We start from the raw sequence: 57671 nt of genomic DNA, 5'->3' as shown, positions 1-57671 counted from the left end.
GAGTTGATGATACCGATACTGATGGCGCTGTTTGCTGCTGGCGGTACCGTCTACGGCATGGCGGAAGAATCACTGCCATTCTATACGCTGCTAGTACCAGTAATGATGGCCGCTCGGTTTGACCCTCTAGTGGCTGCTGCCACGGTATTGCTTGGCGCAGGGATTGGGGTGCTAGGCTCTACCATTAACCCATTCGCGACCGTTATTGCTGCCAACGCCTCTGGTATTCCATTTACCGACGGTATCGCGCTGCGTGTTGGTATGCTGATTATTGGTTGGGGTATTTGTGTCGCTTACGTTATGCGTTACGCAAGAATGGTTCAAGCCGACCCAACAACATCGATTGTCTACGACAAATACGAAGAGAACAAAGCGCACTTCTTAGGTAATGCCAGCGGCGAAAAACTTGAATTCACCGCAACTCGCAAACTAATTCTGACCATTTTTGGTGGCTCTTTCGCTGTGATGATTTACGGCGTATCCGTTGCTGGATGGTGGATGGCCGAGATCTCCGCGATGTTCTTAGCGGCGACAATCATCGTTGGTATTGTGTCTCGCATGAGCGAAGAAGAGTTTACCACTAGCTTCATTGACGGTGCTCGAGACCTATTGGGCGTAGCACTTATCATAGGTATCGCACGTGGTATTGTGGTGGTGATGGACCGCGGTATGATCACCGACACCATTCTGTTCTCTGCAGAACAAATGGTTACCGGGCTATCTTCGGTTATCTTTATTAACGTGATGTTCTTCTTAGAGATTCTATTGTCATTCTTAGTACCATCAACGTCTGGATTAGCGGTACTGACTATGCCAATCATGGCACCGTTGGCCGATTTTGCTGGTGTAGGTCGTGACCTTGTTATCACCGCTTACCAATCCGCTTCTGGCTTGGTGAACTTAATCACACCGACCTCTGCGGTAGTAATGGGTGGCTTGGCGATTGCTCGCGTCCCTTACGTGCGTTGGGTTAAGTGGGTGATGCCATTAATCGGTATCTTGATGGTGTTCTGCATCGTTGTGCTGAGTATTGGTGCACTTATCTAGACTGCTCCAACTAACAGTCTTCAGCCAATAAGCTTCATCTTCTCGTTCAAAGCCGCTTTCTTAGCGGCTTTTTTTATCGCTATCGAATCCAACTCTAACCCGATCACCAAAACAACCTCACGAGCTGCACACGCTTCATCCAAAGCCTCTCTATGACCTATCTCAGTAGCAAAGCTTAAACAAACAAAAACCACTTGCGACAAAGAGTAAGCCAACGCTTAAATATCAACATTAAGACTAATAAAACGCCAACTATTCTTCGCTCTTATATTTATACAAATATTTAGTCATTTATTAGCGTTAATTATATTTAAAGTAATTCACTCCGTAATAGCCAAAGAGAAAACCGTAGTGATTTTTATAGAAAACCGGCTTAAAAAGCCCAATTATAAAGTGTGACCACAATAGCTTTATTCGCATTTAAATTGTTAAAGAATAATTAATTCCACGTACAAAATTAAATATATAAATACTAACATTGCATACTTCCAATCTAAGCTCATTATTATCAATAAAACCATTTTGCATATAATCCCTCACAAATTGGATTCTAGCTAGGCGAATGAAAAAAGCATGCATAATATTCCCAAGGAGTTAACTATTTAGAAAAGGCTGACAATAGTTGAAAGTGCATAAAGTTTGTTAAAACCCTTGATTTCAAAGGGCTGCGGGATAAAAAACGATTTGTGATAGATCTCTAAGAATACCTAACTAGCAGGCGTAATATTAATTCCAGACAAGAGATATGAATAAAATAATTCATTCTTCTCAACTGAAAATAAATAATTACTCTTAGCGATAAAAGTAATTCAAATATATAAGAGAGAGACGATCATGAGTAAGTTCTATGTAGGTTCTGAAATAGGTCAATTACGCCGCGTTCTAGTTCACCGTCCAAGACGCGCACTGACTCACCTAACACCCTCTAACTGTCACGATTTGCTGTTTGATGACGTACTGGCTGTTGAGCGTGCAGGTAAAGAGCATGACGCATTTACTCAAACGCTACGTGATCAAGGTGTTGAAGTTCTTCTTCTTACTGACTTGCTAGCAGACACACTAGCTGTGCCAGAAGCGAAAGATTGGCTACTAAGTTGCCAAGTATCTGATTACCGTTTGGGTAAAACATTCGCCAATGATGTGCGCTGCTACTTAGGCGACTTACCAAACCTAGAGCTAGCAAAAATTCTAACGGGCGGTTTGTCTTACGCTGAGATGCCAATGAAATCATCTTCAATGATGCAAGGCATGCACGCACCAACCGACTTCATTATCGAGCCTCTACCAAACCACCTATTTACTCGCGATACATCTTGCTGGGTATACGGCGGTGTATCTATCAACCCAATGGCGAAACCTGCCCGTCAACGTGAAACAAACCACGTTCGCGCTATTTACCGTTGGCACCCAACATTCGCAGGCCAAGACTTCATTAAATACTTCGGCGATGAAGAAAAGATCAACTACGACAACTCAACCATTGAAGGTGGTGACGTTCTTGTGCTCGGTCGTGGCGCGGTGCTTATCGGTATGTCTGAACGTACAACAGCACAAGGTGTTGAGCACTTAGCATCTAGCCTATTCAAACACGGTCAAGCGAAACAAGTTATCGCAATGCAGCTACCAAAACACCGCTCTTGCATGCACTTAGACACCGTGATGACTCACATGAACGAAGATACGTTCTCTGTTTACCCTGAAGTGGTAAGTAAAGACGTGCAGTGCTGGAACCTAACTGGCGATGAGTCAGGCGCAGTGAAAGTGAAAGAAGAAGGCTACTTCGTAACGGCTATCGAAAAAGCACTTGGCGTAGACAAGCTAAACCTAATCACAACCGGTGGCGACAACTTCCATGCAGAACGTGAGCAGTGGAACGATGCAAACAACGTTCTAACGGTTAAACCTGGCGTCGTTATTGGCTACGAAGGCAACACATACACCAACGAAAAATACGACAAAGCAGGCATCACGGTTCTTCCGATTCCAGGAGACGAACTTGGTCGCGGTCGCGGTGGCGCACGCTGCATGAGCTGCCCAATTGAGCGTGATGGTATCTAATCACTAAGACGAAACGGCCAAGTTGAACGATCTTAAATAATCTCAACTTGGCCAAAATGAGAGAACACAATTATGACTAAGCAAACTGTTGTTGTTGCACTCGGCGGTAATGCCCTACTTCGTCGCGGTGAGCCGTTAGAAGCCGATGTTCAACGCCGTAATATTGAAACAGCTGTTAAAACCATCTCTGAAATCGCGAAAGTGTACAACGTGGTTCTAGTGCACGGTAATGGCCCACAAGTTGGTTTACTTGCTCTGCAAGGTTTGGAATACAAAAAAGTAAATCCGTACCCGCTAGATGTGCTGGGCAGTGAGACTCAAGGCATGATCGGCTACATGCTGATGCAAGAATTCAAGAACTATCTTCCTAACCGCAACATCTCATGCATGTTGACGCAAATGACAGTCGATCCAAACGATCCTGCATTCGCGGATCCAACCAAACCGATTGGCCCGATCTACGAAGAAGCAGAAGCGCGTGAATTGGCAGAGAAGTTCCACTGGATCGTAAAACCCGACGGCCAACATTTCCGTCGCGTAGTACCAAGTCCACGCCCTACCGGGATTGTTGAACACGACGCGATCACCCAACTTATCGATGCAGGTCATCTCGTGATTTGTACTGGCGGTGGTGGCATCCCAGTGAAAAAAGAAAATGGCAAATTAGTGGGTGTTGAAGCGGTTATCGACAAAGACATGTCAGCGGCTTTCTTGGCGAAACAATTGGATGCGGATGCGCTACTTATTTTGACCGATGCTGACGCTGTATACCTTGATTGGGGCAAACCAACTCAACACGCACTGCGCAGCACCACACCAAGCGAATTGGCGAAGTTCACATTTGATGCCGGCTCAATGGGGCCAAAAATTGAAGCATCGTGCGAATTCATTCAGCAAGGCGGCAAAGTTGTAGGTATCGGTGCACTCGAAGATGGCTTGCAAATTCTGCAAGGCCAAGCGGGCACCAATATCACCAAAGGTTAACGTACTAGCGAGCTTTATCATCTTGAGAACCTTAAACCTTGAGAGCTTTTAAAGCTTGCGAAAACAGATTAAACGAAACAAACAGAACCGAACCGAACAAATTTAACTAAAAATTGAATCGCGCTTTCTTGAATTTTCTTTCCCTGTAACAAGAAAGCGCCTAAATCTAAGAAGGAATACATCATGGCTTTTAACCTACGCAATCGTAACTTCCTAAAACTACTAGATTTCACTCCACGCGAAATTCAACACTTGTTAGATCTTTCTATGGAGCTAAAAAAAGCGAAGTACAACGGTTACGAACAGCCAACACTGACTGGCAAAAACATCGCGCTTATCTTTGAGAAAACTTCCACTCGTACTCGCTGTGCATTTGAAGTTGCTGCATTCGACCAAGGTGCTCGAGTTTCTTACTTAGGCCCATCTGGCTCTCAAATTGGCCACAAAGAATCAATGAAAGATACGGCTCGCGTTCTTGGCCGTATGTACGATGGCATTGAATACCGCGGCTTCGGTCAAGAGATCGTTGAAGAGCTAGGCGCTTACGCTGGCGTACCAGTATGGAATGGCCTGACTGACGAATTCCACCCAACACAAATCCTGGCTGACTTCCTAACCATGACGGAATACGGCCGTGGTAAACAACTGCATGAAATCAGCTTTGCTTACCTAGGTGATGCTCGCAACAACATGGGCAACTCTCTGATGGTTGGCGCGGCGAAAATGGGCATGGACATTCGCCTTGTTGCTCCAAAACAATTCTGGCCACAAGAAGAGCTATTGGCTCAATGTCGTGAAATTGCAGAGCACACGGGCGGCAAAATCACACTGACTGAAGATGTTCAAGAAGGCGTGCAAGGTTGTGACTTCCTATACACCGATGTTTGGGTATCCATGGGCGAAGCAAAAGAAGCATGGGCTGAGCGTATTAACCTAATGATGCCTTACCAAGTCAACATGGACATGATCAAAGCGACGGGCAACCCACATGTGAAATTCATGCACTGCCTACCGGCTTTCCACGGCGAAGACACTACTGTAGGCAAACAGCTTGCTGCTGAATACCCACAACTAAAAGACGGCGTTGAAGTAACAGATGAAGTGGTTGAGTCTGAATACTCTATCGTGTTCGATGAAGCTGAAAACCGCATGCACACCATCAAAGCAGTAATGGTTGCGACATTAGGCAGTTAATAAGCTGAACAACTAAGAATCTAGATAACTAATAATCTAAATAGTTAAGCACTCACTTGTTCGCAAGACATTAACAAGTTAAGTGTAATAGCAGGGAAATGCGGGTGGCGTACTTGGGATTTAACCCTTGGATAAAGCCCGCATTTTTTTTCATTCGACTGAAGAAGTTATCACCCCAAAAAACACAAGTTTTTCTGTTTCAACAAAGGCTTAAATGGAAGTTAAAAACGGACGTGATTTCGCATAAAAATCCATTAAATGAATACTTTACAGAAAGTATTGCATGGCCTTTTTATCTAAGTATAATCCTCCGCAATTTGTCTTAAGAGAGCAAAAAATGAACCGCAATTCTGTCGCACATTATTGTCAAACGACACGCCAAAGAGTGGCGGTGGTGTCATTTTTATTTTGCTCTATTGATCGTTTCGAAGCCTCCTATTTTTAGGGGGCTTTTTTTTGTCCGCAATTTGACTGTATGCATAGAAGGAAGACCCGTTATGGCGCATTCGTTATTTAACAAGCACATTATCTCCATACCTGAGCTCACTCGTAATGAACTGGAGCTTATCGTCGACACCGCAGCAAGGCTCAAGGCTGAGCCAAACCCAGAGTTGCTGAAAAATAAAGTTGTTGCGAGTTGCTTCTTTGAGCCTTCAACTCGAACTCGCCTTTCATTTGAAACCGCGGTTCAGCGTCTTGGTGGCACCGTCATCGGCTTTGATAATGGCGGCAATACATCGCTGGCCAAGAAAGGCGAAACACTTGCCGATTCGGTGCAGGTTATTTCATCTTACGTCGATGCCTTTGTGATGCGTCATCCACAAGAAGGCGCAGCACGTTTGGCCTCTGAATTTTCGAATGGGGTTCCGGTAGTGAATGGCGGCGACGGTGCAAACCAACACCCGACTCAAACCTTGTTGGATCTGTTCTCGATTTACGAAACGCAAGGCACGCTTGATAACCTCAATGTGGCGTTCGTCGGCGACCTAAAATATGGCCGAACTGTGCACTCCCTGACGCAAGCACTATCAAAATTCAATAACGTGCGTTTCTTCTTTATCGCGCCAGAAGTGTTAGAGATGCCAGATTATATCTGTGAAGAATTAGAAGAGATGGGTATCCAATACAGCACCCACAGCAGCATTGAAGAAGTGGTGCCTGAACTGGATGTCCTGTACATGACTCGCGTACAGAAAGAGCGCTTCGATGCATCGGAATACGCGCACATGAAGTCGGCTTACATCCTCACCGCCGATACATTGAAAGACGCTCGTCAAAACATGAAGGTACTTCACCCACTGCCACGCGTCGACGAAATCACCACCGACGTTGATAAAACGCCACACGCTTACTACTTCGAACAAGCTGAAAACGGCGTGTATGCACGTGAAGCTTTATTAGCCCTAGTTCTAAACGACACTTTATAAGCAGGAGATACAGTCATGGTTAAACAAACTCAGCTACAAGTAGAAGCGATCCGTAACGGCAGCGTCATTGACCACATCCCTGCTCATCTTGGGATTAAAATTCTCAAACTGTTCAAGCTGCATAAAACAGAACAACGCATCACTATGGGGTTGAACCTGCCATCATCAGCGCTCGGCAACAAAGACCTAATCAAGATTGAAAACATCTTTCTGACCAAGGAACAAGCCAATCAATTGGCTCTGTACGCCCCACAAGCGACAGTGAATCAGATTGAAGAGTACAAAGTGGTCAACAAGCTCACACTTGTGCTGCCAGAACAAATCAACAGTGTGTTCGCCTGCCCAAATAGCAACTGTATTTCACACGGTGAACCTGTCGAAAGTAGCTTTAAAGTGCAGCTAAAACACGAAAACGTACAGTTAAAATGTCACTACTGTGAAAAAGTATTCTCTCGCGAGATCATGAGTGAAATTCGCTAACCCTTAGCGCTATTACCTCCGCAGTAAAAACCCTTTATAGTTTATGGATATTTATTCCCAACGCGGAATAAATATCCATTTAACCAAAGAATAAAACTCCACAATAAAAGCAATTAACCAGAATTTTGTTTGGTGATCGCCTTCAAAAAGATAACTATCCTTTAGTGGTAGACTCAATGCATAGATGATCATACATCTCGCATACCCTCCCTCTTATTTCGGGGTTCATCGGTAAGCCCTAATTAACAATCGTACTCTACGGCTTTGGGAGTGCGTTCTGCGCTATGGACAAGCGATATCAACACGTTGACCTTAAGGAGTTGTTCATGAACCAAATCACTGAGCACGGTTGCTTGTATTCAGCTGAAGATAAAACACTGACTGCCGCGTGCAAACGCTTACTACAACAACAAAGCTTCTCGACCCAGAACCAACTGCGCGAGAAACTGGTCGATATTGGCTATACAGGTATCAGCCAATCGACCGTCTCTCGTATTTTGTCACAGCTTGGCGTTGTCAAAATTCAGAATGCCTGTGGTAAAAAGGTTTACTGCATCACGGTTGAAAGCGCGCCTGTACGTGTCGATGCCTCAATCTCATCACAAATCGAATTAATTACTCACAACCAAGCGATGGTGATCGTAAAAACAAACCCTGGTTGCGCACAGTTGGTCGCAAGATTAGTCGATATCGACCCACATACTGAGATTATCGGTACAGTTGGCGGCAATGACACCGTGCTAATTATCCCGAAAGACACGATGAACATTGATGCTTGTGAACAAGTAGTAAGAGCACGCTTAGGTGTTGCCTAAATGTCTTACTGGCAAGGGCTGTTCACTGCAGTTGCGCAGCTAACCCTCTCTCGACTGCCTAAGAAAGTGGCTCACCCGCCCTAGCGGATATTTCCTGGTCGATGAAACTAATCACAAACTATTACGGTCTGATTGAGTTAAGATACCTTCAACTCCATTTTGATGACTAAATAGTATGCGACGACTTGCCACATTACTTTTTGTTTGTGTTTCCCTGTTCACCCAGCCTGCGTGGGCGCTTTTTGGAAACGACAACGCCGAGCCAAGCTTCGGAGGCAATAACAACGGTTTTGTCCCTGTAGACCAAGCTTTCCCTTTCAATTACTACCAGCAAGACGGCAAGCTCCTTCTCGACTGGCAAGTAAAAGAGGGCTACTACCTCTATCAACATAGCCTCTCGTTCACTGGCCAAAATCTCGCTATCGGCAATGTTGAAATGGAAGATGGCCAACCACACCAAGATGAATTCTTCGGTGAGGTGAGCATTTATACCCAGCCGTTATTCGTGCAAGTTCCTCTACAGAGTTACCAAGATGGCTCGCAGCTGATCGTTAAGTATCAAGGCTGTGCAGATGCTGGTTTCTGCTACCCACCAGAGATCCAAGTAATCGACATTGAACCGTTTATTGCGACGAATTCTGGTGATGTGAAAAGCAGTGATGTGCAAAACAGTGGTGCCTCACAAGGTTCTTCTGATGCAACTGGTGAAGCGGACAATTCAGTACAACCCTCTTCTCCTACCGCTGACGCAGCAAGCAATACCACTCAACAAACCAATGCTCCCGTTTCAAAAGAAGCAGGCTTAGCCGATAAGCTCGGTGACAGTTGGTGGACTCCATTATTATTCTTAGCACTCGGTGTTGGTTTAGCCTTTACGCCGTGTGTTCTGCCTATGTACCCTATCCTAACAGGTATTGTGCTAGGTGGCGGCAAGCTCAGCCAAGGCCGTGCGCTGATGCTGTCGTTCATTTATGTACAAGGCATGGCGCTGACCTATACCTTATTAGGTTTAGTGGTTGCTTCAGCAGGCATGCAGTTCCAAGCTGCCATGCAACACCCTTATGTATTAATCGCGCTGAGTGTTCTGTTCGTGACGTTGGCGATGTCGATGTTCGGCGTTTATAACCTACAACTACCAAGCAGCATCCAAACTTGGCTTAACAACCAAAGTAACAAGCAGCAAGGTGGCAATACCTTGGGCGTGTTCGCAATGGGCGCTATCTCGGGCTTGGTGTGTTCACCTTGTACCACTGCGCCACTGTCAGGTGCACTGCTGTATGTGGCTCAAAGTGGCGACCTATTAACCGGAGCGATCGCTCTTTATGCGTTAGCGATGGGCATGGGTATCCCGCTGATCTTAGTTGCGGTGTTTGGTAATAAGCTTCTGCCGAAAGCAGGCAGCTGGATGGACAAGGTGAAGATCGTATTCGGCTTTATCTTACTGGCAGCGCCGATCTTCCTACTAGAGCGTATTATCCCTGAATTGTGGGCAACCGTGCTTTGGTCTGGATTAGGCTTCATCGCCTTTGGTTGGCTTTACCACAGCAAGAATGCACTGCCATTCGGTGGTTGGAAACAGAGCGCAGTGGGTATCATCGCAATGCTCGGCCTATTCGCTTCAGCGCAACCTGCATTAAATTACTGGTTCGCAGAAAAGAGCGTTGTGGTTGAGCAACAAATCCAATTTGCACGCGTCAACACGGTTGAAGAGTTAGAAATCCAACTCATCGAAGCCAAGAAACTCGGCAAGCCAGTGATGCTCGATTTCTACGCCGATTGGTGTGTGGCATGTAAAGAGTTTGAGAAGTACACCTTCCACCAAGCTGATGTTGAGAACAAGCTTTCTGATTTCGTCCTGCTTCAGGCTGATGTAACGAGAAACATGCCTCAAGACATTGAACTGCTTAAACAATTGCAGGTACTCGGGTTGCCAACCATAGAGTTCTGGGATGGCGAGGGTAACCATGTTCCAAATGCTCGTGTGACGGGTTTTATGCCGGCAGATGTATTCTTAAAACACATGCAAGACCACCAGCTATAACGGCAATATTCACCGGAATATCCGCCTAAACGAAAGCCGCACCGCCCCTCCGTAACGAGATGGCAGTGCGGCTTTTTTGCTATTCAGAGTAACGCTTTCTTATTCCGGGGATAAAAGTCGATATGGTTCAGACTTTTCATGCATAGATATTGTCCACATACTCAATCAGGATGATAATAAATATTAACTAAATTGTTAAAAGTATGAACGTCATGGACTCGACCTATACCATCATCATTGCTGATGACCACCCTCTCTTTCGCAACGCCCTGTTTCAGTCAGTTCATATGGCGATCAGCGGTGCGAACCTGCTTGAGGCTGATTCTCTCGATGCCTTACTGACTCTACTAAAAAAAGAAGATGAACCAGATCTGTTGCTTCTCGACCTTAAAATGCCGGGAGCAAACGGGATGTCGGGCTTAATTCAACTGCGTGCTGAATATCCAGATTTACCAATTGTGGTGATCTCAGCCAGCGAGGATGCCAGCGTTGTCACTCAAGTGAAGAGCCACGGTGCCTTTGGCTTCATTCCTAAGTCGAGTGATATGCGTGAATTGGTCAGTGCACTGAATCAAGTGCTGAATGGCGACCCGTTCTTCCCTGAAGGGCTTATCACCAACAATGCAGCCTGTAGCGACCTTGCGGAAAAGCTTTCCACATTGACGCCTCAGCAATACAAGGTGTTAGGGATGCTTTCAGACGGCCTGCTGAACAAGCAAATCGCGTATGAATTGAATGTTTCGGAAGCGACCATCAAGGCACATATGACAGCCATCTTCCGTAAACTGGATGTGAAAAACCGAACTCAAGCGGTTATCTTGCTACAAGAAGTCCACAACTAAGCTTCGCTTATATCCTCTTCTAAAGTCGTCTTTGGTAAACATAAACCCAACCTGACGACTTTATGATCATCTATCTCTGCAACCACCCAAGTAATGTCATGCCACACAAAACTATCGCCTAATACAGGATGGGCACCAAGCTCTCGCTCAGCCAATTGTTTTAGCGTCATTTCTCGCTCTTCTTCCGAGCCCAGTTCAATGCCATAACAATCACTGACCGCTGCAACCGATAGTTCGACATCCAAGAAGAAATCACCAAAGAATCGAGCGGCCTCTTCAGCTAGAGGAGCCTCACTGAATAGCGCACTTAAACTATCTAGGTCTTTATCTTGGCCAAGCACACAGAGAATATCGTTCGCCTCTAACACGGTGCTACCCGATGGGTGAAGCAAAGCATCTTTTCTAAACAGTGCCGTAATTCGCGTCCCTTCAGGCATAGACAAACGCTTAAGCGGTTCACCAACACACCACTTTTCCTCTTTCAGCTTGTAGACAAACATCTCCCACTCACTGGTCGGATAAATCTCCATGCCAGTACGAGAAATTGGGGTTGGTGTCGGTGGTAAGGTCACCTGAGCCAACCTCGCAACTTTCATCAAGCTACCGCCCTGAACAATCAGCGAAACCATAACCACGAAGAAGGCGATGTTGAAGTAAAGTTGGGCATTAGGCAGGCCAGCCATCATCGGGAACACCGCCAAAATGATCGGCACAGCGCCGCGTAAACCTACCCAAGAAACAAACCAACGTTCTTTGGTGGTAAAGCTTCTGAACGGCAGTAAACCCAACCAAACAGACAACGGGCGAGCAAACAAGATCATACCGAAAGCCAATGCTAACGCAGGAAGTGCAATGTCCATCAATGTCGATGGTGTAACCAATAGCCCCAGCACCAAGAACATCACGATCTGGCTTAGCCACGTCATGCCATCAAGAACATTAAGGATAGAGTGTCGAGAGCGAGTTGGACGATTACCAATGAACAGACCGACTAGGTAAATCGATAAGATGCCACTACCACCAAGCATGTTAGAGAACGCAAACAGAGCCACGCCCCCGCTGAGCACCAAAATCGAGTAAAGGCCATCGGCCAGCTGCACTCGGTTAATTAGACTCCATAGAACCCAACCGCCGCCAATACCAACAAGGGTGCCGATACCAAACTGCATCGCGAAGCTTTTGAGTAGAAAGTTCATTCCCATCTCGGCATCTGGGGTGCCCAGCAGCGCGATTAAAGTGACCGTCAGGAAGACAGCCATTGGGTCATTGGTACCGGATTCGATCTCTAAGGTTGAGCCAACACGTTCATTGAGGCTCTGCCCTTTCAACAAAGAAAATACCGCAGCGGCATCGGTCGAACCCACAATCGCACCGACTAAGATACCCTGCATCAATGACAGATCGAACAGCCAAGCCGCCATTAAACCGGTAAGGGTTGCGGTACATGCGACACCTATCGTCGCCAGCGAGAGCGACGGCCAAAAAGCGACCTTGAAGCTCGCGACCTTGGTTCGCATACCACCATCAAGCAGGATCACAGCCAGCGCAAGGTTACTCACCAAGTAGGTCAGCGAGTAATCATTGAAATTAATGCCACCGGGGCCATCTTCGCCCGCCAACATACCAACGAACAAAAAGATTAAAAGAATCGGAACGCCCAATCGAGAGGACACTTGTGAGAAAAGTACACTGATGGCGATGAGTACGGCACCAGTCAAAAATAAGTGATTAATGGTTATTGCGTCCAATTCGTTCCCCCAAAGAATAAAACTCGAGCTTTAAGCCTGTTGATCTTTTGCCACTAGCTTGTTGATCTTCTGCCGCTAAGCAAGTCACGGCCGGTGAAAGTACCGTAGTTACTATAACAAACTTATGTTTCGCTTCGTGTCATAGGCAGGACTAAATACCGTTTCTCAGTCATTTAGTTGTTAAATTTTATGACTCACACTCTAATTCATCCCTTTTTGTTAGACCTTTGGCTAATTTAACATCATTGTAACATCACGTTTTTCTATGATTATGCCTCCTAGCCCCCATATTTCAGTACATTAGCGCTAATAGCGTCCCGACTAAAGTTGCACAGATCCCTTGACTTATCCTTGCTACATTCTAAATCGTAACATTACGTTAACACGCTATTTTACAAAAACGGTTTCACAAAACGGTTTCTACGAAAACGGAATAAAGGAGAAGGCAATGGCGTTCGAATCTACGGAACATGCTCAAGCCTACTGGAAGGAAAACTTGGGAATAATGGGAACACTACTCGCAGTTTGGTTTGTGGTGTCTTATGGCGCTGGCATCTTATTTGTGGATGTCCTAAATACCATTCAATTTGGCGGATTTAAGCTAGGTTTTTGGTTCGCTCAACAAGGTTCAATTTATACCTTCGTGGCGTTGATATTTATTTACGTTGTTCGCATGAATAAGCTGGACAAAAAATACAACGTACAGGAAGACTAGAGGCTAGAACATGGATATTCAAACTTGGACGTTTATTCTCGTCGGTATTACTTTCGCAGTCTATATCGGCATCGCAATCTGGGCTCGCGCTGGAACAACGAGTGAATTCTACGTTGCTGGCGGCGGCGTACACCCAGTAGCAAACGGCATGGCAACAGCCGCTGACTGGATGTCGGCAGCATCATTCATCTCAATGGCAGGTATCATCTCATTTGTTGGTTACGACGGTGCGGTTTACCTAATGGGTTGGACAGGTGGTTATGTACTACTTGCGCTATGTTTAGCACCTTACCTACGTAAGTTCGGTCAATTTACGGTTCCTGATTTCATCGGTGAGCGTTACTACTCGAAAACAGCACGTATGGTAGCGGTATTCTGTGCAATCTTCGTATCATTTACGTACGTTGCAGGCCAGATGCGTGGTGTTGGCGTTGTATTCTCTCGTTTCCTAGAAGTTGATATTAACCTAGGCATCATCATTGGTATGGGTATTGTGTTCTTCTACGCAGTGCTTGGTGGTATGAAAGGCATCACTTATACGCAGGTAGCTCAATTCTGTGTCCTCATTTTCGCCTTCCTTGTTCCAGCAATCTTTACCTCAATCATGATGACGGGTAACCCACTTCCACAAGTTGGTATGGGCTCGACTCTATCAGGTACAGATGTATACCTACTTGATAAACTGGATGGACTAACAGAAGAACTCGGATTTACCGCCTATACCGAAGGTAACAAGAGCATGGTAGATGTATTCTTCATCTGTGCGGCTCTAATGGTAGGTACTGCCGGTCTTCCACACGTAATCATTCGTTTCTTCACGGTACCAAAAGTACGTGATGCTCGTATCTCAGCAGGTTGGGCACTACTGTTCATCTCATTACTATACACAACAGCACCTGGCGTTGCAGCCTTCGCTCGTGTAAACATGATCGAAACGATTAACGGCCCAGACATGCAAGGTGTCGCAGCAGCAGACGCACCAAGCTGGTACAAAAACTGGGAAAGCACTGGCCTAGTTGGTTGGGAAGATAAGAACGGCGATGGCAAAATGTTCTACTCGGGCGACGAACGCAACGAGATGAAGATTAACCGTGACATCATCGTACTGGCTTCTCCGGAGCTAGCAAAACTACCAAACTGGGTTGTAGCACTACTTGCAGCCGGTGGCCTAGCAGCCGCACTATCAACAGCCGCTGGTCTACTATTGGTAATCTCAACGTCGATTTCACATGACTTGTTGAAGAAAGGCTTCAGACCAAACATGACCGACAAGCAGGAGCTGTTAGCCGCTCGTTTGGCCGCCATGGTCGCGATTGTTGGCGCAGGTTACTTAGGCATTAATCCACCAGGCTTCGTAGCTCAGGTAGTAGCGTTTGCCTTCGGCTTAGCCGCAGCATCCTTCTTCCCTGCCATCATCCTAGGTATCTTCTACAAGAAGATGAATAAGGAAGGCGCAATTGCAGGTATGTTGTCAGGTATTGCCTTCACAGCAAGCTACATCATCTACTTCAAGTTCATTAACCCAGCAGCAAGCACACCTGAAAACTGGTGGTTTGGTATCAGCCCAGAAGGCATCGGTACGCTAGGTATGTGTCTAAACTTCGTAGTATCAATTGCTGTAAACAAAGTAACGGCTGAAGTTCCACAAGATGTACAAGATATGGTTGAGAACATCCGTTACCCGAAAGGTGCTGGTGAAGCTCACGACCACTAAGCACGACCACGAAACAAAGATGTTTAGCCAAAAATAAATCAGTACTTACATTGTAGGGATTAAGTACTGAATCTCAGAAAGCCGATACGTCATGTATCGGCTTTTTCTTTTTCCCTCCATTTTATAAAAAGATAAACAAAGGGTTGTTTTTAAAATCTCATTTGATAATAATTATCATTAACATCAATTAAAGAGATGCAAATAATGATGAAAGAACAGCAGGGTCTCTATTCGAGGTTTTACAAAGCACAAGATCGCTTTGCTTCATTAGAGCAAGTTCAAGGCCATGAACCGTTTGTGATTCGAGACTACGTCGAGTGCGCACTAACGCTTTCGGCTTACTATGAAAAGCATGCCGCCCAAGAAAACATCTTGTTATGCGAGCTGTATCTGCGCCAAGTTTTCTTTCATTTGATAGAAGCGATTGAGTCTCGTGACCGCAGTTTCACCTTTCGTCATATCTGCCTAGACTCTATTCACTCACCACTATTTTATTTGAAGCGCCACTACTGCCAGCAACCTCAAGGCCAAGCGCGTTTTTTGAATCTCAGCCAAACACTACAACAAGTCCAAGCCCCACTTGGCTAACAAGGATAGAACATGACCCTACAATTTCGGATTGAAAAAGACAGCATGGGCGAAGTGAAAGTTCCCGCCGATGCGCTATACCAAGCACAAACTCAACGTGCCGCGAATAACTTCGCGTTTAGTTCACACAAGATGCCAACCAGCTTCATTCAAGCACTGGCGTTAATTAAGCTGGCCGCCGCCGACACTAATGCTCAGCTAGGTTTACTGGAAGGTGATATTGCCAACGCGATAGCCGAAGCCAGCCAAGAGATCATTGAGGGTAAGCACCTCGAGCAATTCCCGATTGATGTCTATCAGACGGGCTCTGGCACCAGCTCTAACATGAATGCTAACGAAGTGATTGCGACACTCGCTTCAAGAAGCCTGCAAGGAGACGTGAACCCGAATGATCACGTAAACATGGGGCAAAGCAGTAACGATGTCGTGCCAACAGCAATTCAAGTCAGTGTCGCTTTGATGGCAGAAAATAAGCTGTTGCCTGCACTTACCTACCTTTCTGCGGCGCTTACCGTAAAACAGCATGAACTTGCTGAGGTAGTCAAAACCGGCCGTACCCATCTAATGGATGCAATGCCGATTACCTTTGCTCAAGAGCTTGGTGGTTGGAAATATCAGATTGAACATGCCAAGCAAGCGATAGAAAGCAGCTTGCCAGCAATCAAGGCGCTTGCTCAAGGTGGTACAGCGGTAGGTACAGGGATCAATGCCGACCCACGCTTTGCCGATAAGTTTGCAAGTAACCTGTCTCAATCGACAAAGATCAGTTTTACTTCGAGTGAAAACTTCTTTTTTAACCTCAGCAGCCAAGACGCGATCGTTGCGTTGTCAGGTCAGCTCAAAACTGCAGCAGTTGCGATCATGAAGATCTCAAACGATCTTCGTTGGATGAATTCAGGGCCGTTGGCTGGCTTAGGGGAAATTGAGTTGCAGGCTCTCCAACCGGGCTCGTCTATCATGCCTGGCAAGGTAAACCCTGTAATTCCAGAAGCTGCTGCCATGGCGGCTGCGCAAGTGATTGGCAATGACACCACCATTACGGTGGCTGGGCAGTCTGGAAATTTCCAATTGAATGTAATGCTGCCGGTGATTGCTCATAACGTATTAGAAAGCATAGAGCTATTAGCCAACAGCTCAGTCGCACTGGCTGATAAAGCGATTGCCACCTTCACGGTACGCCAAGACAATCTCGATTTAGCGCTTTCAAAGAATCCAATTCTGGTGACTGCACTTAACCCTGTGATTGGCTACCTAAAAGCGGCTGATATTGCCAAGAAAGCTTATAAAGAAGGCTTACCGATTCTAGATGTTGCCGAACGAGAAACTGATCTCAGCCGAGAAGAACTTAGCAAGCTGCTTGACCCAACCACACTGACGCAGGGTGGAATCGCAGGTTAGTGAATCAGTGAACAAGAATTAACGCTCCTTACCGAAACAAAAAAGGCCTCATCTGAGGCCTTTTTTACATCCGTTCATTAATTCGGAATTAGAACTGATTATTCCTAATTAACTCACACGATTTAGAACAGCTCTGAGTTTTAACGGTTTCACTGGCTTAGCAATAAAGCTAAAGCTGTTGGCTTTTATTGCAGCCAACATGTCATCGGTTCTATCGGCACTTATGATGACGCCCTCAAAAGAATCTCCAAGACGCAAGCGACACTGCTGCAGGACTTCGAGTCCCGTTCGGCCATTATCGAGACGATAATCAGAGAAAATCACATCTGGCTGCCAATCATCATCGAGACACTTCAAGCTTTCGACTAAGTCGACGGCGGTCTTAACCTCACAGCCCCATCGTCCTATCAAGTTCTCCATACCGACCAAAATTTCTCGCTCATTGTCGACACACAGTATTTTCAGGTGCTCGATGTCGCTTGTCGCCATTGGCGCTGAAGCTTGCACAATAGGAGCCACCTGCTCTGCTCTCGCTAAGGTGATGGAAAAGACGCTGCCTTCTCCCGGCCATGAACGCATCGAGATTTGATGACCAAGCACATGAGCAATCCCTTTCGAGATAGCCAACCCTAATCCTAAACCTTGATCGGCACGTACTTGGCTACCACGCGTAAACTCTTCGAAGATCTCTTGTTGCTTGTCTTCATCAATACCGGTTCCGTTGTCCCACACATCAATTCGTACCTGACCATTCACTCGTCTCGCGCCAAGCACCACTTTTCCTTCTGGGTTATAGCGAAATGCATTCGTTAAAAAGTTCTGAATCACGCGTCTTAATAACTTAGGGTCAGAATGAATAAACAGTGACGATGGGATCATCTGGAATTGGATCTTCTGCTGCGTTGCTAAAGCACTAAATTCGGCATTCAAGTTGGTCAGCACGTCATGCACGGCAATCGCGTGAATGTTGGTTTCTAATTTTCCTGACTCCAATCGAGAGATATCAAGCAGGTCGCCAATCAGGTCTTCAGCCGCACCCAGCGCACTTTCGATATGAGAAGAAAGCTGCTTCTCCTCTTGCTCTTTTGCCACCTCAGACAGTGACGAAGCAAATAGACGCGCGGCATTGAGCGGCTGCATCAAATCATGACTCACGGCAGCCAAGAATCGACTCTTAGATTGAGATTCTTGGTCAGAGATTTGAGTGGCTTTAACTAAGCGTTGGTTGAGCTTTTCGAGCTCTTGAGTTCGCTCATGAACTCTCGACTCCAAGCTTTCATTGGCATCTTTTAGCGCTTGCTCTGCTTGTCTGAAAACCGTGATGTCGGTAAAGCTCATGACAAACCCGCCACTCGGCATTGGGTTACCTTGCACCTCAATCACTCGGCCATCAGGACGAATACGAGATGAGGTGTGTCGCGTGCCTTGCTCAAGGTGATAAACACGACGTCGAACGTGATCTTCTGGGTCACCCGGACCACACAAACCTTGCTCAGCATTGTGACGAATCACATCTGAAATGGGTCGGCCGACTTGAATCAAGCCAGCAGGGAACTCAAACAGTTCTAAGTAACGTTGATTCCACGCCACCAACCTCATTTGTTTGTCTATTACTGCAATGCCTTGGCCAATATGTTCAATTGCGCCTTGCAGTAAACCACGGCTGAAGTCGTACAGTTCAGAGGCTTCATCAACGATGGTCGCAACCTCTTCAAGCTGCATGTTTCTGCCTTGCAAGGCGGAAGTGAGTACTAACTTAGCAGACGAAGCACCGAACACCCCGGCGAGCACGCGCTCTGCGTGTCGAATCAGACTTGCGGGCGCTTGTTGATTGGGAAGCAGCGGCTGACCGTGTTGTTGCCAATAACTGTGTAAAGCACTTTTCGCTCGCTTACGACCTACAAAACGCGAGGCGAGCATCTCTAATTCAGCCACCGTAACGCGGTTCTGATAGAGGCTAATATTCTCATTTTCAGGCAGTGGCGTACCAACAAATGCTGCTGATTGTAAGCGCTCACTTAGGCTTGGGCGTGTTGTCATCGAGACCACTACATAACAGAGGGTATTGAGTAAGATACTCATCACGATACCCCAGTTTGAACTGCTGACATCCCAGCTACTCAGTAACTCTGGAGGCGTAATAATCCACAACAGTAAATTACTGTCGCTATCGCCCGCCAACATACTGGTTTGGCTCATTAGGGTAATCAACCAAATCACTGAGCCAACTAATAGGCCAACATAAACCCCTTTTCGATTACCCAGACGCCAATACAAACCACCGATCAAGGCGGGGGCAAACTGCGCAATCGCCGCAAAGGAAAGAAAGCCGATCGCCGACAGAGAATGAATGGTATCGAGCGCCTGATAAAATGCCCAAGCACCCAGCAGCAGTAATAGGATCAGTCCACGACGAATCACCAATAACAAGCCAGAAAAATGTTTATGCGTTCTTTGCGTCAAACGCATACGACGCAGCAACAGTGGCATCACCAGATCATTCGAGACCATGATCGCCAATGCAATGGTCGAGACAATCACCATGCCACTCGCCGCCGAAGTACCCCCAAGAAAAGCCAGCAAGGCAATATGATTGGCCCCTTCTGCCATCGGCACGCTAATCACATAAGTATCAGCCGGCATACCCGTAAGTAATCCCTGACCAGCCCACGCAATCGGTAGAACAAACAGCCCCATCAGAATGAGATAAAGAGGAAATAACCAACGAGCGGTGTGTAAGTCCTGAGGTCGTTCGTTTTCAACCACCATGGTGTGAAACTGACGTGGCAGACAGACAATCGCCAACATCGTAAGAATGGTGTGAATCACTAAGGTGGGAATATTGGGTGATTCATAAGTGGAGGCCGCAACATCAAGCAAATCGATTTTATCGCTGCTCATTGCGAGGTAAATGATGAACAGACCAACAATCAAGAAGGCCGCCAGCTTTACAATCGACTCAAATGCCACCGCCATCATCATGCCACGGTGATGCTCCGTGTTGTCGATATGACGTGTACCAAACAGCATCGTAAAAATCGCTAATGCACCGACCACAAACCAAGAGACGTGATAATTCTGATATCCAAAATCTTCGGCGAGATCGGGGGCGACAATCTCCAAGCCCATCGTAATACCACGCAGCTGTAGCGCGATATAAGGAAGAATACCGACCACTGCAATCACGGTGACGGCTACAGCCAAGCCCTGAGATTTTCCATAACGAGCCGCGATAAAGTCGGCAATAGAGGTGATGTGTTCACGCTTCGCGATGAGGATCAGCCGAGCTAAGATCCGCCACCCCAACGTGAAAACTAAAATAGGGGCGAGGTAGATGGGTAAGAATGACCAAGGATTGTTACTGGCCTGCCCGACCGTTCCATAGAAGGTCCAAGAGGTACAATACACCGCAATAGAAAGGCTATATATCCATGGACGCCAGCGTGATAGCCAACGAACTTGCCTGTCTCCATACCATGCGATCAGAAATAACACGCCCAAGTAAGCTAAAGAGACTGGAATTACTACCCATCCTTGCATTGAAAACCCTTTTTTCATCCATAAAAAAACCTCTCCATATTGGAGAGGTTTCATTTAACTAGGGAAGTGCGTTTAACTCAATCGCATCGCTTAAATTCTGTGCTTTGGGCTTTAATTCTGAGCATCAGATTGAGCTGAGGCTGTTTGATTGACTTCAACCACTGAACTTCTTTCATCCAGCTTAATGAACAAGGCCAGTCCACCCATCGCAGCCATGCCCCAGAAAATATTCGCTCCCCAAAGCTCATAACCCCAACCACTTAAGGTAGTCATTAACGCGATAAAGGCACCTAATGGAATCGCGTTGTACAGAGCTTGCAGGGCAACCATCTTGTTCTGTTCTTCAGATTGGATGTATTGAATCGCCGCGATGTGTGCCATGGCGAATGTCACCCCGTGCAGCAACTGAGCCACTATCAATACTGGAATCGCAATCGTTGATGCTGTGATACCCCAACGAGCCATTACCCCGATGCCAGCAATCACAAACAGAGTGCGCAATGATAATCCAGCAAACAATCGCTTGCTCAGAGCAAATACAGCCACCTCAGCAACCACAGCCAAGCTCCACAGATAACCGATGATCGCCTCAGAGTGCCCCGCCTCTTTCCAGTAAATCGCACTAAAGCTGTAATACGCGGCGTGGCTTCCTTGAAGCAGTGCCATCAATGCAAGAAACTTCACTACCGACGATTCACGTAATAGTTGACCAAGTTTAGGTCTTTCAGTGACTTGCTCTGATTCTGTCACTGGCATTACGTTCGGGTTTCTCATCGCGAACAACAGAGAAACCAAAACTCCTGCCAGCGCAGTATACAAAATCATATCCGTGCCAAATTCAGCCACCAGATAACCAACCACCGTTGAACCAGCAATAAATGCCACTGAACCCCACAAACGTGTACGTCCGTAATCGAGCATCTTGAGACGGCTGTAATGGTTTGCCATTGCATCAGAAAGCGGAATAATCGGTCCATAGCAGAGGTTGAACATTACCGTTGCTAGCAACATCAATAAAAAGCTACCACCAGTAAAGAAATGGAAAACAACAAATAATAGCGCGACAAAACTGAGGCAACGCAATGCTGGTATTAAATGCTCAACTTTATGGATACGCGGTGTTATCACAAAGTTGGCAACACAACGCGTAGCCAAACCCACACCAATCAATACGCCAATGTCCCCTGCAGAAACGCCTTGGTCTTCAAACCACAGCGCCCAAAATGGCAGATAAACGCCATAGGCAAAAAAGAAACCAAGAAAATACTGGGATATCCAGCCATAAGGGGAAGGATTAAACATAGGCGACCTATAAAAATGTGTGGAACAAGGAAGCGCCAATTATGCCTAGGTCACAAAAGATGAAAAAGGGAATTATTGAAGAGATAGTATTCCTGTATTCAATGAATATCGATATCCCATTTGACTGAGGTATCCGGCGCTCACCCGCACCCACGATCGCATTTAGACTAAAGTCGTCTGGAGCTTCGCTGGTAATTTGTCAGACTGAAAAGAGACTCCTACTTCTTTCGATGCTTATGCCTGATAAATTTAATATGCAGCACCCGCCCTTCGATAGCCTCTCCGACACGGAGCAGTTAACGCTGCGTTCCTCATTGGATGTGGTCTATTACCGAGCACACGAGGTGATATTGGAGGCAGACCGCCCTAGTCGCCATCTGCATATTCTAATTAAAGGAGCCGTGGAGGAGCGCGCGAGCAGCGATGGGGAAATCTACGCACATTATGCCAATGACGATATCTTCGATGTACGCAGTCAGTTTGAACCTCACACCAAACACCAATATATCGCACTTGAAGATACCCTAAGTTATCTACTGCCAACCGATATCTTTCTCGAGCTGTACCACGCCAATGGCCAGTTTGCCGCTTACTTTGATAGCAACCTTTCGACACGAAAAGCGCTAATTGAAGCTGCCCAACAGCAACAAAACCTTGCCGAGTTCATACTGACCAAAGTGGATGAGTCGATCTATCACCCTCCACTGATACTGGAACCCGGCCAACCTATCAACCAAGTCACTAAAACCCTTAAAGAACAAGGGTTAGACTCGGCTCTAGTTCATTTAGAACATGATGATCCAAAAGCTTTTGGATCATCATGTACCTTTCTGTATGGAATCGTCACAAGAACCAATTTATTGCACGCGGTGATGCTCGATAACCATCCGCTCGATACCGCGGTTGGCGAGATAGCAACGTTCCCGGTACTGCACGTTAATCAAGGTGACTTCTTGTTTAACGCCATGATCACCATGACCCGAAATCGCGTAAAAAGGCTGATGGTTTGTGATGGTCCAAATGCTGTCGGTACGGTGGACATGACGCAAATTCTGAGTGCATTCTCTACTCATTCTCACGTTCTTACTTTGCGTATTGCACGAGCCACCAGCATTGAAGAGCTCGCATTAGCCTCCAACAAGCAACGTCAACTAGTTGAAAGCCTACTCAGTAATGGCATTCGCACGCGCTTCATCATGGAGCTAATTTCAGCCGTTAATGAACAGATCATAGAGAAGGCTTTTGAGTTGGTTATCCCACCTGCACTGCATAATCATTGCTGCCTGATCGTATTGGGATCTGAAGGTCGCGGAGAGCAAATCCTTAAAACCGACCAAGATAATGCGCTGATTATTCAGGATGGTTTGGAGTGGCACCAATGCCAAAGTGCCATGAACGACCTAACGCATACATTGCAGCAATTGGGCTACCCACTCTGCCCCGGCAACGTGATGGTCAACAACCCGAAATGGGTTCATTCACAACAAGAGTGGAAACAAACGCTCACCCGTTGGGTAAAAAAAGCCACGCCTGATACCGTGATGGATATTGCCATCATGGCGGATGCGCACGCCGTTGCGGGTAATAGAGAACTTTTAAAACCAGTCAAGCAGCACCTGAGTGATTTGATGCTAGGACAGGAATTGATTCTGACTGAATTCTGCCGCCCTGCTCTTAACTTTTCGGTTCCCCTCACCCTATTTGGTAATGTGAAAAAATCCAAGTCAGGGCTCGATATCAAACAAGGCGGTATTTTCCCAATTGTGCACGGTGTGAGAGCACTTTGCCTTGAGCACGGTGTGACGGTGAACAACACCTTTGAGCGTATTGAACAGCTCGTTAGCAAGAAGGTATTAGAGCAAAGTACCGCGGACAACCTCAATGAAGCGCTCAAACAGTTCTTTAAATGGCGTTTAGCTCAGCGACTTTCACAACAACACAGCAGCAATAAAATCGACGTCAAACTGATGGAACGGGCAGACCGAGACTTACTTCGTCATAGCCTGCATGTGGTCAAAAAATTCAAGCAATGGCTCGGCTACCACTATCAAATCAGAGATTAAGTGACTGAACGATGAATAGATTGATTCGTTATTACTGGCATCACAAGCTCAAAGGCTCTGCTTATCAGCCTCTGTTTGCTGCGCCTGCTAATCACGAATACGTATCTCTCGATTGTGAAACCACCAGCCTCGCCCCCAATCAGGCGGAATTAGTCACCATTGCCGCGACCAAAATCATTGGTAATCGAATCATTACCAGCCAACCTTTCGAGGTCCGGCTGCGAGCCCCTCAATCGCTCGATTGCAATTCAATCAAAATTCATCGCATTCGCCATCAAGATCTCAAGCACGGTATCGAAGAAAAACAGGCTTTGATCGAGCTGCTCGACTTTATTGGTAATCGCCCTTTAGTTGGCTATCACATCCGCTATGACAAGAAAATTCTCGACCGCGCCTGTTTAAAACAACTCGGATTTCCACTGCCTAACCGGTTAGTCGAAGTGAGCCAGCTCTATCAAGAAAAACTCGAAAGACATCTACCCAATGCCTATTTTGATCTCAGTATGGACGCCATCTGTCGCCAGCTGGATCTACCTATCCCGGTCAATAAACATGATGCATTACAAGACGCTATCTCCGCTGCCCTGATCTTTGTTCGCCTTAAACACGGTGATTTACCTCGTTTCAACTCTTCTTATTCTTAATTCAACCATTGCCTCTCTACATAGAGAGCAATATCGCAAAAATGAACTTAACTCGCTATTTTGTAAGTGAAAAGCGGCGTCTCATCCTAAAGTCTAATTGTGGAAATCGCCGTCCTAGCCGAGAGTGATAGCACAACGACGGTCCTGTAATAGACTTAGAAACTGAACACAAAGGAAGTTGCCAGTTCATTAAGAATGTAGGCACAAGGAGAGATGCAATGAGTGAAGCCCACGTTTATCCGGTAAAAGAAAATATTAAATCAACCACACACGCGGATAATGACACTTACCTAGCCATGTACCAGCAATCTGTTTCTGACCCTGAAGGCTTTTGGGGTGAACACGGAAAAATCGTTGATTGGATTAAACCTTTCACACAGGTAAAAAATACTTCTTTCGACCCAGGCCACATTGATATTCGCTGGTTTGAAGATGGTACGCTTAACGTTTCGGCTAACTGTATCGACCGCCACCTTGCTGAGCGCGGTGATGAAGTCGCTATCATCTGGGAAGGCGATGACCCTGCTGATGATAAAACCCTAACCTTTAACGAACTGCACAAAGAAGTGTGCCTGTTTTCTAATGCTCTGAAAGAGCAAGGCGTACGTAAAGGCGATGTGGTTTGTTTATACATGCCAATGGTTCCAGAAGCTGCGGTTGCGATGCTGGCATGTACCCGTATCGGCGCAGTTCACACAGTGGTATTTGGCGGTTTCTCCCCAGAAGCACTATCTGGTCGTATTATCGATTCAAATTCTAAAGTCGTTATCACTGCCGATGAAGGCGTGCGTGGCGGCCGCGCTGTTCCACTGAAGAAGAATGTCGATGAAGCACTGACTAACCCTGAAGTGAAGAACATCGAAAAGGTTGTGGTATTCAAACGTACTGGCGGCGATGTTGCTTGGCACGAACACCGTGATGTGTGGTGGCATGATGCTATCGCAAACGTATCGGCGGATTGTCCACCAGAAGAGATGAATGCGGAAGATCCACTATTCATTCTTTATACATCAGGCTCAACAGGCAAACCTAAGGGTGTGATGCACACCACAGGTGGCTACCTAGTTTATGCAGCCATGACATTCAAATACGTATTCGATTATCAAGAAGGCGAAACTTTCTGGTGTACTGCGGATGTGGGTTGGATTACCGGTCACACTTACCTTGTTTACGGACCGCTTGCCAATGGTGCGAAAACCATCCTGTTTGAAGGCGTGCCGAATTACCCGAACACAAGCCGCATGAGTGAAGTAGTTGATAAGCATCAAGTTAATATTCTTTATACTGCGCCAACGGCGATTCGCGCCCTAATGGCGAAGGGTAATGAAGCGGTTGAAGGGACTTCTCGTGACAGCCTAAGAGTCATGGGATCGGTAGGTGAACCTATCAACCCAGAAGCGTGGGAGTGGTACTACAAAACAATTGGTAACGAGCAGTCTCCAATTGTCGATACATGGTGGCAAACAGAAACGGGCGGCATCTTAATCGCTCCACTACCGGGCGCAACAGACCTAAAACCGGGTTCAGCGACTCGTCCATTCTTCGGTGTGCAACCCGCGCTTGTCGACAACATGGGCAACATCATTGAGGGTGCAACAGACGGCAACCTTGTGATTCTTGACTCTTGGCCAGGCCAGATGCGTACCGTTCATGGTGATCATGACCGTTTCGAACAAACTTACTTCTCTACCTTTAAAGGTATGTACTTTACCAGTGATGGTGCTCGTCGTGATGAAGACGGTTACTACTGGATTACGGGCCGTGTCGATGACGTGCTTAACGTATCAGGTCACCGTATGGGTACCGCTGAAATTGAATCGGCGCTAGTGGCGTTCGATAAGATTGCAGAAGCAGCGATTGTCGGTATTCCTCATGATATTAAAGGCCAAGCAATTTACGCTTATATCACGCTTAATGATGGTGAGTTCCCAACCGCAGAGCTTCATAAAGAAGTGAAAGACTGGGTACGTAAAGAGATTGGCCCAATCGCAACACCAGACGTTCTACATTGGACAGACTCTCTGCCAAAAACTCGTTCAGGTAAAATCATGCGTCGTATCCTGCGTAAGATTGCCACTGGCGATACTGGCAACCTAGGCGATACGTCGACACTGGCAGACCCAAGCGTGGTCGATAAGCTGATTGCAGAGAAAGCAGAATTGGCATAAGCAACCCGTTACATTAGCTTATCACTGTTTAAAACAGCCATTAATAAACCGTCACCTATGTGGCGGTTTTTTTATGGCTGATCTTGATCTCAAATATCTTCGATAAAATTAAGGCAATCGCGGTTTTTTGTTAAGTTGATAACAATTCCATGCCGTACTTATAGGAGATTAGACCAGTAAATTGCTGCGATTTGCGCTGAATTAGCTATAATCTGGTTCTAATTTTTAAATTTGGGTTTTTCTTACTGGAAATTAACCCCAAATTTTCAATAAAATGGCAACATTCACATTCGTAAACACGATAAAGGAAGATAGCCCCACAATGTCTACAAAGTTTCGCATTCTAGTTTTAAATGGCCCAAACCTTAACCTGTTAGGCCTTAGAGAGCCTGCACACTACGGTTCTCAAACACTTGACCAGATTATTAGCTCTTTGACCGAGCAAGCGAAAACACAAGATGTTGAGCTGTCTCACTTCCAGTCAAATCGTGAGTATGAACTGATTGAAGCTATCCATAGTGCTTATCAAAATGTTGATTTTATTATTATCAACCCAGCGGCCTTTACACATACCAGTGTGGCGTTGCGTGATGCACTACTTGGTGTTGCTATCCCATTTATTGAGGTTCATCTATCGAATGTTCACGCACGTGAACCATTCCGCCACCACTCTTACCTATCTGATAAAGCAGAAGGTGTGATTTGTGGCTTAGGTGCCCAAGGTTATCAATTTGCTTTGACGGCTGCGCTCAACAAGCTCAACGCAAAGTAAATAAAAACAACGAACTATTACTAACCTACTCAGTCAAAGAGTAAGTTCAATCAACAGATAAAGAGAAAGAAACAATGGATATTCGCAAAATCAAAAAGCTAATCGAATTGGTTGAAGAGTCTGGTATTTCTGAGCTAGAAATCTCTGAAGGTGAAGAGTCAGTACGAATCAGTCGTAACAGCCCTGTATCTGCAGCGCCTATTCAATATGCAGCGGCTCCAGCTCCTGTAGCGGCAGCAGCACCTGCGGCGGCACCTGTAGCAGCAGAAGCAGCAGCTCCTGCAGTTCCAGCTGGTCACCAAGTTCTTTCTCCAATGGTTGGTACTTTCTACGGCGCTCCAAGCCCAGATGCAAAACCATTCGTTAAAGTTGGTCAATCTGTAACTGCTGGCGAAACTCTATGTATCGTTGAAGCAATGAAAATGATGAACCAAATCGAAGCTGATAAGTCTGGTGTTGTAACAGCAATCCTAGTTGAAGACGGTCAACCAGTAGAATTCGACCAAGCTCTAGTAATTATCGAATAATAGAGAGCACTTATTATGTTAGATAAATTAGTAATCGCGAACCGTGGTGAAATTGCACTGCGTATTCTGCGAGCATGTAAAGAGCTTGGCATCAAAACGGTAGCGGTTCACTCAACCGCTGACCGTGATCTTAAGCACGTACTTCTTGCTGACGAAACCATTTGTATTGGTCCAGCTCGCGGTATCGATAGCTACCTGAACATCCCTCGTATCATCAGCGCAGCTGAAGTTACAGGTGCAGTCGCTATTCACCCAGGCTACGGCTTCCTATCTGAAAATGCAGACTTTGCAGAACAGGTAGAGCGCAGTGGTTTTATCTTCGTTGGCCCTAAAGCTGAAACCATTCGCATGATGGGTGACAAAGTGTCAGCTATCACGTCAATGAAAAAAGCGGGTGTACCTTGTGTACCAGGTTCTGACGGCCCTCTTGACGACGACGAAGCGAAAAACAAAGCGCACGCTAAGCGTATTGGCTTCCCTGTAATCATCAAGGCGTCTGGCGGCGGCGGCGGTCGTGGTATGCGTGTTGTTCGTACTGAAAAAGAACTAACAGAAGCTATCGCGATGACGCGTGCTGAAGCAAAAGCATGTTTCAATAACGACATGGTTTACATGGAAAAATTCCTAGAAAACCCACGTCACATTGAAGTACAAGTGCTTGCAGATGGCCAAGGTAATGCTATCCACCTAGGTGAGCGTGACTGTTCAATGCAGCGTCGTCACCAGAAAGTTGTGGAAGAAGCTCCAGCACCTGGTATCACTGAAGAAATGCGTAAATACATCGGCGACCGTTGTACTCGTGCATGTCTTGAGATTGGTTACCGCGGCGCAGGTACATTTGAATTCCTATACGAGAACGGTGAGTTCTACTTCATCGAAATGAACACTCGTATTCAGGTTGAGCACACGATTACTGAAATGGTAACGGGTATCGATCTAGTGAAAGAGCAACTTCGCATTGCTGCTGGTCAGCCTCTATCATTCACACAGGATGATATTAAGCTGCGCGGCCACTCAATCGAATGTCGTATCAATGCTGAAGATCCAGTTCGTTTCCTACCTTCACCAGGTAAGATTGAACGTTTCCACGCACCAGGCGGCATGGGTGTTCGTTGGGAATCTCATATCTACACTGGCTACACAGTGCCACCGCATTACGATTCAATGATCGGCAAGCTGATCACTTACGGTGAGAACCGTGACGTAGCGATTGCACGTATGAAGAACGCACTAGCAGAAATGATTGTTGAAGGTATCAACGTCAATACTGAGCTGCAATTAGCGATTATGAACGACGAAAACTTCCAACACGGTGGTGCAAACATCCACTACCTTGAGAAGAAGCTTGGTCTGCAATAGAAGCTTGGTCTGCAACAGAAGCAGGTCTTCCATAATATGTTCTCTGTAGAACAGTACTAAATGCTCACTTCGGTGGGCATTTTTGTTTTTAAACACTCGCAAAAATCAATCGCTAATCCCTCTTATAATCCGCGGTGTTTTGGTGAATTTGCTCATATTTTCTGCTAGACTCCCCATCCAATTTTTCTCATATAGAAGATGCAGCCATGCCTTGGATTCAAATCAAGCTTAATGCGACCAATGAAAATGCCGAACAAATCGGCGACATGTTAATGGAAGAGACTGGTGCTCTTTCTGTAACTTTCCTGGATGCACAAGATACCCCTGTATTTGAGCCTCTGCCGGGTGAAACTCGCCTTTGGGGTGATACTGACATTCTAGCGCTTTACGACGCTGAGACTGATACTGGTGTCGTTCTAGCGCAGATTAAAGCAAGCAACATGTTCCCTGCAGACTTTGCTCATAAAGTAGAGCAAATTGAAGACAAGGATTGGGAACGTGAATGGATGGACAACTTCCACCCAATGAAGTTTGGTGAGCGTCTTTGGATCTGCCCTAGCTGGCGTGATATCCCAGAACCTGACGCTGTGAACGTCATGCTAGACCCTGGTCTTGCATTTGGTACCGGTACTCACCCAACAACAGCATTGTGTCTTGAATGGCTGGAAGGCTTAGACCTGACAGGCAAGACCGTGATCGACTTCGGTTGTGGTTCAGGCATTCTTGCGATCGCTGCGATCAAACTGGGCGCTGCAAAAGTTATCGGGATCGACATTGATCCTCAAGCTCTGCTTGCTTCAAAAGACAACGCACAACGCAATGGTGTTGCTGAGCAGCTAGAGGTGTTCCTACCTCAAGATCAACCTGAAGGTCTGATTGCTGACGTTGTCGTTGCTAACATTCTTGCAGGTCCATTACGCGACCTTTCAGGCATCATCAAAGGCCTAATTAAGCCAACTGGCGTGCTTGCGATGTCGGGTGTTTTGGATACACAAGCAGAAGATGTTGCGACTTATTATCGTGATGAGCTTCACATTGATCCAATCATTGAACAACAAGAATGGTGTCGAATCTCTGGTCGCAAGCAAGGCTAGACAAGACTTTGGGCGCTAATTGACTGAATTTTAAGCAAATCACAAAAACAAATTGTAAATGCTCAAATATTAGTCTTTTCACGCAGCGAAAAAATGCGTAAAATGCGCGCCCTTGCTGGTACAGAACTGTGATGACATTTTTTGAAAATCGGAAACTATCAACTTAAGAACAATCTAATCGTCGCTCCTATGGCTGGCGTAACGGATAGACCATTCCGTGAGTTGTGTCTTCGTTACGGTGCGGGGATGGCAGTCAGTGAAATGATGTCCTCCAATCCGAAAGTTTGGAAAACGTCAAAGTCTCAGCAGCGTATGGTACATGAAGGCGAATCGGGCATTCGTTCAGTACAAATCGCTGGTGCAGATCCACAGCTTATGGCCGAGGCTGCTCAATTCAATGTTGCTAACGGTGCGCAAATCATCGATATCAATATGGGTTGTCCAGCAAAAAAAGTGAATAAGAAGCTTGCGGGCTCAGCCCTACTTCAGCATCCAGAACTCATTGAAGACATTCTGAAGGCTGTGGTAAATGCTGTCGACGTTCCAGTAACGTTGAAAACGCGCACAGGCTGGGATACAGACAATAGAAACTGTGTCCAAATCGCTAAAATAGCCGAAGACTGCGGCATACAAGCTCTTGCCCTTCACGGGAGAACTCGCGCTTGTATGTACAAAGGTGAGGCAGAATACAAACACATTAAAGCAGCAAAACAAGCAGTATCTATTCCGGTTATCGCTAACGGTGATATCGATAGCCCTGAAAAAGCTAAGTTTGTGCTGGAGTACACTGGCGCTGATGCTTTAATGATAGGTCGACCTGCCCAAGGACGCCCTTGGATTTTTAACGAAATCCTACACTATTTGGAAAACGGCACCACGATGGACCCGCTCCCAACTTCGGAAGTGAAAGACATCATGCTTGGCCATGTTAACGCTCTACATGAATTTTATGGCGAGTTTTTAGGCCCCCGTATTGCTCGTAAGCATGTGGGTTGGTACCTAAAAGAACATGAACAAGCGAGTGAGTTTCGCCGTACCTTCAACGCATTCGAAGCAGGTGATCTGCAGCTTGAAGCGCTAGAAGGTTTTTTTGATAACGTTGCACCATAATTACGAGAAGAGCTAGACCGAATATGTTCGAACAAAATCTGACTTCAGAAGCATTGACAGTAACTACAGTTACATCACAAGACCAAATCACGCAGAAGCCTCTACGTGACTCAGTTAAAGCATCATTGAAAAATTACCTTGCTCAATTAAACGGTCAAGAAGTCAGCGAGTTATACGAATTAGTATTAGCTGAAGTTGAACAGCCACTACTAGACACTATCATGCAGTACACTCGCGGTAACCAAACTCGCGCAGCAACCATGATGGGTATTAACCGCGGTACTCTTCGCAAGAAACTTAAAAAATACGGCATGAACTAATCGTTCTTTCGTAATTAATTGAATTGAAAGCCAAGCTCATTTATTGAGTTTGGCTTTTTTTTGGCCTATTGATTATGTCGCTGAACAAGACTGCCTCGCTGAGTAACAAGGTTGTAAGGCAATAAGTAATAAGGCGGTAAGACAGCAAGGCAACATACCTAACGAATGCAAATCAGCTGCTATCGGCTTGGTTAGCTACAACAACGCCCCTTCTCAAGGTTTGCTGAGTCCAAGGCAGCCAGAATCGAACAATGGCTCGCATCGTCATCTATGTGGCCACAGCAGGCATCGTTGATTTTCTTGAGTGCCGTTCGAATTTTAGTAAGCTCCGTTATCTTTTCATCAATCATCTCTAATTTAGAAGAGGTGATCGACTTCACTTCAGCGCAACTGTGTTGAGTCGCTTCAAGACGAATCTCTAACAATTCTTTGATTTCATCTAAACTCAACCCTAACTCTTTAGATTTGAGAATAAACGTCACCTGCTTTTGGTTATTTTCATCATACAGACGATAACCCGACTCGCTGCGACTGGCTGGTGCAATCAGGTTATTCTTCTCATAAAAACGCAAGGTATCGGCTGTCACACCGCATCTTTTCGCCAATTCGCCAATCTGAAACATGTTTTTTCCTATTCTTTCATCCATTCCACTATTAACCTTGTTGTTACTTTTCAGGCTAAAATGGCACTTTTCATAATTAATTTTGAGATGCCAAACGATTGCGCGAGCTTTTTTGTAATAAATTAGTTAGAATCTGCGCCATCAAATTTGGAGTTGGTTATCTTATAGCTTGATTATAAGAACACCCAAAAGGTCTTTACCAAAACTGGCCAATATTTTATCTCTTACTGGTATCTAAGATACTCCACGCTGAGAAGATAGAAACAAGTTCTTTTTTGGCAAATATCTTTATTTTAACCCCATGAATTTGAGGAAATGGAAGCATGAATAACGCTCGTCCAATTCGCCGCGCTCTCATCAGCGTATCAGACAAAACTGGTATCGTTGAATTTGCACAAGCTCTTGCTAACCGTGGTGTAGATATCTTATCTACTGGTGGCACTGCTCGCCTGCTTGCTGAAAAAGGCATCTCTGTAACAGAAGTATCTGACTACACTGGCTTCCCAGAAATGATGGATGGCCGTGTTAAGACTCTGCACCCGAAAGTTCATGGTGGTGTTCTAGGCCGTCGTGGCCAAGATGATGACGTGATGGAAACTCACGGTATCAACCCTATCGATATGGTTGTTGTAAACCTATACCCATTCGCAGAAACCGTTGCTAAAGAAGGTTGTACCCTTGCTGACGCTGTTGAGAACATCGACATCGGTGGCCCAACCATGGTTCGCTCTGCGGCTAAAAACCACAAAGACGTAACGATCGTTGTAAACGCACACGACTACGAGCGTGTTGTGGCTGAAATGGACGCGAACGAGAAATCTCTAACACTAGAGACTCGCTTCGACCTCGCTATCGCAGCATTCGAACACACGGCTTCTTACGACGGTATGATCGCAAACTACTTCGGCACTATGGTTCCATCTTACGGTGAGAACAAAGAAGGCGACGAAGAGTCTAAATTCCCTCGCACGTTCAACCAACAGTTCGAGAAGAAGCAAGACATGCGCTACGGTGAAAACAGCCACCAAGCAGCAGCTTTCTACGTTGAAGCAAACCCTGAAGAAGCATCAGTTTCTACGGCTCGCCAAATCCAAGGAAAAGCGCTTTCTTACAACAACATCGCTGACACTGACGCAGCGCTTGAATGTGTGAAAGAGTTCGACCAGCCAGCATGTGTAATTGTTAAGCACGCTAACCCATGTGGTGTTGCACTAGGTGAAGACATCCTAGAAGCTTACGACCGCGCATTCAAAACAGACCCAACGTCTGCATTTGGCGGCATCATCGCATTCAACCGTGAACTAGACGCTGCAACAGCAACGGCTATCACTGAGCGTCAATTCGTTGAAGTTATCATTGCACCATCAGTTTCTGCTGAAGCAGTAGCAATCGTAGCGGCTAAGAAAAACCTTCGCCTGCTTGAGTGTGGTGAATGGACAACTAAGACAACTGGTTTTGACGTGAAACGCGTTAACGGTGGTTTGCTAGTTCAAGACCGCGACCAAGGCATGGTTTCTGAAGACGACCTAAAAGTAGTTTCTAAGCGTCAACCAACGGCTGAAGAGCTGAAAGATGCTCTATTCTGCTGGAAAGTAGCGAAGTACGTTAAGTCTAACGCGATTGTTTACTCGAAAGGTGACATGACGGTTGGTGTGGGCGCTGGCCAAATGAGCCGCGTTTACTCTGCGAAAATCGCAGGCATCAAAGCGGCAGACGAAGGTCTACAGGTTGAAGGTTGTGTGATGGCATCAGATGCATTCTTCCCATTCCGTGACGGTATCGACGCGGCAGCAGAAGCGGGCATCAAGTGTGTTATCCAACCGGGCGGCTCTATGCGTGATGACGAAGTTATCGCAGCAGCAGACGAACACGGCATGGCGATGATATTCACAGGCATGCGTCACTTCCGCCACTAATTTCCTCTTCGTATTTGGCACTGTGGCGTCGTTAGCTGCTTTCGCCCACCCCGGTCACATAGCGAGCTATGCTCCCGGGGATGGGCTCAATTGCTGCCTAGCCACATCACCAACTACTTTGAGCAAAACTTATAATTTTGTTTTTTAAATATTCCGATATTTGAAATACGTAGAGCAAGTCAGTGACTTTAGTTCAAGGAAAACACGCGGAGCTTATGACCATAAGTGAGCATGTTTGACACAGAAATAAAGGCTCTGAAGCAGCTATAAGGATTTTAAAACATGAATGTATTGATTATCGGTGCCGGCGGTCGTGAGCATGCACTTGGTTGGAAAGCGGCACAAAACCCAAACGTTGAAACAGTATTCATCGCTCCAGGTAACGCAGGCACTGCGCTTGAGCCTAAACTTGAGAACGTAAACATCGGTGTTGAAGACATCGCAGGTTTAGTGGCGTTTGCTCAAGAGAAAAAAATCGAACTGACTATCGTTGGCCCTGAAGCACCATTGGTTATTGGTGTGGTTGACGCATTCCGCGAAGTTGGCCTACCAATCTTTGGCCCAACTCAAGCGGCAGCACAGCTTGAAGGCTCTAAAGCATTCACCAAAGACTTCCTAGCTCGTCATGAGATCCCAACAGGTTACTACTCAAACTTCACTGAGATTGAGCCAGCTATCGCTTACGTTCGCGAGCAAGGTGCTCCAATCGTAGTAAAAGCTGACGGTCTTGCGGCTGGCAAAGGCGTTATCGTTGCGATGACCCTTGAAGAAGCAGAAGACGCAATCAAAGACATGCTAGCAGGCAACGCATTTGGCGAAGCAGGCAGCCGCGTGGTTATCGAAGAGTTCCTTGAAGGCGAAGAAGCAAGCTTCATCGTTATGGTTGACGGTTCTAGCGTACTGCCTATGGCCACCAGCCAAGACCACAAACGTGTTGGCGACAAAGACACAGGCCCTAATACTGGCGGCATGGGTGCTTACTCCCCAGCTCCAGTCGTGACTCCAGAAATCCATAACCGTATTCTTGAAGAAGTTATCTACCCAACGGTACGTGGTATGGACGCAGAAGGCGCACCTTACACTGGTTTCCTTTACGCTGGCCTAATGATCGATGCTGACGGCACACCTAAAGTTATCGAATACAACTGCCGCTTCGGCGATCCAGAAACGCAACCTATCATGATGCGTATGGAATCAGACCTTGTTGAGCTTTGCCTAATGGCTATCGACGAGAAACTCGACGAAGCAGAATCTAAGTGGGATCCACGCGCTTCTATCGGTGTTGTTCTTGCGGCTGGCGGTTACCCTGCTGATTACGCAAAAGGTGACGTTATTTCACTGCCGACAAGCGAAGTTGAAGGCCAAAAGGTTTTCCATGCAGGTACCACAAATAACCAAGCTGGCGACGTTGTGACAAACGGCGGCCGCGTGCTATGTGCAACTGCACTGGGCAACACGGTTTCTGAAGCTCAGGAGCGCGCTTACGCGTTAACTAAGCAAGTTAGCTGGAATGGTATGTTCCACCGCAATGACATTGGTTACCGTGCGATTGCGCGCGAGCAAGAGCAGTAATCTCTCTCGAACAATCTATCTCTAACTCATTGCAGTTAGTTGAATCAAAAAAGGCGCCTAGGGCGCCTTTTTTAATATTTAAAATGCATTATGTTCGCTTACCAAGCGTTTGGCCTATTGTAGGTCAAAAGCTCTCTACTCACTGAGAAGTGATGGCCTTTGAATACATTGATGGTTCTCATCGGCTAATACTAGCAGCTCAGCAACCGACACTTTACGTGACGACACTTTACCCACAAGAGCACCATAACTCTCTACTGAAGCAAGACGATTGACAACGATTCTTGGTAAGGTCTTGTTAAACTCAAAATACTCGAATTGATCGCCAGAACACGTCTCAAAAATCTCACCATTCCAGTAGCCCTGAAGAAGTTCTAATCCTTCATCATTTTGCTTCTCTGTAATATCGAGAACCGAAATCGCCTGCTTTTGGTAGTTATCCAGCTGCTCTGATTGAAGTGGCAAGATTTTGCTACCGATTCGGTATTGTTGATACACAGCCTCGCCAGACTGATTAAAGCGCACATGAACACGATAAGGTGCTAACGCTTGTGAATCGTCACGTAGCTCGCCTTCACGAATAAATTCACGCAGCACACCACCGGACCAAGCATAATCGGTTTTGTACCAGCCATAGTCACCCATTGTGACGTAATCAGCAGAAGTGTGTGGTTGTGTTAGCTTGTTGGTTACCCAGAAGAAACTTGTCGCGTCGCCCATGACTTGGCCGCCGGTATAGGTTTCAAATTGCTCTAGGTTTTTGCCGGGGCTTGTTGAAGAACAGCCGAGAAGAAATGTAGATAAGAGTGAAACGAGAAGAAATGCTTTTTTCATAAAACCTGTACCGAGGTGAGAGTAAAACTACCTCGGTACAGTTTAGATTATTTTACTGAATCTTTCAGCGCTTTACCTGCAACAAATGCTGGAACATTTGCAGCAGCGATTTGGATCTCATCACCAGTTTTTGGGTTACGACCAGTGCGAGCTGCACGGTGGTTTACTTTAAAAGTACCAAAACCAATTAGCTGTACTTGATCGCCATCTTTAAGAGTCTCAGTCACGCCGCCAAGAGTTGCTTCTAGAGCCGCTTTAGCTTGTGCTTTCGAAAGGTCCGCTTTTTCAGCAATAAAGTCGATTAATTGAGTCTTGTTCATTTTAGGTTTCCCTTCTTAGTATTTTCGAATTCAATTAACTCTAAAACATAAATGCCCTATCTGGCAAAGGTTTGTCGTCGATCTTTAGCTCTAATGCCGTAGTTTTAGCCATAATATGAGTAATAACTCACAATTTGTTACTGATTTTATTGAGTAAGCCCTTGTTTAAAAGGGGCTGAGAGTGAAATTAATGATGACCTAGCCACTACTTATTCTCTATAATCCACCTTGAATCGCTGACAAAGCGTACAATTTAATTTAAGGGCAAACATGCTGCTGCTAACTATTTACGTCTCCATTGCTATTGGAGTTTCTTTCATTTGTTCTGTTTTGGAAGCTGTACTTTTGAGTATTAGTCCGAGCTACATCGCTCAACTAAAACAAAATGGGAACCCTGCAGCCGCGTCTTTAGACAAACTGAAAACAGATATTGATCGCCCGCTCGCGTCAATTTTAACGCTCAACACCATCGCACATACTATTGGTGCGGCAACCGCAGGTGCACAAGCCGCTGTTGTTTTTGGTAGCCAATGGCTAGGTGTTTTCTCTGCCGTGCTCACTCTGGGCATTCTGGTGTTGTCTGAGATTGTTCCAAAAACGATTGGTGCGACCTACTGGCGTCAACTTGCTCCAGCATCGTCAACGGTACTGCGTTGGATGGTGTTCTTCCTAACTCCGTTTGTTTGGTTCTCAGAGCAAATTACTAAACGTCTAGCTCGTGGTCACCAAGCACCTAAGATGCGTGACGAACTATCAGCGATGGCTATTTTGGCAAAAGAGAGTGGCGAGTTCGCAGAAGGCGAATCAAAAATCCTCAGCAACCTATTAGGCATTCAAGATGTGCCTGTTACCCAAGTCATGACACCTCGACCGGTTGTATTCCGTGTAGATGCAGAGATGAGCGTCAATGTGTTCCTTGAAAAACATAAAGACACGCCGTTCTCACGTCCTTTGGTCTACAGCGAACAGAGTGACAATATCATTGGTTTTGTTCACCGTCTGGAGCTGTTTAGATTGCAACAAGCGGGTTGCGGCGAAAAAGCGTTAGGCGAAGTCATGCGCCCTATCCACGTGTTATTGAACAACATGGGTCTAGCTAAAGCCTTTGACCAAATGATGGCAAATCGCCTGCAATTGTCTTTGGTTGTTGATGAATACGGCACCATTCAGGGCATCATAACCCTAGAAGACATCTTTGAGCATTTAGTTGGCGAAGAGATCGTTGATGAAGCGGACAAGACCACAGACATGCAAGAACTTGCGTTTCAGCGTTGGGAAAAATGGAAAGAGACACATGGCGTTATCGAAAACCGTGATGAAGAGGACGAGCTAGAGAAAGAAACTCCAGCCGACAACGATGCCTCAGATTCAAAATCAGCGGATGATGACGACGCATCAAAAGATAATGCCTCAAAAGACAAAGCTCAGAACTAACAGCTAAGAAAAAGACGCTTAATCGAAACTTGATAGCGTCAGATACAACAAAGGCTCCCTAGGGAGCCTTTGTTTTTTCATTCTATTCGCTACAACTCAACATCCGTTATAACGCGACACCAATATTGCTCACTGGGTCTTCACGCAGTTCATGACGCAGATCTTTAATCAGTTCAAGGTCGCGCTCTGTCGTTTCACGAAGTGGTCGGAAGATCGCCCATTGAACGTCCCATTCTTCACATACCGCTTCATTTTCTTTCTGGTTTTCGTTCGTGACTTCTTCAGCACCTTGAGCGAATTCAAGTTCTGCAACCGTCTTAACCGACTGTTGGCTCACTTTAATTACCGATTCAAGCATGTGTTCACGATCAAGCAGACCATGTATTAACGTTGCTAAGCCTTGGCATGCGTCCATTGCTGGATAAACACCATAAAAGTCAAAATCATCACCGCTAGGGAATAGCTCTTCTACTTTCTCAAGTTGACGCTCAAAGTTCACCTTTGCCGTTTTAACCGTTAGGATTTCCCAAATGCTATCCAAAACATCACGATAGATTCGAGCTTCCGCAAATTCTGTATTCTCACAAAACATGGCATAGTTAGGATACATACGCTCACATAGACACGCCATAAAGGTAATTTGTTGCCAAGGTTCTAACTTTTCAAGACGAACCTGCAATGGATTCTGAAGCATAGTCACTCAATAATTGCAGAAAAAGACAGCGAAAGTGTACTTGATAAACCCTGGGGGGAAAAGGTAAGCCGATGAACAATTTTACGAATAAGCTCTATATTCTTACCGAGCATGACGATACTTACACGCAACTGATTGTAAACCGAGATTTACCTGACCTAGAAATCACCACAAACCCAGAGTTAGCGGAGATCGTCTTGGCCTCTCCTCCCCTCATAGCAGAGCGTCTTGATGAATTTAAGCATCTGGATTGGGTGCAAAGTACCTATGCAGGGATCAACAAATTAACCCAGCCGAATTTGCGTCAGGATTACACATTGACCAACGTCAAAGGCATCTTCGGCCCTGCCATTGCCGAATACGTATTGGGTTACACAATCAGCCACTTTAGACACTTCACTCATTACCACCAGCAACAACAACAGCGAAACTGGCAGCCACAGCTTTATACCAACCTAACCGACAAAACCATGGTGATTTTGGGAACCGGTTCAATTGGCAGCCATTTGGCGAAAGCCGCTTCTGCATTTGGTATCCATACCATTGGGGTCAACCGGACAGGTATCCCATCAAAGCAAGAAACCTTCAAAGACACTTTCCACATTAATGAATTAGAAGCCGCCCTCAAACAAGCGGATATTGTGGTGAACACACTGCCATCAACGGATGAGACCTACCAACTACTGAATCAAACCACCTTAAGCTACTGCTCTAACGTATTGCTGTTTAATGTGGGTCGCGGGGAAAGCGTAGACAATAAAGCGTTACTGCTTGCGATTAAGAATAAATGGGTTGAACACGCTTTCTTGGATGTCTTTGAATGCGAACCCCTCACGCAAGAACACCCGTTTTGGAAATTACCGCAAGTAACCATTACACCGCACATTGCGGCTCTAAGTGAGCCAAGACAGGTGGTGGAGATCTTCGCCAATAATTACCAACAATGGCGAGATGGTTTTACACTTAATCACACCATTAATTTTGATAAAGGCTACTGATGTTCTCGTCACTGCTCACCGAGATACGACAATGCACCGCTTGTGAGCCTCATTTATCACACGGTGATTCAGGCACACCCAAACGCGCGCTTGTTAATCATAGGGCAAGCGCCCGGCATCAAGGTTCATGAATCATCTATCCCTTGGAACGATGCCAGTGGCGAGCGATTAAGAGAATGGTTAGGGATGGATAGCGATACGTTTTATGACGAGCAAAAAGTCGCGATTGTCCCGATGGGTTTTTGCTATCCAGGAAAGGGCAAAAGTGGCGATCTACCACCACGAAAAGAGTGCGCCGCGTTATGGCACCAAAAAGTGCTGCAATCACTGCCCAACATTCAAATGACCTTGCTGATTGGTCAGTATGCGCAAAACTATTATCTAAAAGATAAAACCACCAGCACACTCACTGAAACGGTGCGTAACTGGCAGGCTTGGGCTCCAGAATTTTTGCCACTTCCCCACCCGTCACCACGTAATAACATCTGGCTCAAAAAGAACCCATGGTTCGAAAGTGAAGTCATTCCCTATATCAGGAAGCACGTATCAGAGCATTTGGCCTACCATGATCCAAATACCTAATTAGCTGCACATCAACGATGATTAAGCCGATATTGGGTGCGGATAAAAAGATAATAAAAAAGCGCTGCCGATTTCTCGACAGCGCTTTTTCTATAAACACATACTGAATTACTTGTGGTATGGCTTAGATAGGTCGTGAACTGCGTCCACAAATACACCAGCATTTTCTGGTGGCACATCTAAGTGAATACCATGGCCAAGGTTAAATACGTGGCCAGTACCGCCGTCACCAAAACCTTCAAGGATAGTGCCGACTTCTTCACGAATACGCTCAGGTTGTGCATAAAGTACTGATGGGTCCATGTTGCCTTGTAGAGCCACTTTATCGCCAATACGTGCTTTTGCATCAGCAATATTGATTGTCCAGTCTAGGCCAACTGCATCACAGCCAGTCGCTGCGATAGATTCTAGCCACATGCCACCGTTCTTAGTGAACAGAGTAACCGGTACACGGCGACCTTCGTTTTCACGGATTAGGCCATCGACAATTTTGTGCATGTACTGCAGTGAGAACAGGTTGTAGTCACGCGGAGTAAGTACACCACCCCATGTGTCGAATACCATTACCGATTGAGCACCCGCTTTAATTTGCGCGTTCAGGTATTCAATAACAGTGTCAGCAAGCTTATCGAGAAGTAAGTGCAGCGTTTGTGGTTCTGCATACATCATCTTCTTGATTTTAGTAAACGCCTTCGAGCTGCTGCCTTCAACCATGTAAGTCGCCAATGTCCAAGGGCTACCAGAGAAACCAATCAGTGGTACTTCGCCTTTCAGATCTTTACGGATCTGACGAACAGCGTTCATTACGTATTGAAGCTCACCTTCTGGATCAGGTAGGCCAATTTTCTCTACGTCAGCTTTACAAGTAATCGGACGCTCAAATTTAGGGCCTTCACCTGTTTCGAAGTACAAACCTAAACCCATCGCATCTGGGATAGTTAGGATGTCAGAGAACAAGATTGCCGCATCAAGAGGGAAACGACGCAAAGGCTGAAGTGTTACTTCTGATGCTAGTTCCGCGTTCTTGCACAAAGACATGAAGTCGCCTGCTTCTGCACGCGTTGCTTTGTATTCAGGAAGATAGCGACCCGCTTGGCGCATCATCCATACTGGAGTGCAATCAACAGGCTGCTTTAAAAGTGCGCGTAAATAGCGATCATTTTTTAATTCGGTCATTCCGTTCAATTCCAATTCAATCTTGTCTAGTTTTGATGGCAAGTATTCTAACACTGATTGAGGGGTAAAAGCTGTGTGCTTTGCAACCTAGATCAAGTTATTAACTTTTAAATCAATGCTTAATTTGCACCCAATTGCAGGCGCATGTTAAAAATTTGTTCGCTAGCGAAAATTACAATTATAACATCTGAGTAGTCACTACTCAGCATCTCATAACGACATCTTACTTACCCCCTCCACTTGTGGAGGGTTTTTTTTAGCTTTTGACCACCCATAGGCCAAATACCATCACAGGCCAATTAGTGCTCGAGCGCCTGCTCCGTCACTGCGTCTTTCATCACGTCATCGACTGTTTTCTCAATCAATTGTCTCGCAATGGTTCCAACGGGAGCAACATCCGGCAAGCTTGTTACATCAAACCATTGTGCATCCGACAGTTCACTGTAATCTGGTTTGAGCGTTCCACCAGCATAGTCAGCGAGAAAGGCCATCATCATACTCGATGGAAACGCCCATGGCTGGCTACCAAAGTAGCGAATATTACTCACATCGATACCCGTTTCTTCTTTGACTTCTCGCGCCACACACTGTTCTAAGGTTTCTCCAACCTCTAGAAAGCCCGCTATCACGGTATACATGCCTGTTTTATGCCTTGGGTGCTGCGCAAGCAATATCTTGTTGTCGTTTCGCACAGCGACAATGATGCACGGGAAGATACGAGGGTAATGAAGAGTTCGACAGTCACCACACTGCATCGCAACCTGATTGTGATTCAAATGATTACGACCGCCGCACTGTGGACAAAAACGCATACTTTGAGTCATGTGCCCGTACTGGATAGCCTTACTTGCCATAAGAAAGCTCGATTCAGACCAGTGCAATAACTCACGTAGGTTGACCATGGTCAGTTCACTCTCGACATCGCAATCGTTGAGCCAATAGACCTGACGTCCTTGATGCTGGCCAATACAGATAGCGTGTTCAACACTGAGCCCTAACTCATCAGCCGAGCCATAAGGAAACTGATCATTATTAACCCAAATATCACTACCAGAAACGACGCACCAGTAAGCTTGCTCTGTCATTTTTGTGTCACTTTTTTTTAACATCCCTATGCCTCATTGCTTGCAGTTCGTTCATTTTACTGGCAATCTAATTTCATACTAGAGTTGTAGCAGAGAATATTTCAAGCTATTACTTTTAGTAGTTACCAATAAACGGACCTTGCTTAGGCAATTACCATGATCACAAGGTTGTGATCAGATCATGAGGACATGGTCATGCTAAATAAATTCAAACAAATACAAGAACAATGGGGTGGCTCTAATGAGGTCATCGATCATTGGCTCGAAACTCGACAGTCTCTAATCGTTGAGTATTGTAAGCTTGCCGCTCTACAGCCTTCATCGTCGAAAGCAACGGCAATTACCGAACTGCCTTCTCCAGAAGCGCTCCAAAAATTCAGCCAACATCTTGTTGATTACATCTCCGAAGGTCATTTCAAAATCTATGACATGGTGATGGACAAGTGGCAGTCTACAGGCTTCAAAGCAACAGACGAAATTAACCAATCTTATGGTCATATCGTCCTTACCACAGAGCCACTACTTAACTTTACCGATAAGTACGCCGCTATCAAAGCCAGCGATGCATTAGAGAGCTTTGACAGCGATTTATCTTTGATTGGTGAGATTATTGAGGCGAGGTTTGAGGTTGAAGATCAACTGATACAGCAAATTGCCGATAGCCTAGCGGTTCCGCCAGGAGCATAGTTGGCTAACTATCTTGTAAGCTTGCCTCTGTGCAAGCTTTTTGTTTTGTCTATGAATCATGAACATCATCTACCTCTAGAAGCCTAGAGCTTGATAGTCTGCGACCCATTGATGCTCTCTTATTGCTATCTATCCGCACACATTCCCGCATATCAGCAACCTACACATCTAGCTTACGATTCTCTATATAGCTCCGTAGAGACAGTAACGTCATTAACGCTACTCTAGAAATGAAACACATGGCTCACTTGCAACTTGTACCAAAGAGACAAGTTTTCCCCTGCAAGATTAATCCGATTTAAGCCAAACAACAGATACAAAAAAGGCACCCGAAGGTGCCTTTTTTCTTATCTCACTCTTAGAGACTACTCGTAGAGCTTACTCTTCTGAAGAGAAACCAGCGTTTAGAAGTGCTGCTAGATTGTCAGTAGCTTGTTCAGCTGAAGGACCTTCTTGCTCTTCTTCACGTTGCTTTTGACGCTCTTGGTGGTATGCGAAACCAGTACCAGCTGGGATCAGACGACCAACAATTACGTTCTCTTTCAGACCGCGAAGGTCATCACGCTTACCAGAAACCGCAGCTTCTGTTAGTACGCGAGTCGTTTCTTGGAACGATGCAGCTGAGATGAATGACTCAGTTGCAAGAGATGCTTTAGTAATACCTAGTAGATCACGTTCGAAACGTACGAGTTCTTTACCTTCAGCTTCTAGCTTACGGTTAGCAATCTTAACATTGTGGTACTCAACTTGTTCGCCAGGTAGGAACGGAGAGTCACCAGAATGAGTGATTGTACACTTACGTAGCATTTGACGAACGATAGTCTCGATGTGCTTATCGTTAATCTTTACGCCTTGTAAGCGGTAAACTTCTTGAACTTCGTTCGCGATGTACTGAGTTACTGCGTGGATACCACGTAGACGCAGGATATCGTGTGGAGTTTCAGGACCGTCGGCGATTACATCACCACGTTCAATCTTCTCACCTTCGAACACGTTCAATTGACGGTGCTTAGGAATCATCTCTTCGTAAGCGTCACCGCCTTCACGAGTGATTACTAGACGACGCTTACCTTTCGTTTCTTTACCAAACGACACAGTACCTGTGTGCTCAGCAAGGATCGCAGGCTCTTTAGGCTTACGAGCTTCGAATAGGTCAGCTACGCGTGGTAGACCACCGGTGATATCTTTGTTTCCGCTCGATTTTTGAGGGATACGAGATAGTGTGTCACCAATGCCAACTTCAGCGCCATCTTCGATGTTTACAATCGCTTTGCCAGGTAGGAAGTAGTGAGCTGGCATATCAGTACCAGGGATCATTACGTCGTTACCTTGCTCATCAACAAGTTTGATAGCTGGACGCATATCTTTACCTGCTGCTGGGCGAGCTGCTGCGTCTGTTACTTCACTTGAAGAAAGACCAGTTAGATCGTCAGTTTGACGAGAAACTGTAATACCATCGATCATATCTACGAATTGGATACGACCTGCCACTTCAGTGATGATTGGCATGGTATGCGCTTCCCAGTTAGCTACAACTTCACCAGCAGTAACTGCTGCGTTGTCGCCTTTGGTTAGCATCGAACCGTAAGGAAGTTTGTGCTTCTCTTTAGTACGGCCGAATTCATCAATAATCGTCATCTCAGATGCACGAGAAGTGATAACCAGTTTCTTATCTTTGTTAACTACAAACTTAGCATTGTGAAGTTTCACAGTACCAGTTGTCTTAGCTTGGATGCTGTTCTCTGCTGCTGCAGTAGATGCTGCACCACCGATGTGGAACGTACGCATTGTAAGCTGTGTACCCGGTTCACCGATAGATTGTGCAGCGATAACACCAACTGCTTCACCTTGGTTCACTAGGTGGCCACGTGCTAGGTCACGACCGTAACACTGTGCACAACAACCGAAGTCTGCATCACAGGTAACAACTGAGCGCACTTTCATGCTATCTACAGAGTTGTCTTCCATGATTTGACACCACTTCTCATCAATCAGAGTATTACGTGGAATCAGTACATCTTCAGTACCAGGCTTAAGAACATCTTCAGCAACTACACGACCAAGAGCAAGCTCAGAAAGTGCAACTTTAACGTCACCACCTTCGATGTGAGGCATCATGTCGATACCTTCATGCGTGCCACAGTCATGTTCGTGTACTACAACGTCTTGTGCTACGTCTACTAGACGACGAGTTAGGTAACCCGAGTTAGCTGTTTTCAGTGCTGTATCCGCAAGACCCTTACGAGCACCGTGCGTTGAGATAAAGTACTGAAGGACGTTTAGACCTTCTTTAAAGTTCGCAGTGATCGGCGTTTCGATGATAGAACCATCTGGACGCGCCATCAGACCACGCATACCTGCTAGCTGACGAATCTGAGCTGCAGAACCACGTGCGCCTGAATCGGCCATCATGTAGATGCTGTTGAACGATTCTTGCTGTTCTTCTTCGCCGTCACGGTTAATAACTGTTTCAGAAGAAAGGTTATCCATCATTGCTTTCGCAACACGGTCGTTCGTAGACGCCCAGATATCGATAACTTTGTTGTAACGCTCACCCGCAGTAACAAGACCAGATTGGAATTGCTCTTGGATTTCGCGAACTTCTTCTTCTGCATCAGAAATTTCAGTGTACTTCGCCGCTGGAACAACCATATCGTCGATACCAACAGAAACACCTGAAAGTGCTGCGTATGCAAAACCTGCGTACATGATTTGGTCAGCAAAGACTACTGTGTCTTTTAGACCAAGCTTACGGTAACACTCGTTAAGAAGAGTAGAGATCTGCTTCTTACCTAACTTTTGGTTAACGATGCTGTACGGAAGGCCTCTAGGAACGATCTGCCAAAGCATTGCACGACCTACAGTCGTATCAACTAGGCCAGTGTTCGTTGTGCTGTTGCCGTCTTCGTCTACTACAGTTTCAGTGATACGTACTTTAACGCGAGCGTGTAGCTCAGCAGTCTTAGTACGGTATGCCTTTTCAGCCTCTTCAGGGCCAGCAAGGTACATACCTTCACCTTTCACGTTGATCTTGTCACGTGTCATGTAGTAAAGACCCAATACAACATCCTGAGAAGGAACGATGATCGGATCACCTGATGCTGGCGACAGAATGTTATTCGTCGACATCATTAGGGTACGAGCTTCTAGCTGTGCTTCTAAAGTTAGAGGCACGTGTACAGCCATTTGGTCACCATCGAAGTCGGCGTTGTATGCCGCACACACTAGTGGGTGAAGCTGAATCGCTTTACCTTCGATTAGTACTGGTTCAAACGCTTGGATACCTAGACGGTGAAGTGTAGGTGCACGGTTAAGCAGTACTGGGTGTTCGCGGATAACTTCGTCTAGGATATCCCAAACGATCGCTTCTTCGCGCTCTACCATTTTCTTAGCAGCTTTGATTGTCGTAGCCATGCCACGAGTTTCTAACTTGCTGTAGATGAATGGTTTAAATAGCTCAAGTGCCATCTTCTTAGGAAGACCACACTGGTGTAGACGAAGGTATGGACCAACTGTGATTACAGAACGGCCAGAGTAGTCTACACGTTTACCTAGAAGGTTCTGACGGAAACGACCTTGTTTACCCTTGATCATATCAGCAAGAGATTTCAGAGGACGCTTGTTAGAGCCAGTGATCGCACGACCGCGACGACCGTTATCTAGAAGTGCATCAACAGACTCTTGCAGCATACGCTTTTCGTTACGTACGATGATGTCCGGAGCTGCTAGCTCTAGAAGACGCTTCAAACGGTTGTTACGGTTGATCACACGACGGTAAAGGTCGTTCAGATCTGAAGTCGCAAAACGACCGCCATCTAGTGGAACTAGAGGACGTAGATCTGGCGGTAGCACTGGAAGTACAGTTAAGATCATCCACTCAGGCTTGTTGCCTGAAGAGATGAATGCTTCAACTAGCTTCAAACGCTTAGTAACTTTCTTACGCTTAGTTTCTGAGTTAGTTGTTTCTAACTCTTCGCGCATTTCTTCCACTTCTTGATGAAGGTCCATTGTTGAAAGCAGATCTTTGATCGCTTCAGCACCCATCTTAGCAGTGAATTCGTCACCCCACTCTTCTAGACGATCCAGATACTCTTCTTCAGTAAGCATCTGAGATTTTTCTAGATCAGTCATACCAGGTTCAGTTACTACGTACATTTCGAAGTAAAGAACACGTTCGATATCACGCAGAGGGATATCCATTAGTAGACCGATACGAGACGGTAGTGATTTTAGGAACCAGATGTGAGCAACTGGTGAAGCTAGCTCGATGTGACCCATACGGTCACGACGAACTTTAGTCTGTGTAACTTCAACGCCACACTTCTCACAGATAACACCACGGTGCTTCAGGCGCTTGTATTTGCCACAAAGACATTCGTAGTCTTTAACTGGGCCAAAAATACGTGCACAGAACAGACCATCACGTTCAGGTTTGAACGTACGATAGTTAATTGTTTCTGGCTTTTTAACTTCACCAAAAGACCACGAACGGATCGTGTCTGGTGAAGATAGACCGATTTTGATTGCATCAAATTCTTCGGTCTTATGCTGTGCTTTTAGAAAGTTTAATAAGTCTTTCACGTTCAGCTCCTGTAAGGAGTTAAAGGAGCTCACCGACTAAAGTGAGCCCCCTTTACCAAGTAATCCAATCTTCTTTTAAAAAAGAGGGATTACTCTTCGTCTTCTAGCTCGATGTTGATACCTAGCGAGCGAATCTCTTTCAACAGTACGTTGAACGACTCTGGCATGCCAGGTTCCATGCTATGGTTACCATCTACGATGTTCTTATACATCTTAGTACGGCCGTTAACGTCATCTGACTTAACTGTTAGCATTTCTTGTAGAGTATATGCAGCACCGTATGCTTCTAGTGCCCATACTTCCATCTCACCGAAACGCTGACCACCGAACTGAGCTTTACCACCAAGTGGTTGCTGAGTTACTAGGCTGTAAGAACCAGTTGAACGAGCATGCATCTTGTCATCAACCAAGTGGTTCAGTTTCAGCATGTACATGTAACCAACAGTTACAGGACGCTCAAACGAATCACCAGTACGACCATCAAACAGTTTAAGCTGACCAGATTCTGGCAGATCACCCAGTTTAAGTAGTTCTTTGATTAACGCTTCTGACGCACCGTCGAACACAGGAGTAGCAATCGGTAGACCGCCACGTAGGTTCTTGATCAGTGTACGAACTTGATCATCAGACAGTTCAGCAATATCAACTTTCTGACGAGTATCACCAAGATCATAAACCTTCTGTAGGAACTCACGGAACTTATGCAGTTCTTGTTGTTCCTTAACCATTTGGTTGATCTTGTCACCGATACCTTTAGCAGCCAAACCTAAGTGTACTTCTAGGATTTGACCGATGTTCATACGCGATGGTACACCCAGTGGGTTAAGTACGATGTCTACAGGCTGACCTTTTTCATCGTATGGCATGTCTTCAACAGGGTTAATCTTAGAGATTACACCTTTGTTACCGTGACGACCCGCCATCTTATCGCCAGGCTGGATACGACGTTTAACCGCTAGGTAAACTTTAACAATCTTAAGAACGCCAGGCGCTAGATCATCACCTTGAGTGATTTTACGACGCTTAGTTTCAAACTTCTTATCGAAGTCTGCTTTTAGCTCATCCCACTGCTCAGCAAGTTGCTCAAGCTGTGTTTGTAGCGCATCGTCTTCTAGAACTTGCTCTAGCCATTGCTTACGACCGATCGTATCAAGCTTAGCTTCAGAGTAACCACCAGACAGAAGTACAGCTTTAACGCGGTTAAGAAGGCCACCCTCAAGAATTTGGAACTCTTCAGTAAGGTCTTTCTTAGCTTCTTTAAGCTGCATCTGTTCGATTTCAAGTGCACGTTTGTCTTTCTCTACGCCATCGCGAGTGAAGACTTGTACATCGATGATAGTACCCGAAACAGAGTTTGGTACACGTAGAGAAGTATCTTTAACATCAGATGCTTTCTCACCGAAGATAGCACGTAGTAGCTTCTCTTCAGGAGTCAGTTGAGTTTCACCTTTAGGCGTCACTTTACCAACTAGGATGTCGCCACCCTTAACTTCAGCACCAATGTAAACGATACCTGACTCGTCTAGTTTAGACAGAGCAGACTCACCTACGTTTGGAATATCAGCTGTGATCTCTTCAGAGCCCAGCTTAGTATCACGAGCCACACAAGATAGTTCTTGGATGTGGATTGTCGTGAAACGGTCTTCTTGAACTACGCGCTCAGATACTAAGATCGAGTCTTCGAAGTTGTAACCATTCCAAGGCATGAACGCGATACGCATGTTTTGGCCAAGAGCAAGTTCACCAAGGTCAGTTGAAGGACCATCAGCTAGAACATCGCCGCGTGCAACTGGTTCACCAGGAAGTACAGTTGGACGTTGGTTAATACATGTGTTTTGGTTCGAACGCGTGTACTTAGTTAGGTTGTAGATATCGATACCAGCTTCGCCAGGTACCAATTCATCTTCGTTAACCTTAACTACGATACGAGAAGCGTCAACAGACTGAACTTGACCACCACGTTTAGCAACCGCTGTAACACCAGAGTCAACTGCGATGTTACGTTCAATACCAGTACCTACTAGAGGCTTATCAGCTCTCAGTGTTGGTACAGCTTGACGTTGCATGTTCGCACCCATCAATGCACGGTTCGCATCATCGTGTTCTAGGAACGGGATAAGCGAAGCAGCGATAGATACTACTTGGTTTGTCGCAACGTCCATGTAGTCAACGTGATCGCGTGGGTGAAGACCAGATTCACCTTTTTGACGAGCAGTGATTAGCTCATCAGCAAACGTCGCTTCTTCAGTAAGAACCGTGTTTGCCTGTGCGATAACGAATTGACCTTCCTGGATTGCAGACAGGTAATCAACTTCTTCTGTTACTACACCATCTACAACGCGACGGTACGGAGTTTCTAGGAAACCGTAATCGTTACAACGCGCAAACGCAGATAGCGAGTTAATCAGACCGATGTTTGGACCTTCAGGCGTTTCGATCGGACATAGACGACCGTAGTGAGTTACGTGAACGTCACGTACTTCGAAGCCTGCGCGCTCACGAGTAAGACCACCAGGACCTAAAGCAGAGATACGACGTTTGTGCGTAACTTCTGACAATGGGTTGTTTTGGTCCATAAACTGTGAAAGCTGTGAAGAGCCAAAGAATTCTTTAACTGCAGCAGAGATCGGTTTAGCGTTGATAAGATCTTGAGGCATGATTGCATCAAGGTCACCAAGGCTTAGACGTTCTTTAACGGCACGTTCTACACGAACTAGACCAACACGGAATTGGTTTTCTGCCATTTCACCTACAGAACGGATACGACGGTTACCAAGGTGGTCGATATCGTCCACTTCGCCTTTACCGTTACGGATGCCAATCAGTTTCTTCATCACTTCAATGATGTCTGATTCATCCAGAGTACCGCGTTCTTCTTCTTCTTCACGCTCGATAGAGCTGTTGAATTTCATACGGCCTACAGTTGATAGGTCGTAACGATCTTCAGAGAAGAATAGGCTTTCGAATAATGATTCTGCAGCTTCTTTTGTTGGTGGCTCGCCAGGACGCATCATGCGGTAGATTTCCACCAATGCAGAGATGCGATCTACTGTGCTATCTGCACGTAGAGTGTCTGACATGAATGGACCATGGTCTAGGTCATTCGTGAACAGAGTTTCTAGAGATTTGTGACCTGCTTGAGATAAGTTAGCAAGTGCCTCTAGGCTGATCTCTTGGTTCGCGCCAACGATGATCTCGCCAGTTGCTTCGTTGATGTAATCTTTCGCAGCAATCTTTTCAACGATGTACTCTACAGGTACTTCGATGTGCTCAACGCCATCTTTTTCAAGCTGACGGATATGGCGAGCAGTTACACGACGACCAGTCTCAACGTAAGTCTTACCATTTGATTCGATGTCGAATGACGCAGTTTCACCACGTAGACGATCAGGAACCAACTCCATAAGTAGAGTTTGGTCTTTCACTTCGAAGTTCACTTTGTCGAAGAACAGATCTAGGATCTCTTCTGTCGATTTACCAAGTGCACGAAGGATAATCGATGCTGGTAGCTTACGACGACGGTCGATACGTACGAATAAGTTATCCTTAGGATCGAACTCAAAGTCTAACCATGAGCCACGGTAAGGAATTACACGTGCGTTATAAAGAACTTTACCAGATGAGTGGGTCTTACCCTTATCACTGTCGAAGAACACGCCTGGGCTTCGGTGCAGCTGGGATACGATAACCCTCTCGGTACCATTAATTACGAAAGTACCATTGTCTGTCATAAGCGGAATTTCGCCCATGTAGACTTCTTGTTCTTTAATGTCTTTTACAGTACCTGCAGGCGCATCTCTATCAAAGATAACTAGGCGCAGTTTAACGCGTAGTGGCTTTGAGTAAGTTACACCACGAATTTGACATTCTTTAACATCAAATACTGGCTCACCAAGACGGTAGCTAACGTATTGCAGCTCAGAATTGCCGTTGTAGCTCTGAATTGGAAATACAGAACGAAAAGCAGCCTCAAGACCGTATTGACCTTCTGGATCCTGTTCGATGAATTTATCGAAAGAATCAAGCTGGATCGATAACAGGTATGGAATGTCCAAAACTTGTGGACGAGTACCAAAATCCTTACGGATGCGCTTTTTCTCGGTATAAGAGTAAACCATGGGGTTCCTCAGCTCGCTGATAAGTGACCCAAACTGTCCAAACGCTCATTAGAGTGGGACAGTGACTAACAGCTGTTTATTGTGGTTAACAATTATTTCGAAGAAATAACCGTTTTTTTGCTCAGACTATGACGCTTAAACAGCGGGAAATTCATCATAGCCCTACAGCGCAAAAAGGCCGGTGGTTAATAAACCACCAGCCAATAGCCTTGCGGCTAGGAAATTAAGTAATAATTACTTGATTTCAACAGAAGCGCCAACTTCTTCTAGCTGTGCTTTAAGAGCTTCAGCTTCAGCTTTGTCAACGCCTTCTTTAAGCGCAGCAGGAGCTGAGTCTACAAGACCTTTAGCTTCTTTAAGACCTAGGCCAGTTGCGCCACGTACAGCTTTGATAACTTGTACTTTGTTTGCGCCAGCGCCAGTAAGGATAACGTCGAATTCAGTTTGCTCAGCAGCAGCTTCAGCAGAAGCACCACCAGCTACAACTGCAGCAGCAGCAGTAACACCGAATTTTTCTTCCATAGCTTCGATAAGCTCAACAACTTGCATTACAGACATTTCTGCAACTGCGTCTAGGATTTGCTCGTTAGTAATAGACATAACAATTCTCTTTTAAGTCAACAATAAGTTTAAATAGCAACCAGTGAAAAGCAAGGCTTATGCCGCAGCTTCTTCTTTTTGGTCGCGAACAGCAGCGATAGTACGAACCAGCTTGCCAGCAGAAGCTTCTTTCATGCACATCATTAGGCGTGCGATAGCTTCGTCGTAAGTTGGTAGTGTCGCTAGTACTTCAGCATCAGTAACTGCGCCTTCAAATGCAGCAGCTTTGATCTCGAAATCTTTATTCTCTTTAGCGAAGTCTTTGAAAAGACGCGCAGCAGCACCAGGGTGCTCATTAGAGAATGCGATCAGAGTTGGACCAGTGAAAGTGTCTACTAGACACTCGTAGTCTGTACCCTGAACCGCACGGCGTGCTAGTGTGTTACGAACAACTTTCATGTAAACACCCGCTTCGCGAGCTTGTTTACGTAGAGAAGTCATTGCGCCAACTTCAACGCCACGAGAATCAGCTACAACTGCAGAAAGTGCACCACTGGCAGCTTCGTTGACTTCAGCAACAATTGCTTTTTTGTCTTGAAGATTTAAAGCCATTTGGATTAACCTCTGGTTGTGATTACAGCACTCAATACAAAATGTATTGAGCGTTTACGATGTTATTTAAAAATGAATAAATTCACTTCAAACCACAACATCGCCTACGTAGGTTTTATTAAGCCATCAATAATCTAAAGAAAATCGACAGCGCCTACGGTCTTGGGATAGACGATTATGAATTGCTTCAAAAATCACCCAACCACAAATATTAGGCGCAGAAGTATACACTAAATCTGCGCCTAAGCAAATTAGTTTGCTTGTGTGTCAAGACTAGCTTGATCAACAGCAACACCAGCACCCATCGTAGTAGAGATGCTTACTTTCTTCAGGAAAGTACCTTTCGCTGAAGAAGGCTTAGCTTTCTTAAGAGCAACTAGAAGTGCTTCTAGGTTCTCTTGAAGCTGGTTAGCTTCGAAAGTTGCTTTACCGATAGTAGTGTGGATGATGCCGTTCTTGTCGTTACGGTAACGAACCTGACCAGCTTTAGCATTTTTAACTGCTTCAGCAACGTTAGGAGTTACAGTACCAACTTTAGGGTTTGGCATTAGACCGCGTGGACCTAGGATTGTACCTAGTTGACCAACAACGCGCATTGCATCTGGAGAAGCAACAACAACGTCAAAGTCCATTACGCCTTTTTTCACTTGCTCAGCAAGATCTTCCATACCAACGATATCTGCGCCAGCTTCTTTAGCTGCTTCTGCGTTTGCACCTTGAGTGAACACAGCAACGCGGATTTCACGGCCAGTACCGTGAGGTAGCACAGTTGCGCCACGTACGTTTTGGTCAGATTTACGAGCATCGATGCCTAGGTTAACAGCAACATCTACAGACTCAACGAATTTAGCAGTTGCTAGTTCTTTAAGAAGAGCAATAGCTTCGTTGATTTCGTATTCTTTAGTTACTTCAACTTTGTCGCGGATTACGCGCATACGCTTAGTAAGTTTTGCCATGATCTTATCCCTCTACCACTAGGCCCATTGAACGAGCAGTACCAGCAATAGAACGCTTCATTGCTTCGATGTCAGCACCAGTCATATCAGCAGCTTTAGTTTCTGCGATTTCCTGTACTTGAGCGTCAGTTACTGTGCCCACTTTTTCAGTGTTTGGACGACCAGAACCAGACTTAACGCCAGCAGCTTTCTTAAGAAGAACAGCAGCAGGTGGAGTCTTAGTTACGAACGTGAAAGAACGGTCGTTGTATACAGTAATAACTACTGGAGTAGGTAGACCTTTCTCAACAGATTCTGTTTTTGCGTTGAACGCTTTACAGAATTCCATGATGTTCACGCCGTGTTGACCTAGAGCAGGACCAACCGGTGGACTTGGGTTTGCCATACCAGCTGCAACTTGCAGTTTGATATAAGCTTCAACTTTCTTAGCCATGATATTTCCTAAATATTTGGGTACATGCGCTAGCCTTTAGGCGAGCTCCCCTTAATTTCATAAATTACTTTTCACTTCCTGAGAAGTAAAAAGGCGCGAAATTATAATCATAATTCGCGCCTTTAACAACCCTAAAAAGGTGATTTTTTATACTCTTTCATTTTGAACAGCTTGTTAAATAGTTATCAACAGCTTACTCAAACTAACCGAGTCTTAGTCTAGTTTTTCAACCTGACCGAATTCAAGCTCAACAGGTGTTGCACGACCAAAGATCGATACAGATACCTTAATGCGGCTCTTCTCGTAATCCACTTCTTCAACAGTACCGTTAAAGTCAGCAAATGGACCATCGTTCACACGAACCACTTCACCCGCTTCGAACATTGTCTTAGGACGTGGAGACTCGCTCGCTTTCTCTAGACGGTTCAAGATAGCATCAGCTTCTTTGTCAGTGATTGGTGCAGGACGATCAGAGGTACCACCAATGAAGCCCATAACACGAGGAATGCTGCGTACTAAGTGCCATGATTCATCATTCATGATCATTTGCACTAATACGTAGCCAGGGAAGAACTTACGTTCGCTTTTACGGCGTTGACCTGCACGCATTTCCACTACTTCTTCAGTAGGTACTAAAACGTCACCAAAGAATTCTTCCATGTCGTGCATTTTAATATGTTCGCGTAACGATTGAGATACACGACCTTCATAGCCAGAAAAGGCTTGAACTACATACCAACGTTTTTTTGGAGCTTCACTCATGAATCAGAACCCTCTACACCCCAGTCGCTAGAGAAACTAAACGGACCATAATGCCGTCAATTCCCCAAAGCACTAGAGACATAACAATACATACAGCTAAAACGATCAATGTAGTTTGCATAGTTTCTTGGCGAGTAGGCCAAACAACTTTACGAATCTCCATACGAGATTCTTTTGCAAAATCGATCGCAGCTTTACCTTTAGTTGTTGTTGCTGCAACGCCTAGTGCGGCAGCAATCAGCACAACTACACCTGCAGCGCGAATTACAACAGACAATTCACCATACAGGTAATTACCCACAACAGCAGCAGCCAACAGTACAAAAGCGACTACCCACTTCATTGTATCTGCTGCACCTGAGCTATCAGGAGTTTCAGCGTTTGCTTTCATAAAACCAACCTGTGATAAGTCTTAAATATAGACGACAATAACCCCGCTGTTGCAGGGCATATTCCTTTGCGTTGCAAAACAACACATCTAACAGTCATTTTAGTCAAAAAGACCGTTTAATTCTTTGCTAAGAGCTAAAATTGATGTCAAAACACCCAACTCTTTTTTCAGCGCAGAAAAAGGGCATCAAATGATGCCCTTTTTACTAGTGGTTCGTCAAATCTTATGCAAAGATTTTAGCTACAACACCAGCACCAACTGTACGGCCACCTTCGCGGATTGCGAAACGTAGACCTTCGTCCATTGCGATTGGAGCGATTAGCTCAACAGTCATTTGAACGTTGTCACCTGGCATTACCATTTCTACGCCTTCAGGTAGAGTGATGTCGCCTGTTACGTCAGTTGTACGGAAGTAGAACTGTGGACGGTAACCCTTGAAGAAAGGAGTGTGACGGCCGCCTTCGTCTTTAGAAAGTACGTATACTTCAGACTCAAACTTAGTGTGTGGGTTGATTGAACCTTTAGCAGAAAGTACTTGGCCACGTTCAACGTCATCACGCTTAGTACCACGTAGAAGTGCACCAACGTTCTCACCTGCACGACCTTCGTCAAGCAGCTTACGGAACATTTCAACACCAGTACAAGTAGTAAGAGTAGTTTCTTTGATACCAACGATTTCTACTTCGTCACCTACACGTAGGATACCGCGCTCGATACGACCAGTAACTACAGTACCACGACCTTGGATTGAGAATACATCTTCAATAGGAAGTAGGAACGGTAGATCAACAGCACGCTCTGGAAGTGGAATGTAAGAATCTAGTGCTTCTGCAAGCTCAACGATCTTGTCTTCCCACTGCTTTTCGCCGTTTAGAGCGCCAAGTGCAGAACCTTGAATTACTGGAAGGTCGTCTCCTGGGTATTCGTACTCAGAAAGAAGTTCACGAACTTCCATTTCTACTAGCTCAAGTAGCTCTTCGTCATCAACCATGTCACATTTGTTCATGAATACGATGATGTAAGGGATACCAACTTGACGACCAAGTAGGATGTGCTCACGAGTTTGTGGCATAGGGCCATCTGTAGCAGCAACAACTAGGATACCGCCGTCCATTTGAGCAGCACCAGTGATCATGTTTTTAACATAATCGGCGTGTCCAGGACAGTCTACGTGTGCGTAGTGACGTTCAGGAGTATCGTACTCAACGTGAGAAGTTGCGATTGTGATACCGCGCTCGCGCTCTTCTGGAGCGTTATCGATAGATGCGAAATCTTTAGCAACACCGCCGTACACTTTTGCAAGTGTAGTACAGATAGCAGCAGTTAGAGTTGTTTTACCGTGGTCAACGTGGCCGATAGTACCAACGTTTACGTGCGGTTTCGTACGTTCAAATTTTTCTTTAGACA

Annotated in this window: 46 protein-coding genes and 1 pseudogene (1 of these 47 running past the window's edge); 28 read left to right on the top strand and 19 right to left on the bottom strand. The window is 45.7% G+C overall.

The window, feature by feature from the left end; translation table 11 throughout:
* On the top strand, positions 1 to 1047 hold the 3' portion of the coding sequence (locus ED652_RS11405) for a YfcC family protein (RefSeq protein WP_017108586.1). The gene continues 402 nt to the left of window position 1, outside the view; the window shows 1047 of its 1449 coding nt (coding positions 403–1449); the start codon falls outside the window, past its left edge; its stop codon occupies positions 1045 to 1047.
* Positions 1048 to 1067: 20 nt separating this feature from the next.
* Here ED652_RS11405 and ED652_RS23755 read toward each other — a convergent pair whose 3' ends face one another.
* Positions 1068 to 1241, bottom strand: a complete 174-nt coding sequence (locus ED652_RS23755) for an arginine deiminase (RefSeq protein WP_231111389.1) — start codon at positions 1239 to 1241, stop codon at positions 1068 to 1070.
* 640 nt (positions 1242 to 1881) lie between these two features.
* Here ED652_RS23755 and arcA point away from each other — a divergent pair.
* The 8 genes from arcA to ED652_RS11360 all read left to right on the top strand — a co-directional run bounded on the left by arcA (position 1882) and on the right by ED652_RS11360 (position 10888).
* Positions 1882 to 3105 (top strand): arginine deiminase, encoded by a 1224-nt coding sequence (gene arcA / locus ED652_RS11400; RefSeq protein ID WP_017104611.1) that lies wholly within the window; start codon positions 1882 to 1884, stop codon positions 3103 to 3105.
* A 72-nt stretch (positions 3106 to 3177) separates the two neighbouring features.
* Positions 3178 to 4089 (top strand): carbamate kinase, encoded by a 912-nt coding sequence (arcC, locus tag ED652_RS11395; protein ID WP_017108588.1) that lies wholly within the window; start codon positions 3178 to 3180, stop codon positions 4087 to 4089.
* A gap of 183 nt (positions 4090 to 4272) precedes the next feature.
* Positions 4273 to 5283 (top strand): ornithine carbamoyltransferase, encoded by a 1011-nt coding sequence (locus ED652_RS11390; RefSeq protein ID WP_004729719.1) that lies wholly within the window; start codon positions 4273 to 4275, stop codon positions 5281 to 5283.
* A 497-nt stretch (positions 5284 to 5780) separates the two neighbouring features.
* Positions 5781 to 6710: an aspartate carbamoyltransferase gene (gene pyrB / locus ED652_RS11380; RefSeq protein WP_017062721.1), complete on the top strand. Its 930-nt coding sequence runs from the start codon at positions 5781 to 5783 to the stop codon at positions 6708 to 6710.
* Between the two features lie 15 nt (positions 6711 to 6725).
* Positions 6726 to 7190 (top strand): aspartate carbamoyltransferase regulatory subunit, encoded by a 465-nt coding sequence (pyrI, locus tag ED652_RS11375; RefSeq protein WP_004729721.1) that lies wholly within the window; start codon positions 6726 to 6728, stop codon positions 7188 to 7190.
* A 326-nt stretch (positions 7191 to 7516) separates the two neighbouring features.
* Positions 7517 to 8005 carry an arginine repressor gene (locus ED652_RS11370; protein ID WP_004729722.1) on the top strand — a complete coding sequence of 163 codons (489 nt, stop codon included), beginning with the start codon at positions 7517 to 7519 and terminating at the stop codon, positions 8003 to 8005.
* A gap of 175 nt (positions 8006 to 8180) precedes the next feature.
* Entirely contained in the window at positions 8181 to 10046 is a 1866-nt protein-coding gene (locus ED652_RS11365) for a protein-disulfide reductase DsbD (protein ID WP_122054805.1), read from the top strand.
* Positions 10047 to 10258: 212 nt separating this feature from the next.
* Complete coding sequence (locus ED652_RS11360) at positions 10259 to 10888, top strand: response regulator transcription factor (protein ID WP_012604978.1); 630 nt, start codon at positions 10259 to 10261, stop codon at positions 10886 to 10888.
* Here the strand turns inward: ED652_RS11360 and ED652_RS11355 are convergent.
* A complete protein-coding gene (locus tag ED652_RS11355; protein ID WP_102250552.1) occupies positions 10885 to 12636 on the bottom strand; it encodes a potassium/proton antiporter in 1752 nt (583 codons plus the stop codon). The genes ED652_RS11360 and ED652_RS11355 overlap by 4 nt on opposite strands.
* Before the next feature lie 448 nt (positions 12637 to 13084).
* On the opposite strand from ED652_RS11355, the gene ED652_RS11350 reads away from it, so the two are divergent.
* From ED652_RS11350 to ED652_RS11335, 4 genes are all read left to right on the top strand, one after another.
* Positions 13085 to 13351 (top strand): DUF4212 domain-containing protein, encoded by a 267-nt coding sequence (locus tag ED652_RS11350; protein ID WP_009844701.1) that lies wholly within the window; start codon positions 13085 to 13087, stop codon positions 13349 to 13351.
* A 10-nt stretch (positions 13352 to 13361) separates the two neighbouring features.
* Positions 13362 to 15065 (top strand): sodium:solute symporter family protein, encoded by a 1704-nt coding sequence (locus tag ED652_RS11345; protein ID WP_017108594.1) that lies wholly within the window; start codon positions 13362 to 13364, stop codon positions 15063 to 15065.
* Positions 15066 to 15269: 204 nt separating this feature from the next.
* Positions 15270 to 15653, top strand: a complete 384-nt coding sequence (locus ED652_RS11340) for a hypothetical protein (protein WP_122054803.1) — start codon at positions 15270 to 15272, stop codon at positions 15651 to 15653.
* A gap of 12 nt (positions 15654 to 15665) precedes the next feature.
* A complete protein-coding gene (locus ED652_RS11335) occupies positions 15666 to 17051 on the top strand; it encodes a lyase family protein (RefSeq protein ID WP_122054802.1) in 1386 nt (461 codons plus the stop codon).
* 108 nt (positions 17052 to 17159) lie between these two features.
* On the opposite strand, the gene ED652_RS11330 is transcribed toward ED652_RS11335, so the two are convergent.
* Positions 17160 to 20591 carry a PAS domain-containing hybrid sensor histidine kinase/response regulator gene (locus ED652_RS11330; protein ID WP_102327213.1) on the bottom strand — a complete coding sequence of 1144 codons (3432 nt, stop codon included), beginning with the start codon at positions 20589 to 20591 and terminating at the stop codon, positions 17160 to 17162.
* Between the two features lie 111 nt (positions 20592 to 20702).
* Complete coding sequence (locus ED652_RS11325) at positions 20703 to 21893, bottom strand: 3-phenylpropionate MFS transporter (protein WP_122054800.1); 1191 nt, start codon at positions 21891 to 21893, stop codon at positions 20703 to 20705.
* Positions 21894 to 22123: 230 nt separating this feature from the next.
* Between ED652_RS11325 and ED652_RS11320 the strand changes: the two genes are divergently transcribed.
* From ED652_RS11320 to fis, 9 genes are all read left to right on the top strand, one after another.
* Entirely contained in the window at positions 22124 to 23956 is a 1833-nt protein-coding gene (locus ED652_RS11320; protein WP_122054799.1) for a DUF294 nucleotidyltransferase-like domain-containing protein, read from the top strand.
* Positions 23957 to 23967: 11 nt separating this feature from the next.
* Positions 23968 to 24600, top strand: coding sequence for a 3'-5' exonuclease (locus ED652_RS11315; RefSeq protein ID WP_122054797.1), 633 nt, complete (start codon positions 23968 to 23970; stop codon positions 24598 to 24600).
* A 218-nt stretch (positions 24601 to 24818) separates the two neighbouring features.
* Positions 24819 to 26768, top strand: coding sequence for an acetate--CoA ligase (acs, locus tag ED652_RS11310; protein ID WP_017108601.1), 1950 nt, complete (start codon positions 24819 to 24821; stop codon positions 26766 to 26768).
* A 322-nt stretch (positions 26769 to 27090) separates the two neighbouring features.
* Complete coding sequence (aroQ, locus tag ED652_RS11305) at positions 27091 to 27540, top strand: type II 3-dehydroquinate dehydratase (protein ID WP_122054795.1); 450 nt, start codon at positions 27091 to 27093, stop codon at positions 27538 to 27540.
* A gap of 74 nt (positions 27541 to 27614) precedes the next feature.
* Positions 27615 to 28067, top strand: coding sequence for an acetyl-CoA carboxylase biotin carboxyl carrier protein (gene accB / locus ED652_RS11300; protein WP_004729736.1), 453 nt, complete (start codon positions 27615 to 27617; stop codon positions 28065 to 28067).
* 15 nt (positions 28068 to 28082) lie between these two features.
* Positions 28083 to 29426: an acetyl-CoA carboxylase biotin carboxylase subunit gene (gene accC, locus ED652_RS11295; RefSeq protein ID WP_122054793.1), complete on the top strand. Its 1344-nt coding sequence runs from the start codon at positions 28083 to 28085 to the stop codon at positions 29424 to 29426.
* A 206-nt stretch (positions 29427 to 29632) separates the two neighbouring features.
* Entirely contained in the window at positions 29633 to 30520 is an 888-nt protein-coding gene (gene prmA, locus ED652_RS11290; RefSeq protein ID WP_017108603.1) for a 50S ribosomal protein L11 methyltransferase, read from the top strand.
* Between the two features lie 141 nt (positions 30521 to 30661).
* Positions 30662 to 31630: a tRNA dihydrouridine synthase DusB gene (gene dusB, locus ED652_RS11285; RefSeq protein WP_017104592.1), complete on the top strand. Its 969-nt coding sequence runs from the start codon at positions 30662 to 30664 to the stop codon at positions 31628 to 31630.
* A 23-nt stretch (positions 31631 to 31653) separates the two neighbouring features.
* Complete coding sequence (fis, locus tag ED652_RS11280) at positions 31654 to 31950, top strand: DNA-binding transcriptional regulator Fis (RefSeq protein WP_004729744.1); 297 nt, start codon at positions 31654 to 31656, stop codon at positions 31948 to 31950.
* Positions 31951 to 32141: 191 nt separating this feature from the next.
* On the opposite strand, the gene zntR is transcribed toward fis, so the two are convergent.
* The gene (zntR, locus tag ED652_RS11275) at positions 32142 to 32573 is read right to left on the bottom strand and encodes a Zn(2+)-responsive transcriptional regulator (RefSeq protein ID WP_029223214.1); all 432 of its coding nucleotides are present in this window, start codon (positions 32571 to 32573) and stop codon (positions 32142 to 32144) included.
* A 323-nt stretch (positions 32574 to 32896) separates the two neighbouring features.
* Here zntR and purH point away from each other — a divergent pair, with 323 nt between their 5' ends.
* Together purH and purD are read left to right on the top strand one after the other, a co-directional pair.
* Entirely contained in the window at positions 32897 to 34489 is a 1593-nt protein-coding gene (purH, locus tag ED652_RS11270) for a bifunctional phosphoribosylaminoimidazolecarboxamide formyltransferase/IMP cyclohydrolase (RefSeq protein ID WP_065104159.1), read from the top strand.
* 282 nt (positions 34490 to 34771) lie between these two features.
* Positions 34772 to 36061, top strand: a complete 1290-nt coding sequence (purD, locus tag ED652_RS11265) for a phosphoribosylamine--glycine ligase (RefSeq protein WP_122054791.1) — start codon at positions 34772 to 34774, stop codon at positions 36059 to 36061.
* 135 nt (positions 36062 to 36196) lie between these two features.
* Here the strand turns inward: purD and ED652_RS11260 are convergent, their stop codons facing one another.
* Both ED652_RS11260 and hupA read right to left on the bottom strand, forming a co-directional pair.
* A complete protein-coding gene (locus ED652_RS11260) occupies positions 36197 to 36895 on the bottom strand; it encodes a DUF1481 domain-containing protein (protein ID WP_017108606.1) in 699 nt (232 codons plus the stop codon).
* Positions 36896 to 36942: 47 nt separating this feature from the next.
* Positions 36943 to 37215: a nucleoid-associated protein HU-alpha gene (hupA, locus tag ED652_RS11255; protein ID WP_017108607.1), complete on the bottom strand. Its 273-nt coding sequence runs from the start codon at positions 37213 to 37215 to the stop codon at positions 36943 to 36945.
* 270 nt (positions 37216 to 37485) lie between these two features.
* Between hupA and ED652_RS11250 the strand changes: the two genes are divergently transcribed.
* Positions 37486 to 38649: a CNNM domain-containing protein gene (locus ED652_RS11250; protein ID WP_122054790.1), complete on the top strand. Its 1164-nt coding sequence runs from the start codon at positions 37486 to 37488 to the stop codon at positions 38647 to 38649.
* 106 nt (positions 38650 to 38755) lie between these two features.
* On the opposite strand, the gene ED652_RS11245 is transcribed toward ED652_RS11250, so the two are convergent.
* The gene (locus tag ED652_RS11245; protein WP_029223215.1) at positions 38756 to 39343 is read right to left on the bottom strand and encodes a YjaG family protein; all 588 of its coding nucleotides are present in this window, start codon (positions 39341 to 39343) and stop codon (positions 38756 to 38758) included.
* Between the two features lie 71 nt (positions 39344 to 39414).
* On the opposite strand from ED652_RS11245, the gene ED652_RS11240 reads away from it, so the two are divergent.
* Both ED652_RS11240 and ED652_RS11235 read left to right on the top strand, forming a co-directional pair.
* Entirely contained in the window at positions 39415 to 40341 is a 927-nt protein-coding gene (locus ED652_RS11240; protein ID WP_122054788.1) for a D-2-hydroxyacid dehydrogenase, read from the top strand.
* Positions 40341 to 40923, top strand: a pseudogene (locus ED652_RS11235) (uracil-DNA glycosylase family protein). The gene ED652_RS11240 and the pseudogene ED652_RS11235 overlap by 1 nt, the downstream one beginning before the upstream one ends.
* Before the next feature lie 108 nt (positions 40924 to 41031).
* On the opposite strand, the gene hemE reads toward ED652_RS11235, so the two are convergent.
* Together hemE and nudC are read right to left on the bottom strand one after the other, a co-directional pair.
* On the bottom strand, positions 41032 to 42099 hold the full coding sequence (gene hemE, locus ED652_RS11230; protein ID WP_029223216.1) for a uroporphyrinogen decarboxylase: 1068 nt from the start codon (positions 42097 to 42099) through the stop codon (positions 41032 to 41034).
* Between the two features lie 299 nt (positions 42100 to 42398).
* Positions 42399 to 43208 carry an NAD(+) diphosphatase gene (nudC, locus tag ED652_RS11225; RefSeq protein WP_102276547.1) on the bottom strand — a complete coding sequence of 270 codons (810 nt, stop codon included), beginning with the start codon at positions 43206 to 43208 and terminating at the stop codon, positions 42399 to 42401.
* Positions 43209 to 43373: 165 nt separating this feature from the next.
* Between nudC and ED652_RS11220 the strand changes: the two genes are divergently transcribed.
* On the top strand, positions 43374 to 43871 hold the full coding sequence (locus ED652_RS11220) for an Rsd/AlgQ family anti-sigma factor (RefSeq protein ID WP_017104580.1): 498 nt from the start codon (positions 43374 to 43376) through the stop codon (positions 43869 to 43871).
* Positions 43872 to 44249: 378 nt separating this feature from the next.
* Here ED652_RS11220 and rpoC read toward each other — a convergent pair whose 3' ends face one another.
* The 9 genes from rpoC to tuf all read right to left on the bottom strand — a co-directional run.
* Positions 44250 to 48452 (bottom strand): DNA-directed RNA polymerase subunit beta', encoded by a 4203-nt coding sequence (rpoC, locus tag ED652_RS11215; RefSeq protein WP_029223217.1) that lies wholly within the window; start codon positions 48450 to 48452, stop codon positions 44250 to 44252.
* 89 nt (positions 48453 to 48541) lie between these two features.
* Entirely contained in the window at positions 48542 to 52570 is a 4029-nt protein-coding gene (gene rpoB, locus ED652_RS11210; protein WP_017104578.1) for a DNA-directed RNA polymerase subunit beta, read from the bottom strand.
* A gap of 234 nt (positions 52571 to 52804) precedes the next feature.
* Positions 52805 to 53170: a 50S ribosomal protein L7/L12 gene (rplL, locus tag ED652_RS11205; RefSeq protein WP_004729770.1), complete on the bottom strand. Its 366-nt coding sequence runs from the start codon at positions 53168 to 53170 to the stop codon at positions 52805 to 52807.
* 57 nt (positions 53171 to 53227) lie between these two features.
* Entirely contained in the window at positions 53228 to 53722 is a 495-nt protein-coding gene (gene rplJ, locus ED652_RS11200) for a 50S ribosomal protein L10 (RefSeq protein ID WP_010435550.1), read from the bottom strand.
* A 251-nt stretch (positions 53723 to 53973) separates the two neighbouring features.
* Complete coding sequence (gene rplA, locus ED652_RS11195) at positions 53974 to 54678, bottom strand: 50S ribosomal protein L1 (RefSeq protein WP_017104577.1); 705 nt, start codon at positions 54676 to 54678, stop codon at positions 53974 to 53976.
* A gap of 4 nt (positions 54679 to 54682) precedes the next feature.
* Positions 54683 to 55111, bottom strand: a complete 429-nt coding sequence (gene rplK / locus ED652_RS11190; RefSeq protein ID WP_010435555.1) for a 50S ribosomal protein L11 — start codon at positions 55109 to 55111, stop codon at positions 54683 to 54685.
* 213 nt (positions 55112 to 55324) lie between these two features.
* Positions 55325 to 55873 (bottom strand): transcription termination/antitermination protein NusG, encoded by a 549-nt coding sequence (gene nusG, locus ED652_RS11185; protein ID WP_012605006.1) that lies wholly within the window; start codon positions 55871 to 55873, stop codon positions 55325 to 55327.
* Between the two features lie 13 nt (positions 55874 to 55886).
* The gene (gene secE / locus ED652_RS11180; RefSeq protein ID WP_017096511.1) at positions 55887 to 56264 is read right to left on the bottom strand and encodes a preprotein translocase subunit SecE; all 378 of its coding nucleotides are present in this window, start codon (positions 56262 to 56264) and stop codon (positions 55887 to 55889) included.
* Between the two features lie 223 nt (positions 56265 to 56487).
* Positions 56488 to 57671: elongation factor Tu (gene tuf / locus ED652_RS11175; protein ID WP_054542387.1), on the bottom strand; the 1184-nt coding region annotated here is incomplete at its 5' end.

Origin of the sequence: Vibrio sp. Evd11 (assembly GCF_900382755.1) — a bacterium.
Classification (GTDB): domain Bacteria; phylum Pseudomonadota; class Gammaproteobacteria; order Enterobacterales; family Vibrionaceae; genus Vibrio; species Vibrio lentus.
This window is presented reverse-complemented; position numbering and strand designations above follow the sequence as displayed.

Excerpts from the sequence above, each read along its gene's own strand:
- ED652_RS11330 (WP_102327213.1), bottom strand. The coding sequence starts at position 20,591 with ATGCAAGGATGGGTAGTAATTCCAGTCTCTTTAGCTTACTTGGGCGTG.
- ED652_RS11260 (WP_017108606.1), bottom strand. The coding sequence starts at position 36,895 with ATGAAAAAAGCATTTCTTCTCGTTTCACTCTTATCTACATTTCTTCTC.
- nusG (WP_012605006.1), bottom strand. The coding sequence starts at position 55,873 with ATGAGTGAAGCTCCAAAAAAACGTTGGTATGTAGTTCAAGCCTTTTCT.
- accC (WP_122054793.1), top strand. The coding sequence starts at position 28,083 with ATGTTAGATAAATTAGTAATCGCGAACCGTGGTGAAATTGCACTGCGT.
- hupA (WP_017108607.1), bottom strand. The coding sequence starts at position 37,215 with ATGAACAAGACTCAATTAATCGACTTTATTGCTGAAAAAGCGGACCTT.
- ED652_RS11315 (WP_122054797.1), top strand. The coding sequence starts at position 23,968 with ATGAATAGATTGATTCGTTATTACTGGCATCACAAGCTCAAAGGCTCT.
- fis (WP_004729744.1), top strand. The coding sequence starts at position 31,654 with ATGTTCGAACAAAATCTGACTTCAGAAGCATTGACAGTAACTACAGTT.
- ED652_RS11390 (WP_004729719.1), top strand. The coding sequence starts at position 4,273 with ATGGCTTTTAACCTACGCAATCGTAACTTCCTAAAACTACTAGATTTC.
- aroQ (WP_122054795.1), top strand. The coding sequence starts at position 27,091 with ATGTCTACAAAGTTTCGCATTCTAGTTTTAAATGGCCCAAACCTTAAC.
- nudC (WP_102276547.1), bottom strand. The coding sequence starts at position 43,208 with ATGTTAAAAAAAAGTGACACAAAAATGACAGAGCAAGCTTACTGGTGC.
- purH (WP_065104159.1), top strand. The coding sequence starts at position 32,897 with ATGAATAACGCTCGTCCAATTCGCCGCGCTCTCATCAGCGTATCAGAC.
- ED652_RS11345 (WP_017108594.1), top strand. The coding sequence starts at position 13,362 with ATGGATATTCAAACTTGGACGTTTATTCTCGTCGGTATTACTTTCGCA.
- rplK (WP_010435555.1), bottom strand. The coding sequence starts at position 55,111 with ATGGCTAAGAAAGTTGAAGCTTATATCAAACTGCAAGTTGCAGCTGGT.
- arcA (WP_017104611.1), top strand. The coding sequence starts at position 1,882 with ATGAGTAAGTTCTATGTAGGTTCTGAAATAGGTCAATTACGCCGCGTT.
- acs (WP_017108601.1), top strand. The coding sequence starts at position 24,819 with ATGAGTGAAGCCCACGTTTATCCGGTAAAAGAAAATATTAAATCAACC.
- ED652_RS11220 (WP_017104580.1), top strand. The coding sequence starts at position 43,374 with ATGGTCATGCTAAATAAATTCAAACAAATACAAGAACAATGGGGTGGC.
- ED652_RS11250 (WP_122054790.1), top strand. The coding sequence starts at position 37,486 with ATGCTGCTGCTAACTATTTACGTCTCCATTGCTATTGGAGTTTCTTTC.
- ED652_RS11320 (WP_122054799.1), top strand. The coding sequence starts at position 22,124 with ATGCTTATGCCTGATAAATTTAATATGCAGCACCCGCCCTTCGATAGC.
- purD (WP_122054791.1), top strand. The coding sequence starts at position 34,772 with ATGAATGTATTGATTATCGGTGCCGGCGGTCGTGAGCATGCACTTGGT.
- ED652_RS11335 (WP_122054802.1), top strand. The coding sequence starts at position 15,666 with ATGACCCTACAATTTCGGATTGAAAAAGACAGCATGGGCGAAGTGAAA.
- rplJ (WP_010435550.1), bottom strand. The coding sequence starts at position 53,722 with ATGGCTTTAAATCTTCAAGACAAAAAAGCAATTGTTGCTGAAGTCAAC.
- ED652_RS11325 (WP_122054800.1), bottom strand. The coding sequence starts at position 21,893 with ATGTTTAATCCTTCCCCTTATGGCTGGATATCCCAGTATTTTCTTGGT.
- rpoB (WP_017104578.1), bottom strand. The coding sequence starts at position 52,570 with ATGGTTTACTCTTATACCGAGAAAAAGCGCATCCGTAAGGATTTTGGT.
- hemE (WP_029223216.1), bottom strand. The coding sequence starts at position 42,099 with ATGACCGAATTAAAAAATGATCGCTATTTACGCGCACTTTTAAAGCAG.
- ED652_RS11370 (WP_004729722.1), top strand. The coding sequence starts at position 7,517 with ATGAACCAAATCACTGAGCACGGTTGCTTGTATTCAGCTGAAGATAAA.
- ED652_RS11240 (WP_122054788.1), top strand. The coding sequence starts at position 39,415 with ATGAACAATTTTACGAATAAGCTCTATATTCTTACCGAGCATGACGAT.
- pyrB (WP_017062721.1), top strand. The coding sequence starts at position 5,781 with ATGGCGCATTCGTTATTTAACAAGCACATTATCTCCATACCTGAGCTC.
- rplA (WP_017104577.1), bottom strand. The coding sequence starts at position 54,678 with ATGGCAAAACTTACTAAGCGTATGCGCGTAATCCGCGACAAAGTTGAA.
- ED652_RS11350 (WP_009844701.1), top strand. The coding sequence starts at position 13,085 with ATGGCGTTCGAATCTACGGAACATGCTCAAGCCTACTGGAAGGAAAAC.
- zntR (WP_029223214.1), bottom strand. The coding sequence starts at position 32,573 with ATGTTTCAGATTGGCGAATTGGCGAAAAGATGCGGTGTGACAGCCGAT.
- ED652_RS11340 (WP_122054803.1), top strand. The coding sequence starts at position 15,270 with ATGATGAAAGAACAGCAGGGTCTCTATTCGAGGTTTTACAAAGCACAA.
- prmA (WP_017108603.1), top strand. The coding sequence starts at position 29,633 with ATGCCTTGGATTCAAATCAAGCTTAATGCGACCAATGAAAATGCCGAA.
- ED652_RS11365 (WP_122054805.1), top strand. The coding sequence starts at position 8,181 with ATGCGACGACTTGCCACATTACTTTTTGTTTGTGTTTCCCTGTTCACC.
- ED652_RS11360 (WP_012604978.1), top strand. The coding sequence starts at position 10,259 with ATGGACTCGACCTATACCATCATCATTGCTGATGACCACCCTCTCTTT.
- rplL (WP_004729770.1), bottom strand. The coding sequence starts at position 53,170 with ATGTCTATTACTAACGAGCAAATCCTAGACGCAGTTGCAGAAATGTCT.
- arcC (WP_017108588.1), top strand. The coding sequence starts at position 3,178 with ATGACTAAGCAAACTGTTGTTGTTGCACTCGGCGGTAATGCCCTACTT.
- pyrI (WP_004729721.1), top strand. The coding sequence starts at position 6,726 with ATGGTTAAACAAACTCAGCTACAAGTAGAAGCGATCCGTAACGGCAGC.
- accB (WP_004729736.1), top strand. The coding sequence starts at position 27,615 with ATGGATATTCGCAAAATCAAAAAGCTAATCGAATTGGTTGAAGAGTCT.
- ED652_RS11245 (WP_029223215.1), bottom strand. The coding sequence starts at position 39,343 with ATGCTTCAGAATCCATTGCAGGTTCGTCTTGAAAAGTTAGAACCTTGG.
- secE (WP_017096511.1), bottom strand. The coding sequence starts at position 56,264 with ATGAAAGCAAACGCTGAAACTCCTGATAGCTCAGGTGCAGCAGATACA.